The organism is uncultured Arthrobacter sp., from assembly GCF_947493765.1.
Taxonomy (GTDB): domain Bacteria; phylum Actinomycetota; class Actinomycetes; order Actinomycetales; family Micrococcaceae; genus Arthrobacter_D.
Window position 1 is genome coordinate 1 of record NZ_CANLSZ010000003.1, and the last position, 57671, is coordinate 57671.

General features: G+C 70.5%; 49 protein-coding genes (1 of these 49 running past the window's edge). 35 read left to right on the forward strand and 14 right to left on the reverse strand.

The annotated features are described in order from the left end of the window. Positions 1–223 precede the first annotated feature (223 nt). Positions 224–985, reverse strand: coding sequence for a hypothetical protein (locus tag Q0747_RS05195; protein ID WP_298252305.1), 762 nt, complete (start codon positions 983–985; stop codon positions 224–226). A 10-nt stretch (positions 986–995) separates the two neighbouring features. Beyond that, a complete protein-coding gene (locus tag Q0747_RS05200; protein WP_298252307.1) occupies positions 996–1595 on the reverse strand; it encodes a hypothetical protein in 600 nt (199 codons plus the stop codon). A gap of 283 nt (positions 1596–1878) precedes the next feature. Between Q0747_RS05200 and pyrR the strand changes: the two genes are divergently transcribed. The 13 genes from pyrR to Q0747_RS05265 all read left to right on the forward strand — a co-directional run bounded on the left by pyrR (position 1879) and on the right by Q0747_RS05265 (position 16973). Next, the gene (gene pyrR / locus Q0747_RS05205) at positions 1879–2460 is read left to right on the forward strand and encodes a bifunctional pyr operon transcriptional regulator/uracil phosphoribosyltransferase PyrR (RefSeq protein ID WP_298253031.1); all 582 of its coding nucleotides are present in this window, start codon (positions 1879–1881) and stop codon (positions 2458–2460) included. Beyond that, complete coding sequence (locus Q0747_RS05210; RefSeq protein WP_298252309.1) at positions 2457–3497, forward strand: aspartate carbamoyltransferase catalytic subunit; 1041 nt, start codon at positions 2457–2459, stop codon at positions 3495–3497. The genes pyrR and Q0747_RS05210 overlap by 4 nt, the downstream gene beginning before the upstream one ends. Then, a complete protein-coding gene (locus Q0747_RS05215) occupies positions 3494–4873 on the forward strand; it encodes a dihydroorotase (protein ID WP_298252311.1) in 1380 nt (459 codons plus the stop codon). Before Q0747_RS05210 ends, Q0747_RS05215 begins: the two co-directional genes overlap by 4 nt. Continuing rightward, the gene (locus tag Q0747_RS05220; RefSeq protein ID WP_298252313.1) at positions 4861–5403 is read left to right on the forward strand and encodes a hypothetical protein; all 543 of its coding nucleotides are present in this window, start codon (positions 4861–4863) and stop codon (positions 5401–5403) included. Before Q0747_RS05215 ends, Q0747_RS05220 begins: the two co-directional genes overlap by 13 nt. Beyond that, positions 5400–6602, forward strand: coding sequence for a glutamine-hydrolyzing carbamoyl-phosphate synthase small subunit (gene carA, locus Q0747_RS05225; RefSeq protein WP_298252314.1), 1203 nt, complete (start codon positions 5400–5402; stop codon positions 6600–6602). The genes Q0747_RS05220 and carA overlap by 4 nt, the downstream gene beginning before the upstream one ends. Next, on the forward strand, positions 6602–9985 hold the full coding sequence (gene carB, locus Q0747_RS05230) for a carbamoyl-phosphate synthase large subunit (protein ID WP_298252316.1): 3384 nt from the start codon (positions 6602–6604) through the stop codon (positions 9983–9985). The genes carA and carB overlap by 1 nt, the downstream gene beginning before the upstream one ends. Continuing rightward, entirely contained in the window at positions 9975–10823 is an 849-nt protein-coding gene (gene pyrF, locus Q0747_RS05235) for an orotidine-5'-phosphate decarboxylase (protein ID WP_298252318.1), read from the forward strand. The genes carB and pyrF overlap by 11 nt, the downstream gene beginning before the upstream one ends. Before the next feature lie 168 nt (positions 10824–10991). After that, a complete protein-coding gene (gene mihF / locus Q0747_RS05240; RefSeq protein ID WP_298252320.1) occupies positions 10992–11330 on the forward strand; it encodes an integration host factor, actinobacterial type in 339 nt (112 codons plus the stop codon). Then, a complete protein-coding gene (gmk, locus tag Q0747_RS05245; RefSeq protein WP_298252322.1) occupies positions 11308–11910 on the forward strand; it encodes a guanylate kinase in 603 nt (200 codons plus the stop codon). The genes mihF and gmk overlap by 23 nt, the downstream gene beginning before the upstream one ends. A gap of 42 nt (positions 11911–11952) precedes the next feature. Continuing rightward, positions 11953–12213, forward strand: a complete 261-nt coding sequence (rpoZ, locus tag Q0747_RS05250) for a DNA-directed RNA polymerase subunit omega (RefSeq protein WP_298252324.1) — start codon at positions 11953–11955, stop codon at positions 12211–12213. Positions 12214–12241: 28 nt separating this feature from the next. Further along, a complete protein-coding gene (gene coaBC / locus Q0747_RS05255) occupies positions 12242–13453 on the forward strand; it encodes a bifunctional phosphopantothenoylcysteine decarboxylase/phosphopantothenate--cysteine ligase CoaBC (protein WP_298252326.1) in 1212 nt (403 codons plus the stop codon). A 114-nt stretch (positions 13454–13567) separates the two neighbouring features. Then, positions 13568–14779, forward strand: a complete 1212-nt coding sequence (gene metK, locus Q0747_RS05260; RefSeq protein WP_298252328.1) for a methionine adenosyltransferase — start codon at positions 13568–13570, stop codon at positions 14777–14779. A 55-nt stretch (positions 14780–14834) separates the two neighbouring features. Then, positions 14835–16973, forward strand: coding sequence for a primosomal protein N' (locus Q0747_RS05265; protein WP_298252330.1), 2139 nt, complete (start codon positions 14835–14837; stop codon positions 16971–16973). A gap of 97 nt (positions 16974–17070) precedes the next feature. Here the strand turns inward: Q0747_RS05265 and Q0747_RS05270 are convergent, their stop codons facing one another. From Q0747_RS05270 to Q0747_RS05290, 5 genes are read right to left on the reverse strand one after another with little or no spacing between them, the layout of a single operon-like run. Beyond that, positions 17071–17355 carry a hypothetical protein gene (locus Q0747_RS05270; protein WP_298252331.1) on the reverse strand — a complete coding sequence of 95 codons (285 nt, stop codon included), beginning with the start codon at positions 17353–17355 and terminating at the stop codon, positions 17071–17073. Then, a complete protein-coding gene (locus Q0747_RS05275; RefSeq protein ID WP_298252333.1) occupies positions 17348–18466 on the reverse strand; it encodes a glycosyltransferase in 1119 nt (372 codons plus the stop codon). The genes Q0747_RS05270 and Q0747_RS05275 overlap by 8 nt, the downstream gene beginning before the upstream one ends. Beyond that, positions 18463–19329: an alpha/beta fold hydrolase gene (locus Q0747_RS05280; protein ID WP_298252335.1), complete on the reverse strand. Its 867-nt coding sequence runs from the start codon at positions 19327–19329 to the stop codon at positions 18463–18465. Before Q0747_RS05280 ends, Q0747_RS05275 begins: the two co-directional genes overlap by 4 nt. Continuing rightward, positions 19329–20156, reverse strand: a complete 828-nt coding sequence (locus Q0747_RS05285) for an aldo/keto reductase (RefSeq protein WP_298252337.1) — start codon at positions 20154–20156, stop codon at positions 19329–19331. Before Q0747_RS05285 ends, Q0747_RS05280 begins: the two co-directional genes overlap by 1 nt. Before the next feature lie 42 nt (positions 20157–20198). Further along, positions 20199–21107: a sugar-binding transcriptional regulator gene (locus tag Q0747_RS05290; RefSeq protein WP_298253033.1), complete on the reverse strand. Its 909-nt coding sequence runs from the start codon at positions 21105–21107 to the stop codon at positions 20199–20201. A gap of 256 nt (positions 21108–21363) precedes the next feature. Between Q0747_RS05290 and Q0747_RS05295 the strand changes: the two genes are divergently transcribed. From Q0747_RS05295 to holA, 8 genes are all read left to right on the forward strand, one after another. Beyond that, on the forward strand, positions 21364–23055 hold the full coding sequence (locus Q0747_RS05295; RefSeq protein ID WP_298253035.1) for a glycerol-3-phosphate dehydrogenase/oxidase: 1692 nt from the start codon (positions 21364–21366) through the stop codon (positions 23053–23055). Positions 23056–23193: 138 nt separating this feature from the next. Further along, on the forward strand, positions 23194–23937 hold the full coding sequence (locus Q0747_RS05300) for an MIP/aquaporin family protein (RefSeq protein ID WP_298252339.1): 744 nt from the start codon (positions 23194–23196) through the stop codon (positions 23935–23937). Between the two features lie 63 nt (positions 23938–24000). After that, positions 24001–25518, forward strand: coding sequence for a glycerol kinase GlpK (glpK, locus tag Q0747_RS05305; RefSeq protein ID WP_298252341.1), 1518 nt, complete (start codon positions 24001–24003; stop codon positions 25516–25518). Between the two features lie 266 nt (positions 25519–25784). After that, positions 25785–28283, forward strand: coding sequence for a leucine--tRNA ligase (gene leuS / locus Q0747_RS05310; protein ID WP_298252343.1), 2499 nt, complete (start codon positions 25785–25787; stop codon positions 28281–28283). Then, positions 28283–29191 (forward strand): DegV family protein, encoded by a 909-nt coding sequence (locus tag Q0747_RS05315; protein ID WP_298252345.1) that lies wholly within the window; start codon positions 28283–28285, stop codon positions 29189–29191. Before leuS ends, Q0747_RS05315 begins: the two co-directional genes overlap by 1 nt. A 440-nt stretch (positions 29192–29631) precedes the next feature. Beyond that, positions 29632–30483, forward strand: coding sequence for a ComEA family DNA-binding protein (locus Q0747_RS05320; protein ID WP_298252347.1), 852 nt, complete (start codon positions 29632–29634; stop codon positions 30481–30483). A 62-nt stretch (positions 30484–30545) separates the two neighbouring features. Next, the gene (locus tag Q0747_RS05325; RefSeq protein ID WP_298252349.1) at positions 30546–33227 is read left to right on the forward strand and encodes a ComEC/Rec2 family competence protein; all 2682 of its coding nucleotides are present in this window, start codon (positions 30546–30548) and stop codon (positions 33225–33227) included. Positions 33228–33282: 55 nt separating this feature from the next. Next, entirely contained in the window at positions 33283–34299 is a 1017-nt protein-coding gene (gene holA, locus Q0747_RS05330; RefSeq protein ID WP_298252351.1) for a DNA polymerase III subunit delta, read from the forward strand. Between the two features lie 151 nt (positions 34300–34450). On the opposite strand, the gene rpsT is transcribed toward holA, so the two are convergent. Together rpsT and Q0747_RS05340 are read right to left on the reverse strand one after the other, a co-directional pair. After that, positions 34451–34711 (reverse strand): 30S ribosomal protein S20, encoded by a 261-nt coding sequence (gene rpsT, locus Q0747_RS05335; protein WP_298252354.1) that lies wholly within the window; start codon positions 34709–34711, stop codon positions 34451–34453. 212 nt (positions 34712–34923) lie between these two features. Then, positions 34924–35490 (reverse strand): type II toxin-antitoxin system PemK/MazF family toxin, encoded by a 567-nt coding sequence (locus Q0747_RS05340; protein ID WP_298252356.1) that lies wholly within the window; start codon positions 35488–35490, stop codon positions 34924–34926. Between the two features lie 194 nt (positions 35491–35684). On the opposite strand from Q0747_RS05340, the gene lepA reads away from it, so the two are divergent. Together lepA and hemW are read left to right on the forward strand one after the other, a co-directional pair. Beyond that, positions 35685–37538 carry a translation elongation factor 4 gene (gene lepA / locus Q0747_RS05345; RefSeq protein ID WP_298252358.1) on the forward strand — a complete coding sequence of 618 codons (1854 nt, stop codon included), beginning with the start codon at positions 35685–35687 and terminating at the stop codon, positions 37536–37538. 30 nt (positions 37539–37568) lie between these two features. Continuing rightward, the gene (gene hemW / locus Q0747_RS05350) at positions 37569–38798 is read left to right on the forward strand and encodes a radical SAM family heme chaperone HemW (protein WP_298252360.1); all 1230 of its coding nucleotides are present in this window, start codon (positions 37569–37571) and stop codon (positions 38796–38798) included. A gap of 60 nt (positions 38799–38858) precedes the next feature. Here hemW and Q0747_RS05355 read toward each other — a convergent pair whose 3' ends face one another. Next, positions 38859–39275, reverse strand: coding sequence for a DUF4870 domain-containing protein (locus tag Q0747_RS05355; protein ID WP_298252362.1), 417 nt, complete (start codon positions 39273–39275; stop codon positions 38859–38861). A 78-nt stretch (positions 39276–39353) separates the two neighbouring features. Next, a complete protein-coding gene (locus Q0747_RS05360; RefSeq protein WP_298253037.1) occupies positions 39354–40205 on the reverse strand; it encodes a DUF3097 family protein in 852 nt (283 codons plus the stop codon). A gap of 172 nt (positions 40206–40377) precedes the next feature. Here Q0747_RS05360 and hrcA point away from each other — a divergent pair, with 172 nt between their 5' ends. The 3 genes from hrcA (at position 40378) to Q0747_RS05375 (ending at position 43374) form a co-directional block, all read left to right on the forward strand. Continuing rightward, on the forward strand, positions 40378–41391 hold the full coding sequence (hrcA, locus tag Q0747_RS05365; protein WP_298252364.1) for a heat-inducible transcriptional repressor HrcA: 1014 nt from the start codon (positions 40378–40380) through the stop codon (positions 41389–41391). Positions 41392–41470: 79 nt separating this feature from the next. Then, entirely contained in the window at positions 41471–42604 is a 1134-nt protein-coding gene (gene dnaJ / locus Q0747_RS05370) for a molecular chaperone DnaJ (protein WP_298252366.1), read from the forward strand. Between the two features lie 2 nt (positions 42605–42606). Beyond that, positions 42607–43374 (forward strand): 16S rRNA (uracil(1498)-N(3))-methyltransferase, encoded by a 768-nt coding sequence (locus Q0747_RS05375; protein WP_298252368.1) that lies wholly within the window; start codon positions 42607–42609, stop codon positions 43372–43374. Between the two features lie 72 nt (positions 43375–43446). Here Q0747_RS05375 and Q0747_RS05380 read toward each other — a convergent pair whose 3' ends face one another. Continuing rightward, positions 43447–44433, reverse strand: coding sequence for a GerMN domain-containing protein (locus Q0747_RS05380; protein ID WP_298252370.1), 987 nt, complete (start codon positions 44431–44433; stop codon positions 43447–43449). Between the two features lie 460 nt (positions 44434–44893). On the opposite strand from Q0747_RS05380, the gene Q0747_RS05385 reads away from it, so the two are divergent. From Q0747_RS05385 to Q0747_RS05405, 5 genes are all read left to right on the forward strand, one after another. Beyond that, complete coding sequence (locus Q0747_RS05385; protein WP_298252372.1) at positions 44894–45928, forward strand: PhoH family protein; 1035 nt, start codon at positions 44894–44896, stop codon at positions 45926–45928. Beyond that, complete coding sequence (ybeY, locus tag Q0747_RS05390; protein ID WP_298252374.1) at positions 45925–46398, forward strand: rRNA maturation RNase YbeY; 474 nt, start codon at positions 45925–45927, stop codon at positions 46396–46398. The genes Q0747_RS05385 and ybeY overlap by 4 nt, the downstream gene beginning before the upstream one ends. Further along, the gene (locus Q0747_RS05395) at positions 46395–47705 is read left to right on the forward strand and encodes a hemolysin family protein (RefSeq protein ID WP_298252376.1); all 1311 of its coding nucleotides are present in this window, start codon (positions 46395–46397) and stop codon (positions 47703–47705) included. The genes ybeY and Q0747_RS05395 overlap by 4 nt, the downstream gene beginning before the upstream one ends. Next, positions 47692–48621 (forward strand): GTPase Era, encoded by a 930-nt coding sequence (gene era / locus Q0747_RS05400; protein ID WP_298252378.1) that lies wholly within the window; start codon positions 47692–47694, stop codon positions 48619–48621. The genes Q0747_RS05395 and era overlap by 14 nt, the downstream gene beginning before the upstream one ends. 123 nt (positions 48622–48744) lie before the next feature. Then, a complete protein-coding gene (locus tag Q0747_RS05405; protein ID WP_298252380.1) occupies positions 48745–50310 on the forward strand; it encodes an LCP family protein in 1566 nt (521 codons plus the stop codon). Between the two features lie 99 nt (positions 50311–50409). Here Q0747_RS05405 and Q0747_RS05410 read toward each other — a convergent pair whose 3' ends face one another. Continuing rightward, positions 50410–52377 carry a M13 family metallopeptidase gene (locus Q0747_RS05410; RefSeq protein ID WP_298252382.1) on the reverse strand — a complete coding sequence of 656 codons (1968 nt, stop codon included), beginning with the start codon at positions 52375–52377 and terminating at the stop codon, positions 50410–50412. A 221-nt stretch (positions 52378–52598) separates the two neighbouring features. On the opposite strand from Q0747_RS05410, the gene leuA reads away from it, so the two are divergent. From leuA to Q0747_RS05425, 3 genes are all read left to right on the forward strand, one after another. Next, positions 52599–54341 carry a 2-isopropylmalate synthase gene (gene leuA, locus Q0747_RS05415; protein ID WP_298252384.1) on the forward strand — a complete coding sequence of 581 codons (1743 nt, stop codon included), beginning with the start codon at positions 52599–52601 and terminating at the stop codon, positions 54339–54341. Between the two features lie 63 nt (positions 54342–54404). Beyond that, positions 54405–55151: a DNA repair protein RecO gene (recO, locus tag Q0747_RS05420; protein WP_298252386.1), complete on the forward strand. Its 747-nt coding sequence runs from the start codon at positions 54405–54407 to the stop codon at positions 55149–55151. Beyond that, positions 55148–55957, forward strand: a complete 810-nt coding sequence (locus Q0747_RS05425) for an isoprenyl transferase (RefSeq protein ID WP_298252388.1) — start codon at positions 55148–55150, stop codon at positions 55955–55957. The genes recO and Q0747_RS05425 overlap by 4 nt, the downstream gene beginning before the upstream one ends. A gap of 12 nt (positions 55958–55969) precedes the next feature. On the opposite strand, the gene Q0747_RS05430 is transcribed toward Q0747_RS05425, so the two are convergent. Then, positions 55970–56968 carry an alpha/beta hydrolase gene (locus tag Q0747_RS05430; protein WP_298252390.1) on the reverse strand — a complete coding sequence of 333 codons (999 nt, stop codon included), beginning with the start codon at positions 56966–56968 and terminating at the stop codon, positions 55970–55972. A 68-nt stretch (positions 56969–57036) separates the two neighbouring features. On the opposite strand from Q0747_RS05430, the gene Q0747_RS05435 reads away from it, so the two are divergent. Then, positions 57037–57671 carry the 5' portion of a quinone-dependent dihydroorotate dehydrogenase gene (locus Q0747_RS05435; protein ID WP_298252392.1) on the forward strand. It continues 445 nt past the right edge of the window, so 635 of the gene's 1080 nt are visible here — the first part of the coding sequence; its start codon is at positions 57037–57039; its stop codon lies off the right edge, out of view.

The window sequence follows — 57671 nt, forward strand, 5'->3', positions numbered from 1 at the left end:
ACCATTCTCGGAAGACCTCGGCGCCTACCTCAAGACCAACGCGCCACCGCGGCTACACCCTGGAATCGGATGAGCCCCTATAGCGCCTAGGGGCTATTCATCCCAGGTGGCCGGGAGGCAGAGTCGGACCGCTTTTGCCCAAAACCTCCCACTATGGGTTTCGGTGACAAACCTATGTGGTGCAGCGCTGGGGTATACCCAGTAACACATCGGTGAAGAGTGCTCAGTCGACCTGGAAAAGGGTGGGAGGAAAACCCGGAGTGGGTACGATCCCAGAGGCCCAGTTGAGCACCTTCCAGTCGTCTCCTGAAAGCTTCATGACCATCGGGTACACCGCTCGGCTTTCTCCCTGCTCCCAGAGCCCTCCGTTCGGGCTGTCAGGATGCACGTACAGCAGTTCCGTGTCGAGGTCGATCATCCTCACCATCGAACCGATAGCCGCTGTACTGGGGTCCAGAGGAAACCCCTTGCGGAAGTCGCGAAGGACAACTCGGCTGAGGTCCTCCCACAGATCGTGTTCTCCCCGGATAGTAGACGCCAGTTCCTGCGCAGCCACGTCTAGGTCGTAGCCACCGCTGATTAGTGGCGTCTGGTTAGCCTCCACCCACCATTGAGCTAGGCAAAGCCTGTAGGTTGGATGCATCACCCCCCAAGCCGCGATCAAATCGCCGCCATAGAACTTGTATAGGAAGCTCCACGCTTCTTCAGTAACGGGTATTTGAGCGGCCATTTCTTGCTGGGCGTCTTCGGGCAAATCGCGTGGGTTGAAAGCCATGTCGTCCTTCGCGTAGTTCGTCGTGACGGGCTCGTCTGAACCATCTACTTCAACCTTGACTTTGTATCGCCCGGTCACAGTCTTGTCCACGATGACTCCAGTTGTCTCGTGGCGACCGAAGGTGACTTCGACTTGCGTGCCCGTCTTCATCTGGCCGGGTGATGGCCGCACGAAGCGACCCGGTATTACTCGACGATTCTTTGCCATCATCCCTCCCTTGTCACCACGGCCAGACACCGGTAGTTGTACCTAAGTATGCGCCTGTAATTTTGTCCATTCCATCCGCAAACTTGCCAAACCGCCCGCGCATCACGCGGAACGTATGCAAGGTGAGTGGGTGCTTAGAGTGTGCGGAAGCGATCTTCGTTACGTCGTTGTGTGCAATTCCGTTACGGGCTTCGTTTAGCCAGTCCAGCCGATCGCTCCAGTCAGCCCCACCCTTCGCCTGGGCGGGGTATATGGCTCTGAGATCAGTCCAGAGCGACATGCCGAGCTTTGCCCAGTCATTACCGATGTTGCCGGCGTTAGCGTTGCCAAAGTCAAGCTTCCTGCCGGTCAGGAGGGCTGCACGAAACGTATCGCGAAGATCTTGGAGGGGGACCTGCGCCGGGGTGCACAGAGCTTCGACGGATTCGTCATGTAAGTCCCTGCAGAAGCCCTGCACTTCGCCAGCGAGGCGCAGGAACAACGCGTGGTTGAGCTCGGTCACGTCACGCGGACGACCTCGAAGTCCACCTGTGACAGCCGCATGTACTTTTTCCATTCTTTCCAGAGCCTCTGCTCTGTCAGTTCCCCATTTTTGGAGCGCTTTTGAGGCCATGATGAGTAATGTAGCTCGATCTGCGCAGTAGCGTTGGGGTACACCCCAGCGTCACAGCTGCGGACCTCTTCATATTGTGTTGCTTCAGGGTCGTTCTCTGGTTTCACCCGTGGATCTGGAGGCAGGTTTGCGCTCCGTGCAAAATGCCCCAGCTGCTCGGCCCGCCGTCGTCACACCCGGCCGGCAACCCCAGGACGCAACCGTCCCTGTGCTAGCTTTGATCCCGCAACCAGCCTTTAAGTTCCGTCCTGTGAGGCGGGGAAGGAGGAAGCGTGTCATGACCATGCCTGCCCCCGAATCCGGCATCACCAAGCGCGTTGTTCTCGCAGCAGCAGATATGGACCGCGCCCTCACGCGCATCGCCCACGAGATCCTCGAGGCGAACAAGGGCAGCGCCGATCTGATCCTCCTCGGCATCCCCCGCAGGGGCTTCCCGCTGGCCCAGCGCCTCGCCCGGAAGATCGCCGCCGTCGACGACGCCGTCGATCCTGACCTGATCACCGGCCAGCTCGACGTCACGATGTACCGGGACGATCTCCGCCGCAACCCCACCCGCTCACCGCAGGCCACCCAACTGCCGCCGTCGGGCATCGACGACAGGGTCGTGGTGCTGGTGGACGACGTCCTCTACTCCGGCCGCACTATCCGCGCCGCCCTCGACGCCCTCGCCGATCTCGGCAGGCCCCGCATCGTGCGCCTGGCCGTCCTCGTGGACCGCGGCCATCGCGAGCTGCCCATCCGCGCCGATCACGTGGGCAAGAACCTCCCCACCTCCTCACGCGAACGCGTCCGCGTGCACCTGGGCGAGATCGACGGGCTCGACGGCGTCGCAGCCGACGAGGTCGTCATCGAGGACCGCGCATGAAGCACCTGCTGAGCACGCGCGATCTTTCCGCAACGAGCGCCCTGCGCCTGCTGGACGTGGCCGAGGAGATGTCGGCCGTGGGGGAGCGCGAGATCAAGAAGCTTCCGGCCCTGCGCGGACGCACCGTGGTCAATCTGTTCTTCGAGGACTCCACCCGCACCCGGATCTCCTTCGAGGCGGCGGCGAAACGGCTCTCCGCCGACGTCATCAACTTCGCCGTCAAGGGATCCTCGGTGTCCAAGGGCGAGTCGCTGAAGGACACGGCACAGACCCTGGAGGCCATGAGCGCCGACGCCGTGGTGATCCGCCACCCGGCCTCGGGCGCCCCCGCACGGCTCGCGGCCTCCGACTGGATCGACGCGGCGGTGATCAACGCCGGCGACGGCACGCACGAGCACCCCACCCAGGCGCTGCTCGACGCGTTCACGCTGCGCCGGCACTGGGCGCGCATCGGCGGCACCCCGTCCGCGGGGACCACGCTCGCCGGGATGAAGGTCCTGATCGTCGGGGACGTGCTCCACTCCCGCGTGGCGCGCTCCAACGTGTGGCTCCTGACCACGCTCGGCGCCGAGGTACTGCTCGCGGGCCCGCCCACGCTGCTGCCCGTGGGCATCGCCTCCTGGCCCTGCACGGTGTTCTACGATCTCGACGAAGCCATAGCCCAGCGGCCCGACGCCGTCATGATGCTGCGCCTCCAGGCCGAACGCATGAACGCCGCGTTCTTCCCCTCCACCCGGGAATACTCACGGCGCTGGGGGTTCGACGACGGCCGGCTCGCCCTCCTGGACATCATGGGCCTCGACGACACCGTGATCATGCACCCCGGCCCCATGAACCGCGGACTCGAGATCTCCGCCGCCGCCGCGGACTCGCCCCGCTCCACCATCCTCGCCCAGGTCCGCAACGGCGTCTCGGTGCGCATGGCGGCCCTCTACCTGCTGCTGTCCGGCGACCAGCACGACGACGAGCCGCGCGACGACGGGACCCGCGCGCTGCCCCATGACCTGCCCATCCCGGAAGGCCGCACCACGCGATGACCGACACGAAGCACGCCACCAGCCCGGACACCAGCACCGAATACCTCATCCGGAACGCCTCGATCCTGGGGAGGACCACCGCGGACCTCCTGCTCCGGGACGGCCGCATCGCCGCCGTCGGCGACACCGCCGCGGCCCAGGCCTCGCCGTCGGCCGTGACCATCGACGCCACCGGGCTCGTGGCGCTCCCCGGCATGGTGGATCTGCACACGCATCTGCGCGAACCGGGCCGGGAGGACGCCGAGACGGTGGAGACCGGATCGCGCGCGGCGGCGCTCGGCGGGTTCACCGCGATCCACGCGATGGCGAACAGCTCTCCCGTGGCGGACACGGCCGGCGTGGTGGAGCAGGTCCACAGCCTCGGCCTGGCCTCCGGCTGGGTGGACGTACGGCCCGTGGGCGCCGTGACCGTGGGGCTCGGGGGGGAGCGCCTCGCCGAGCTCGGAGCCATGGCCGAATCGCGGGCGACTGTCCGCGTCTTCTCCGACGACGGCGTCTGCGTCCACGACCCGGTGCTCATGCGCCGCGCCCTGGAGTACGTCAAGGCGTTCGACGGCGTCATCGCCCAGCACGCGCAGGAACCCCGCCTGACCGAGGGCGCCCAGATGAACGAGGGCGACGTCTCCGCCGTCCTCGGTCTCACCGGCTGGCCCGCCGTCGCCGAGGAGAGCATCATCGCCCGCGATGTGCTGCTGGCCCAGCACGTGGGCTCCCGCCTGCACGTCTGCCACGTGTCCACGGCCGGCTCGGTGGAGATCATCCGCTGGGCCAAGGCGCGCGGGGTGGACGTCACGGCCGAGGTGACCCCCCACCACCTGCTCCTGACCGACGAACTCGTCCGCAGCTACGACCCCGTGTACAAGGTGAATCCGCCCCTGCGCACCGCGGGCGACGTGCAGGCGCTGCGCGAGGCCCTCGCCGACGGCACCATCGACGTGGTCGGCACCGACCACGCCCCGCACCCGTCCGAGCACAAGGACTGCGAGTGGGCGCAGGCCGCCATGGGCATGACGGGCCTGGAGACCGCCCTGTCCGTGGTGCAGCACACCATGGTGGAGACGGGCCTGCTGGACTGGGAGGGCTTCGCCCGCGTCACCTCCGTGACCCCGGCGCGCATCGGCCGGCTCCGCGACCAGGGCCGGGAGCTCGCCGTCGGGGAACCCGCGAACGTGATCCTCGTCGATCCCGCCGTGCGCTGGACGGTGGACCCGGCCGCGATGGCCACGAAGGGCCGCAACAGCCCGTTCCGCGGTCTCGAACTGCCCGGCAGCGTGCGGGCCACGTTCTACGCCGGGCACGCCACGGTCCTCGACGGCGCGCTCGCGACGCCGCGGCAGGTCGCCCCGGCACGGGAGGCCGCAGCATGGACCAGGTAGGGTGGGCCCTCCTGCCGCTGGGCATCATCCTGGTGGTCGTCGCGCTCATGGCGCTCGGCTGGCGCAATCGCCTCCGTCGCCAGTCCGACGTCCCCGCGCCACCCGAGGTACCCGCCGAGCCGGGCCGGGTCCTCTACGAGGCGGACGGCCAGTACGTCTCCACGACGACGGCGGGGGACTGGCTGGACCGCATCGCCGTCCACGGGCTGGGGCTCCGCGGCAACGCCGTGGCCTCCGTGCACCCGGACGGCGTCCTGATCGCCCGGACCGGCGCCCCGTCCGTCTTCGTACCGCGCCAGGACCTGGTCTCCGTGCAGCTGGCGAGCGGCATGACGGGCAAGTTCGTCGAGAAGGAGGGCCTCGTCGTCATGACCTGGCGCCTCGGACAGCCCGGCACGGACCGCGAGTACCGCGTGGACACCGGCTTCCGCACCCGCCACGCCGCCCACAAGTCCCAGCTCGTCGCGGCCATCGCCGCGCTCCTCCCCACAGACGCACCACCCACTCCCGACGACAGGAAGCACCCGTGAGCACAGTTCCACCGAAAGTACCCGCGGTGCTCGTCCTCGAGGACGGGCGGATCTTCCGCGGCAGCTCCTACGGCGCCGAGGGCACCGCGCTCGGCGAGGCCGTCTTCGCGACCGGCATGACCGGCTACCAGGAGACCATCACCGACCCCTCCTACGCGCGCCAGCTCGTCGTGCAGACCGCACCCCACATCGGCAACACCGGCGTGAACGCCGCCGACGCCGAGTCGCGGCGCATCTGGGTGGCCGGGTACATCGTCCGCGACGCCGCCCGCCGCCCGTCGAACTGGCGCTCCGAGAAGAGCCTTGACGAGGAACTGCGCACCCAGGGCGTCGTGGGGATCGAGGGCGTGGACACGCGCGCCATCACCCGGCACCTGCGCGAGCGCGGGGCGATGCGCGCCGGGATCTTCTCCGGCGCCGATGTGCTGACCGACGACGCCCGGCTCGTCGAGCAGGTCCTGGCCCAGCCGTCCATGGCCGGCTCACGCCTGGCCGAGGAGGTCAGCATCGACGCGGCGTATGCCGTCGAGCCCGCCGACCACGGCTGGACCGGGGAGCCGGTGGCCACCGTCGCGGCCCTGGATCTGGGCATCAAGGCCATGACGCCCACGCACTTCGCGCAGCGCGGTGTGCGCTGCGTGGTCCTGCCCGCCACGGCCACGTTCGACGACGTCGTCGCGACCGGCGCCGACGGAGTCTTCATGTCGAACGGACCCGGTGACCCGGCCACCGCGGAACCCCAGGTGGAGCTGCTGCGCCGCGTCCTCGACGAGCGGATCCCGTTCTTCGGCATCTGCTTCGGCAACCAGATCCTCGGGCGGGCCCTGGGCTTCGGCACCTACAAGCTCCCCTACGGCCACCGCGGCATCAACCAGCCGGTGCTCGACCGCCGCACCGGCAAGGTGGAGATCACCTCGCAGAACCACGGCTTCGCCGTCGACGCCCCGCTCGACGGGCCCGTGCAGGCGCCCGCCGGATCCTACGGGCGGGTGGAGGTCAGCCACGTGAGCCTGAACGACGACGTCGTGGAGGGCCTGGCCTGCCTGGACCTGCCGGCCTTCTCCGTGCAGTACCACCCGGAGGCAGCGGCCGGTCCGCACGACTCCGCCTATCTCTTCGACCGCTTCATCGAGCTCATGCTGACCGAGAAGCAGACCGGGACCACCACCCCCGGCTCCCCAGCGCAGGAAGTGAACTGATGCCCCGCAGAACCGATCTCACGAGTGTCATGGTCATCGGCTCCGGCCCGATCGTCATCGGGCAGGCCGCCGAGTTCGACTACTCCGGCACCCAGGCGCTGCGCGTGCTGCGTGAGGAGGGCCTGCGGGTCATCCTCGTGAACTCGAATCCGGCCACCATCATGACCGACCCCGAGTTCGCCGACGCCACGTACGTGGAGCCGATCACCCCCGAGGTCGTGGCGAAGATCATCGAGAAGGAGCGCCCTGACGCGCTCCTGCCGACCCTCGGCGGCCAGACCGCGCTCAACACGGCGATCGCCCTCGACAAGAACGGCGTGCTGGAGAAGTACGGCGTCGAACTGATCGGCGCGAACATCGCCGCGATCGAGCTCGGGGAGGACCGCGAGAAGTTCAAGGGCGTGGTGGCCCGCTGCGGCGCCGAATCCGCGCGCTCGTCCATCATCCACACCCTCGACGAGGCCCTCGCCGCGGCGGACGATCTCGGCTACCCCATGGTGGTCCGCCCCTCCTTCACCATGGGCGGCCTGGGCTCCGGCCTCGCCTACACCGAGCAGGACCTGCGCCGTATCGTGGGCCAGGGCCTGCAGTACAGCCCCACGAGCGAGGTGCTGCTCGAGGAGAGCATCCTCGGGTGGAAGGAGTACGAGCTCGAGATGATGCGGGACAAGAACGACAACGTGGTGGTGGTCTGCTCCATCGAGAACGTGGACCCCGTGGGCGTCCACACCGGCGACTCCATCACCGTGGCCCCCGCCCTGACCCTCACCGACCGCGAGTACCAGCGCCTGCGCGACATCTCGATCGCCGTCATCCGCGAGGTCGGCGTGGACACCGGCGGCTGCAACATCCAGTTCGCCATCGAGCCCGACACCGGCCGCGTGGTCGTCATCGAGATGAATCCGCGCGTCTCGCGGTCCTCGGCGCTCGCGTCGAAGGCCACGGGCTTCGCGATAGCCAAGATCGCCACGAAACTCTCGCTCGGCTACACGCTCGACGAGATCCCCAACGACATCACGCTGAAGACCCCGGCCTCCTTCGAACCCACCCTCGACTACGTGGTGGTCAAGGTGCCGCGCTTCGCGTTCGAGAAGTTCCCGGCTGCCGATCCCACCCTCACCACCACCATGAAGTCCGTGGGCGAGGCCATGGCGATGGGCCGGAACTTCACCGAGGCGCTCCAGAAGGCGCTCCGCTCGCTGGAGCAGCGCGGCTCCCAGCTGTCCTTCGCTCCCGTGGCCCCGGACGAGGTGGACGCCCTCGTGGAGGCCGCGAGGCGCCCCACGACCGAGCGCCTCTCGCAGGTGCAGCGCGCCCTGCTCGGCGGGGCGGGTCTGGAGCGCCTGTACGAGGCCACGGGGATCGACCCGTGGTTCCTCGACCAGCTCCAGCTGCTCAACGAGATCGCCGGTCAGGTGGGTTCGGCCACCGATCTCACCGAGGACGTCCTGTGCCTGGCCAAGCGCCACGGCTTCTCCGACGAGCAGATCGGTGCGCTCACCTCCATGCCCGACGCCGTGGTCCGGGGCGTGCGGCACGCCCTCGGGATCCGCCCGGTGTTCAAGACCGTGGACACGTGCGCCGCCGAGTTCGCGGCCTATACGCCGTACCACTACTCGTCCTACGACGAGGAGGACGAGGTGGCCCGCCACGAGAAGCCCTCGATCATCATCCTCGGCTCCGGGCCCAACCGGATCGGGCAGGGCATCGAGTTCGACTACTCGTGCGTCCACGCCACCATGGCGCTGCGCGAGGCCGGGCACGAGACCGTGATGATCAACTGCAACCCCGAGACCGTGTCCACGGACTACGACATCTCCACGCGCCTCTACTTCGAGCCGCTGACCCTCGAGGACGTCCTGGAGGTCATCGCCGCGGAGCAGCGCACCGGCGGCGTGCTCGGGGTCTTCGTGCAGCTCGGCGGGCAGACACCGCTCAAGCTCGCCCAGGAACTGGCCGACGCCGGGATCCCCGTCCTCGGCACCTCGCCCGAGGCCATCGATCTCGCCGAGCACCGTGGCGCGTTCAGCCGCGTGCTCGACGCCGGCGGTCTCATCGCCCCGAAGAACGGCACCGCCGTGTCCTTCGAGGACGCCCGGAGGATCGCCGACGACATCGGCTACCCGGTCCTGGTGCGCCCCTCCTACGTGCTGGGCGGCCGCGGTATGGAGATCGTCTACGACGAGCCGAACCTGGCCCGCTACATCGCCAACGCCACCGAGATCACCGAGGCCCACCCGGTCCTGATCGACCGGTTCCTCGAGGACGCCATCGAGATCGACGTCGACGCCCTCTACGACGGCACGGACCTCTACCTCGGGGCCATCATGGAGCACATCGAGGAGGCCGGCATCCACTCCGGCGACTCCGCCTGCGTGCTGCCGCCCATCTCGCTCGGCGCCGACATCCAGCAGCGGGTCCGCGTGGCCACCCTCGCGATCGCCGAGGGCGTCGGGGTGCGCGGACTGGTCAACATCCAGTTCGCGCTCGCCTCCGACGTGCTCTACGTCCTCGAGGCGAACCCGCGGGCGTCCCGCACGGTCCCGTTCGTCTCGAAGGCCACCGGCGTCCAGCTCGCCAAGGGCGCGGCGCTCATCGGCACCGGCGTGAGCATCGCGGAGCTCCGCGAGCGGGGTCTGCTGCCGGCGACGGGCGACGGCGGCACCCTCCCGCTGGACGCCCCGGTCTCGGTCAAGGAAGCCGTCCTGCCGTTCAACCGCTTCCGTACGCCGGAGGGGAGGGTGGTCGATTCGCTCCTCGGGCCCGAGATGCGCTCCACGGGCGAGGTGATGGGCATCGACAAGTACTTCGACACGGCCTTCGCCAAGAGCCAGGCCGCGGCCAACGCGGCGCTGCCGGTGCAGGGCACGGTGTTCGTGTCGGTGGCGAACCGGGACAAGCGCGCCAGCATCATGCCCGTCAAGCGGCTCGTGGATCTGGGCTTCGAGATCGTCTCCACGGGCGGCACCGCCGACGTGCTGCGGCGCAACGGCATCCCCGCGACCACCGTCCGCAAGGTCGCCGAGGGCGTCGGTCCCGACGGCGAGGGAACCATCGTGGACCGGATCACCGAGGGCGGGATCGACATGATCATCAACACGCCCTCCGGCGGCCAGGCACGCGGTGACGGCTACGAGATCCGCGCGGCCGCGACCTCCTACGGGCTGCCGGTCATCACCACCATCCCGGAGGTGGGTGCCGCGGTCCAGGCGATCGAGGCCATGCGCTCCTACGAGTGGTCGGTCACGAGCCTGCAGGAGCACGCGGCCAATCTGCAGGCGTCGACCCAGCAGGCGTCGACCCGGCAGGCCTCGACCCAGCAGGGCTCGACCCAGCAGGGCTCGACCCTGCACGCGGCGAGCGGGGTCACCGGTGGGTCCTGACGCCCCGACGGTGCCCCGGGCGCCCTTCGGGGAGCGGCTCGCGGACGCCCGCCGCGCCCGGGGCAGCCTGTGCGTGGGCATCGATCCGCACCCCGCGCTGCTGGCCGCCTGGGGGCTCGAGGACACGCCGGCCGGGCTGGAGCGCTTCGCGCTCGCGGTGCTCGACGCCGTAGGACCCGTGGCCGCCGCACTGAAACCGCAGGTGGCCCTCTTCGAGCGGCACGGGGCGCGCGGCCTGGCCGTCCTGGAACTGCTGCTCGCCCGCGCCGCCGATGCCGGCGTCCTCACCATCGCGGACGCCAAGCGCGGCGACATCGGCTCCACCATGCAGGCCTACGCCGAGGCCTGGCTGGGGGAGGGCCGGCCGCTCGCCGCCGACGCCGTCACCCTCAACCCCTATCTGGGCTTCGAGTCCCTGCGCCCGGCCCTGGAGCTCGCCGCGGCCACGGGCCGCGGGGTGTTCGTGCTGGCACTGACCTCCAACCCGGAAGGGAGATCGGTGCAGCACGCCGGCGGCTCCGAGTCGGTCGCCCGCTCGATCGCCGCCGCGGCGGCGATGGAGAACAGCGGACCGGCACCGGGACACGTGGGCCTGGTGGTCGGTGCGACCATCGGGGACGCCGCCCGGCGGCTCGGACTGGACCTGCCGGCGCTGAACGGGCCCGTCCTCGCCCCCGGCATCGGAGCCCAGGGAGCGGGCCGGGAGGCACTGGCCGCCGCGTTCGGCGACGCCCTGCCGCTCGTGCTGCCGACGGCGAGCCGCTCCGTCCTCGCCGCCGGGCCCGACGCCGGCCGCCTGCGCGCGGCCGCCGAGCGGACCCGGGACGACCTCGCGTGAGCCGCCCGGTGCGCCCGCGTCGTGCATTGATTTCCCCCTCGCGACCCCGGTAGGTTCGACAGCACAGCGACGCCCGTCGTCGACGACCCCGCCCCCGAACCGTGCAGACCCGATCCATCCAGACAACGAGCGGACGCCCTCCGGTGCGGTCCGGCCCAGGGAGGGCCCGTGAACCTGAAGCCTTTGACGGAGGCCGAACGGGCCGCCGCCCGTGAGAAGGCCGGAGCGGCGCGGATGGTCCGGGCGGACATCAAGTCCCGTCTGAAGGCGGGTAGTCTTTCGGTGGCGGAGGTGATCGAGAATCCCGACGGCGACGACGCCGTGGGGCGCCTGAAGGTCCTGGATCTGCTGAAGGCGCTGCCCCGCGTGGGCGACGTCCGCGCCGCAACCATCATGGCCGAGGTGGGGATCGCCGCCACACGCCGTGTGCGCGGCCTCGGCATCCATCAGCGCAAAGCCCTGGTCGAGTACCTCGACCAGCAGAATGCCGGCCCCGCCGGTAAGTGAGGAAGCATTCGTGTCACTATCCCGGCTGACAGTCCTGGCAGGCCCGACGGCGGTGGGCAAGGGGACCGTGTCGACCTACATCCGTGACAACTACCCGGACGTCTGGCTCTCCGTCTCGGCCACCACCCGCCCGCCGCGGCCCGGCGAGGAGGACGGCGTGCACTACTTCTTCGTCTCTCCCGAGGAGTTCGACCGACTGACCGCGGAGGGCGAACTCCTCGAGTGGGCCGTGGTCCACGGCAGGAACCGGTACGGCACCCTGCGGCGCACCGTGCAGGAGGCCATCGACCAGGGGCGCCGGGTGCTGCTGGAGATCGATCTGCAGGGAGCGCGCAAGGTCAGGGAGACCATGCCGGAGGCCAATTTCGTGTTCCTGGCCCCGCCCAGTTGGGACGAGATGGTGCGCCGGCTCGTGGGCCGGGGCACCGAAACAGCCCAGGAGCAGCAGCAGCGGCTGGAAACGGCTAAACTGGAGCTTGCCGCCGAGCCGGAATTCAACCACACCGTCATCAACGACTCCGTGGAGCACGCGGCGGACGAGCTCGTTTCACTGATGGGACTGCACCCGCTGCAGCGCTGAGAAGGCCTGCGCGCGCCGTTCCGACCACCCCTTGGAGATTTTGTGTCAACTCAGCCCGAAGGCATCATCAACCCGTCCATCGACTCCCTGCTGGAGACCTCGGACTCGAAGTACGCCCTGGTGATCTTCGGCGCCAAGCGCGCCCGCCAGATCAATGCGTACTACTCGCAGCTGCACGAGGGCCTCTTCGAGTACGTCGGCCCGCTGGTCGACACGAAGCTCAACGAGAAGCCCCTCTCCATCGCGCTGCGCGAGATCGACGAGGGCATGCTCGTCTCCTCGCCCATGGACTCGTCCGAGTAATCGGGCCCGCCGAGAGGGCAGCAGACCGGTGCGCATAGTACTTGGTGTCGGAGGAGGGATTGCAGCCTACAAGGCAGCATCCCTCCTCCGTCTTTTCACGGAGGGAGGGCACGAGGTCACGGTGATTCCCACCGAGGCCGCCACCCGCTTCGTCGGCACCGCCACGTGGGAGGCCCTCTCCGGCAATCCCGTGACCAACAGCGTCTGGGACGCCGTCGACAGGGTCAACCACGTGCGGCTCGGCCACGAGGCGGATCTCATCGTGGTGGCCCCCGCCACCGCCGACGTCCTGGCCCGTGCCGCCGCAGGTCTCGCCGACGACCTCCTGACCGGCACGCTGCTCATGGCCCGCGGGCCGGTGGTCATGGCCCCCGCCATGCACACCGAGATGTGGCAGCACGCCGCCACGCGGGCCAATGTGGAGACCCTCCGGGACCGCGGCATCACCGTGGTCGAGCCTGCCTCCGGGCGTCTGACCGGAGCCGATTCCGGGCCGGGCCGGCTGCCGGAGCCGGCGGACATCTTCGCCGCGGCCATGCGTGCCGTGGGACGCAGCGACGGAAGCGGCTCGCTCCAGGGCCGGCGTGTCACCATCTCGGTCGGGGGCACACGCGAGGCGCTCGATCCGGTCCGGTTCCTCGGCAACCGGTCCTCCGGCAAGCAGGGCATGGCCCTGGCCGAGGCAGCCCTCGCGCAGGGGGCCCACGTCACGCTCGTCCTCGCGCACGCGGAGGTGTCGCCGCCCGCGGGCTGCGACGTCGTCCGGGTCGAGTCGGCCCTGGACCTCCGGGAGGCCGTGCTCGCGGAGCTGCCCACCACCGATGTGCTCGTGATGGCCGCCGCCGTCGCGGACTACCGCCCGGCCGAGGTCATGGACGCGAAGATCAAGAAGGGCGACGGCGCCGATCCCGTGATCACGCTGGTGCGCAATCCCGACGTGCTGCGCGATGCCGTCCTGGCGCGCGCCGGACGGGCCGAGCCGCTGGTGATCGCCGGCTTCGCGGCGGAGACCGGCGACGCCACCGCTGATCCGCTCTCGCACGCACGGGCCAAGCTCGCCCGTAAGGGCTGCGACTTCCTGGTCCTCAACGTGGTCGGCTCCCACCTCGTCTTCGGGCAGGACACGAACGAGATCACCATCCTCGACGCGCGGGGCACCGAGTCCGCCGCGATCCGGGGGAGCAAGCGCACCATCGCCGACGCCGTGATCGCCCACGCGGCCGGGCTGCTCGAGGACTGACCCGCCCGCCGAGGTGCGTGCCGGGTCTTCCGCCGGCACGGTGACCGATCGCGCACCGGGGGAGCACCCGGGCCCCGGGCCGGAGCGTGCCGGCGAAGCCAGTAGAGTGGGCAGGTGAATTCACCCAGTACTGCTCCTGCGCTGCGCCTGTTCACCTCGGAATCGGTGACGGAGGGCCATCCGGACAAGATCTGCGACCAGATCAGCGACGCCATCCTCGACGGTCTGCTCGAACAGGACGCCGAGTCCCGGGTGGCCGTGGAGACGCTCGTGACCACCGGCCTGGTGCACGTGGCCGGCGAGGTCACCACCGAGGCCTACGTGGAGATCCCCGACATCGTCCGCAAGACCATCCTGGGGATCGGCTACGACTCCTCGGCCAACGGCTTCGACGGCGCCCGCTGCGGCGTCTCGGTCTCCATCGGGCAGCAGAGTCCCGAGATCGCCTCCGGGGTGTTCACCTCCCTGGAGACCCGCGAGGGTACCGGGCTGGACCCCTACGACGCGCAGGGCGCCGGCGACCAGGGCATCATGTTCGGCTACGCGAGCGACGAGACCGCGGTGCTCATGCCCACCCCGGTCTGGCTGGCCCACCGACTCTCCGAACGGCTCACCACCGTCCGCAAGGACGGCACCCTGCCCTATCTGCGGCCCGACGGCAAGACCCAGGTGACCATCGGGTACGACGGCGACCGGCCGGTCTCCATCGACTCCGTGGTGATCTCCTCGCAGCATGCCGCCGAGGTCTCCCTCGACGAGCTCCGCGGTGCCCTGGTGGAGCACGTCATCACGCCCGTGCTGAGCGAGTCCGAGCTCGACACCTCCGCCGTGCGCCACATCCTCAACCCGGGGGGAGCGTTCGTGATCGGCGGCCCCGTGGGCGATGCCGGGCTGACCGGACGCAAGATCATCGTGGACACGTACGGCGGCATGGCCCGGCACGGCGGCGGGGCCTTCAGCGGCAAGGATCCCTCGAAGGTGGACCGCTCGGCCGCCTACGCCATGCGGTGGGTGGCCAAGAACGTGGTGGCCGCCGGCCTGGCGCGCCGGGCGGAGATCCAGATCGCCTACGCGATCGGCATGGCGCAGCCCGTGGGTGTCTACGTGGAGACCTTCGGGACGGAGACCGTGGACCCGCGGGCCATCGGTGACGCCATCCGGGAGATCTTCGACCTGCGGCCGCTCGGCATCATCAACGCGCTCGACCTGAAGCGTCCCGTCTACCAGCGCACGGCGGCCCATGGCCACTTCGGCCGCGAGGAGGACGGCTTCACCTGGGAGCGGACCGACAGGGTCGACAAGCTGCGCGACTACTTCAACGCCTGATCGGGGGGGAGGGAGCGACCGGCATCCCGCAGACCGGCTGCCGGAGACCAGCATCATGACGGACCGCACAGACCATGGCGGGGACGACGGGCAGCTCACCCTCCTGCACGGCTTCGGTCCCGCCAGGCTCCCCTCGGCGGATCCGGCCCGCGCCGCGTCGCTGCCCATCGCACGCGTGCTGCTCGACGGCCAGCTGCCGCACCTCGACCGCTTCTTCGACTACAGCGTGCCCGCGGACCTCGACGCCGACGCGCAGCCCGGTGTGCGCGTGAAGGTCCGCTTCGCCGGGCGGGAGCACACCGGGTTCCTCGCGGAACGGGTCGCCGAGGCCAGCACGACGGCGACCCTGCTGCCCCTGGCGAAGATCGTCTCCCCGCTGCAGGTCCTCACGCCGCAGATCCTCGAGCTCGCGACCAGCGTGGCGGAGCGCACCGCGGGCATGGTGGGCGACGTGCTCCGCTCGGCCGTGCCTCCCCGGATGGCGCGCGTCGAGCCGGAGTTCCTGGAGCGGCGGCCCGACGCCGCGGACAGTGCCGCTCCGGAGGACCCGGGCCCCTCGGGGGGCTTCCGGCGCTACCCCACGGGACCGGCCTACCTGCAGCATCTCGCGGCGGGGGAGTCGCCCCGCGCCGTCCTGACGAGCCTCGGCGGGTACGGTACCGCCGCCTGGCCCGCCGAGCTCGCCGACGCCGTCGCCGCGGCCGCGGCATCGGGTCGCGGGGCCGTCGTCGTCGTGCCTGATCAGCGCGACCTCGCCCGCGTCGAGGCAGCCCTCGTGGCCCGCCTCGGCGCGCCCGCGGTGGCCCGCCTCACCGCGGAGGACGGCGCCACGCCCCGCTACCGGAACTTCCTGCGCCTCCTCACGGGGACCGCGACCGTGGCCGTCGGGACGCGCTCGGCCGCCTACGCCCCGGTGCGGCAGCTCGGTCTCGTCTGTCTCTGGGACGACGGCGACGATCAGCACGTGGAGCAGCGTGCCCCCTATCAGCACGTGCGCGACGTGCTGCTGCTCCGCGCCGAGCAGGAGGGAGCGGCCATGCTGCTGGCCTCCTTCGCGCGGTCCACCCAGGCCCAGCGGCTCGTGGACACCGGGTGGGCGAGAGCCATCGAGGCGGACCGCCCCGAGGTGCGCCGGTCCACGCCGCGCGTGGTGCACGCGACCGACGCCTATCAGCTCGAACGCGATCCCCTGGCGGCTCAGGCGCGCATCCCGCACGTGGCGTGGTCCGCGGCGCAGGCGGGACTGCGTCACGGACCGGTCCTGCTGCAGGTGGCACGCACGGGCTTCTCCCCGGCCCTGGCGTGCGAGCGGTGCCGCCACCCGGCGCGCTGCCGTGCCTGCGCCGGGCCCCTGGCGCAGACCGGGCGGAACGCGCTCCCAGCGTGCCGCTGGTGCGGGCGGCCCGAGACCCACTGGTCCTGCTCCGAGTGCGGCGGCACCCGGCTCCGGGCCACCGTCTCGGGGTCCACGCGGACCGCCGAGGAACTCGGCAGGGCCTTCCCGGGCATCCCGGTCGTCTCCTCCGCGGGCGAGCACATCGTGGACCACGTCGGGGAGGCACCCGCCGTCGTCGTCGCGACCCCCGGCGCCGAGCCGATCGCCGCCACCGGCTACGCGGCCGTGATCCTGCTCGACGGCAACGCCCTCCTGGGCCGGGAATCTCTGCGTGCGGGGGAGGACGCGCGGCGGCGCTGGTTCTCCGCCGCCGTCCTCGCCCGCCCCGCCGCGCTCGGCGGCACGGTGGTGATCACGGGCGACGACGACGTCGCCGTCGGGCACCTGGTGCGCTGGGATCCTGCCGGCGCCGCGACGCGCGAGCTCGCCAAACGCCAGGAACTCGGACTGCCGCCGGCCGTCCGCTTCGCGGTGCTGACCGGGTCGCGGGAGGCCGTGCTGCACTTCCTCGAGGGCGTGGAGCTCGAGGGTGTGGCGAGGGTGGTCGGTCCCTCACCCGTTCCCCCGGACGTGCGCCGGGACGCCCAGGCCGCGGCCCGTGCCGCGGCCGGCACCCCGGTCCGGGGCGGCGCGCCCACCGAGGCACTGACCGGCCAGGGCAGTCACCGCGCCCTCGTGTTCTTCCCGTACCGTGCGGCCGCCGGTGTCACGCGGCAGTTGCGTTCGCGGCGTGCGGCGCTGTCCGCGCGGCGGGCGGAGCCGGTGCACCTGCGCCTCGACGCGCTGGACGTGCTGTAGCGTCCGTGGTCGTCGACGCCGCGTGCCCGGACCGCGGCCTGCCGTCCGGTCAGGATCAGGGTCAGGGCGAGTGTCAGGATCAGGGCGAGTGTCCGGGTCAGGGCGCCGCGATGCGCCAGCCGTCCGCGTCGACGTCGATCGCCACCGGCGGGTCGTCCCGGATCCGGTGCAGTCGCAGCGCGCGGACCAGGGACGGGGCCGGCGCGGCCACCACGAATGCCTCCCCGCGGAACTCGTCGGCCGTCGTCCCGACGAACGCGGCGACGTCCTCATCTGCTCGCAGCTCGAAGCGGGCCGCGATCCGCCGCCGGTCCGTCGCTGCGTCGTTGGCCGCACCGGTCTCCACGAGAACGGCCGTGGCGGGGCACTGCAGATCACTCATGGGAGGGCCCCTGCGCCCGTGCCCACTGGCCGGCTCGCCGTCGGCCGAACTCCGAGACGGCCCGGGAGCACGCCTGCCTCAGTTGGTGGGCCGATGTCGCCCACGAGTACGCGGCGGCACGCTCCACCCCGGCGCGGGAGGCGGCGGCCCAGGTCCCGGCGTCGTCCAGTGACCGGACGGCGGCCGCGACGGCCGCCGGGTCGTCCGGATCCACGTAGGCGGCGGCACGGCCGCCCACCTCGCGGAAGATGGGGATGTCGCTCGCGATCACGGGTGTCCCGGTGGCCATCGCCTCGATGACGGGCAGCCCGTACCCCTCCGCCCGGGAGAGCGTCACGAGGGCCGTGGAGTCGTGGAGCAGCTCCTGGTACACGGCGTCGGTGACACCGTCGTGGAACACCACCCGGTCCGCCGGCGCCAGGACCGAGAGTTCCGCGCGGCGCGCGGGCGTGACGCGGCTCAGCAGGTGCAGCGTGTGCCCGGGGAGCAGGCGCATGGTCCGGACGAGCGTCTCCACGTTCTTGTACGGCATGAAGGAGCCCATGTAGAGCAGCGAGGACGAGCGCGGGGTGGCGGGGTCCCGGCGGCGTTGCGCCGGCTGGGGCGCGTTCCCCACGAGCAGTACCGGCCGGCGGGTGAGCCGGTGCTCCCGGATCAGCGCGGCCGTGGTCCCGGAGATCGTGGCGACGACGTCGGCACGGTCCAGCAGCAGGCGCTGCGGCCAGTACGCCAGGTGGTACAGCCGCCAGAGGAGGCGCACGGGCAGGGGCAGGAAGCCCGGCGGTGCGGGGTTCTGGTAGTAGATGAGGTCGTGCAGGGTGAGCACCAGGGGGTAGCGGCGGCCCCAGGAACCCATGGTCTGCAGGGGGCAGACGACGACGTCGGGCCGGAGCCGGTTGATGCGCAGGGCGATGAACAGCTCGGCGGGGGAGAGCGGGCTGCTGACGCGCACGTGGGGCACGTCCGGGAGCAGGGCCAGCTGGCGCGGATCGCTGATGAGCATCACGACGTCGTCCGTCGCGGCGAGCGCGGCGATGAGTCCCGCCCCGTAGCGGCTGATGCCGTCGTGGTGGTCGGTGCGGGTGAAGCGCGCGTCGACGAGGATCCTCATCCGGGCAGGGCCTCCAAGTACTCCTCGATGAGCCGCGCGGCCTCCCGCGGCTTCTCGTAGTGGACCAGGTGCCCCACTCCGGGGATCATCCGGAGCGTGGCGTCCGGCACGAGCGCCGCGAGCTCGCGCTGGCTCTCCGGGGAGCCGAGGGGATCCTGCTCGGCGACGACGAGCAGGACGGGCGGCACGAGCTCCGCGGCCCGCTCCCGCACGGTGCCGGAGATGGAGGCGCGGAAGGCCTCGAGCACCACGCGGCGGCTGGTGAAGGAGCTGAAGTACGCCCGGTGCTGGCCGTGGATCCAGCGGCGCAGCGACCGGTCCCTCGTCGTCGCCATGAACTCGCTCATGAGCCGGACGATCAGGCGGTTCGCCAGCAGGGCCCGGCCCAGCCGCTCCGGCAGGCGGTCCGCCGCCACGTAGTAGGCCTCGGCCGCCCGGGACGCGAGACGACTGGGTCCCTCGAGGGCCGGCGAGCTGATCGGGTTGATGAGCACCAGCGCCGCCACGGCCTCCGGCCGGACCGCCACCGCCTCGGCGGCGACGATGGAGCCGAAGGAGTGTCCCAGCAGCACGGGTCTGTCGCCCGCGAGGTCGAGGACGCACGCACCGACGAAGCGGGCGTAGGCGGCGACGTCGTGGGTCCCGGGCAGTTCCTGGCCCTGTCCGAAGCCGGGCAGGTCCGGCAGGAGGACGCGATGCGCCGGGAGCTCCTCGGCGAGGCGCCGCAGCCCGTGGTGGTCGCCGCGGAAGCCGTGCACCATCACGATCGTCGTGGCACCTGCGGCGGGATCTGTCGCGGCGACGTCCCACACCCGCTGCGTCGTACCCTCCCACTGGACGGTGTGGGCGACCGTTCGGCGCATCACCCCACCCGGTCGGGGTGCGAGCCGGAGCGCTGGTCCCGGTCCAGGCCGTCCAGGGCCGCCAGCTGCCGGTCGTCGAGCGCGAAGCCGAAGATGTCCAGGTTCGAGCTGATGCGCTCGGGGGTGCTGGACTTCGGGATGGTCAGGATCCCGTGCTGCAGGTGCCAGCGGAGCACCACCTGGGCGGGCGTGCGTCCGAGCTGCTCCGCGAGCTCGCCGACGACCGGATCGCCGAGCACACTGCCGCGCCCGAGTGGGCTCCAGGCCTGGGTCAGGATCCCGTGCTGCTCGTGGAACGCGCGCAGCTCGCGCTGCTGGAGATAGGGGTGCAGCTCCACCTGGTTCAGGACCGGGAGGACGCCCGTCTCGTCGAGCAGCCGCTGCAGGTGGTCCTGCTGGAAGTTCGAGACGCCCACGGAGCGCACGCGGCCCTCCGCACGGAGCTGGGTCAGGGCACGCCACGACTCGACGTACAGGTCCTGCGCCGGGCACGGCCAGTGGATCAGGTACAGGTCCAGCCGGTCGAGTCCGAGCAGGTCCATGGTGGTGTCGAAGGCGCGCAGCGTGGCGTCGTAGCCGTGCGCGTCGTTCCACACCTTCGAGGTGACGAACAGGTCGTCGCGATCGCCGCTCCAGGCCCGCACGGCGGCGCCGACGCCGGCCTCGTTCCCGTACAGCGCGGCCGTGTCGATGAGCCGGTACCCGCTCCCGAGCGCCGTCGCACACAGCCGCTCGGTGTCCTCGGGCGGTACCTTGTAGACGCCGTAGCCGATCACGTCCAGGGAGTGACCGTCGGCGAGCTGGGCGTGGGGCACGGAGAGCGTCATGAGGGCACTCTACCGAGGCCCGCGCCGGGTGGCGTGATCGCGTCAGACCCCGATCAGTCGCCGCGCGGAGCCCTCGTCGAGGATGAGGTCCGTGGCCAGGCCCGCGGCGAGCGCCCCACGCAGGCCGTGGATCTTCGACTCGCCGGACACGACGCAGATGCGCCGGCCGACCCGCCGGAGATCATCCAGGTCGGGGCCGGTGCTGCGCTCGTTCAGCAGGATGTTCCGGTGGCTGCCGTCGGCCCGGAAGAACATCGTGGCCACGTCGCCCACCACGCCGTCGGCCTCCAGGGTCTCCAGGTCCTCCGGGTCGAGGTACCCGCCGCTGTAGACGTGGCTGGGAATCCCCGCCCCGATGGAGCCGACGCCGAAGATGGCCATGGTCATGCGCTCCTGCAGATCCAGGATCCGCCGCACGCTGCGTTCGTTCCACATGGCCTGCTTCGTCCCGGCGTGGTCGAAGAACGCCGGGACGGGGAACTGCTCCACGCGCGCGCCGTAGGCCTGCCCGAAGCGGCGCAGGATCTCGCTGGCGTAGGAGATCCCCGTGGTCTCGGTGTTGCCCGCACCGTTCAGCTGCACGATCGTGCTGTCGTGCGTCTGCTTGCGCGTGAGGCAGTGGCTCACCGCGCTGAGGGTGGAGCCCCACGCCACGCCGATGATCGCGTTGGAGTCCACGAGCGGACCGATGGTGCGCGCTGCCTGCAGCGCCACGCGGTTGAGCACCTCCGACTCGTTGACGGTATCGGCGATCGGCACCACGTGCGCCTCGATGTCGAACCGGCGACTTATCTGCTGCTCCAGCGCGGGCGTGCGTTCCGTCGGGTTGTTCACCTGGATCTGCACGAGGCCCGTGCCGCGCGCCATGGCCAGCAGTCGCGACACCGTGGAGCGCGAGGTCCGCAGTTCGCGCGCGATGGCGTCCATGGTCAGATCCTGCAGGTAGTACATCTGCGCGGCGCGCAGGGCGTCGCGTGACCGGGTACCGGAGGCGTGCCCGGGGAGCGGAGGCTCGGCCTCGTTGGTCGCCGTCATGACACCAGTGTCGACCCCCGTGCACGTTCGTGCAAGGCGGTTGACTGTTATTTGCAGTGCTCGGACACTTGAGGGGCAGCACCCATTCCAGACATTGACGTTACGGAGTAGTACCTTGAGCATCCCAGCCGGCCGGACCAGTCATGAAGGCGCAGCAGAATCGACCCGCACGGTGGTGCAGGAGCTCAGGGACAACCCCAGAGCCTCCGTGCTCATCATCGGCGGCGGGATCAATGGTGTGGGCACGTTCCGCGATCTGGCGCTGCAGGGGGTGGACGTGGCCCTCGTGGAGCGCGGCGACTACTGCCAGGGTGCCTCCGGTGCGTCCTCGCACATGATCCACGGCGGTATCCGCTATCTCGAGAACGGCGAGTTCCGCCTCGTGCGCGAATCGGTGATCGAGCGCAACGCGCTCATGAAGATCGCCCCCCACTACGTCAAGCCCCTGCAGACCACGATCCCCATCTACTCCACCTTCTCGGGCATCCTCTCCGCACCGCTGCGCTTCCTGACGCACAAGCAGGGCAAGCAGGTGGAGCGCGGTGCCGTGCTCATCAAGGCCGGCCTGACCATGTACGACTTCTTCTCCCGCGACGGCGGCAATGTGCCCCGGCACTCCTTCGTGGGCCGCAAGAAGGCCCTCGCCTCCATGCCGGACCTGCGCAAGGACGTCAAGTACGCCGCCACCTACTTCGATGCCTCGGTCCACAACCCCGAGCGGCTCACGCTCGACGTGCTGCGCGACGGCCAGACGGCCAACCCGGCGGCCCGGGCGGCCAACTACGTCAGCGCGGTCAGCGCGGGCGAGGACGGCGTGGAACTGCGCGACGAGCTCACGGGCGAGACCTTCACCTTCCAGGCCGACGTCGTCGTCAACGCCTCGGGTGCCTGGACGGACGAGACCAATGCCGCACTGGGAACCAGGACCCGGTTCATGGGCGGGACCAAGGGCTCGCACATCGTGCTCGACCACCCGGAGCTGCTGAAGGCCTGCAACGGTACCGAGATCTTCTTCGAGCACGTCGACGGCCGGATCGTCCTCATCTACCCCATGGGCGACCGGGTGCTCGTGGGCACCACCGACATCGACGTCGACGTCACCGAGCAGGCGGTGTGCACCGACGAGGAGATCGACTACTTCTTCGAGCTCATCGGCCACGTCTTCCCGGACATCACGGTTGCCGCGAAGGACATCGTGTACTCCTTCTCCGGCGTCCGTCCACTGCCCCGGCACGACGAGACCCAGCCCGGCTTCGTGTCCCGCGACTACCGGATCGAGAAGCGCGAGGAGAAGGCCGACGGCCGCGCCGTGACCACGCTGAGCCTCGTGGGCGGCAAGTGGACCACGTTCCGTGCGCTGTCCGAGCATCTCGCCGACGACACGCTCGCCGCACTGGGCACCCCGCGCCGCACCTCCACCGCCGGCCTGGCCATCGGCGGCGGGAAGGACTTCCCCACGGACGAGGCCGCGGAACGCGCCTGGGTCAGGGGCATGGTGCGCCCCGGCTTCGACGAGGCGCGCGTGCGGGTGCTGCTGACCCGGTACGGGACCCGTGCGAGCGATGTCATCGACTACCTCACCGAAGGACCCGACCGCGTGTTCACCTCGACCGCCGAGCTGAGCACCCGGGAACTGGCCTACATGGTGGAGCACGAGCAGATCGGCCACCTGATCGACGTGCTGATCCGCCGTACGTCGCTGGCCTTCCGCGGCCTCGTCACCGAGGAGCTGCTCGCCGAGCTGTCCGAGACCCTGGCGCCACTGCTGGGCTGGGACGAGGCACAGGCAGCGGCCGAGATCGGGCTGGCCGGCACGGTCCTCGCCGAGGCCCACAGGGTGCACGTCAAAAGCCTGACCTCGTAGCGGCTCCCGCCGCGACGACGTCGAACCGCTGTCACTCGCAGCGGTGCAATGCCAACGGCAGCGGTTGCCGGGGGGAACCAACGGGTGCCGTCGAGGCGGCGGCACCCGACGACAAGTGAATAGACAAAGGAGTCAAGGATGTCTCTGGAAGTGTTCGTCGCCGAAACCTTCGGCACAATGCTGCTACTGCTGCTCGGTACGGGTGTGGTCGCGAACGTCGCGCTCGCCAAGACCAAGGGCAACAACGGCGGCTTTCTCATGGTCAACTTCGGGTGGGGGCTCGCGGTCTTCGCGGGTGTCTACGTGGCCGCCCTCTCGGGAGCCCACCTGAACTTCGCCGTCACCATCGGACTGCTCTTCAGCGACTCCGCTGAATACGCACCGGGTGTCGACAAGACCTTCGTCACCACACTCGCGTACTTCGCGGCCCAGATGCTCGGCTCGATCATCGGCGCCGTCCTGTGCTGGCTGTCCTACAAGCACCACTTCGACGAGGAGCCCGATCCCGCCAACAAGCTCGGTGTCTTCGCGACCGGCCCGGCGATCCGCTCCTACGGCTGGAACATGGTCACCGAGATCATCGCGACCTTCGTCCTCGTGCTCGTCATCCTCTCGTTCGCAGGGACCCCGTCCGGACTCGGCCCCCTGGCCGTCGCACTCCTCGTGGTCGGCATCGGCGCCTCGCTCGGCGGGCCCACCGGATACGCCATCAACCCGAACCGTGACCTCGGCCCGCGCATCGCGCACGCCTTCCTGCCCATCAAGGGCAAGGGCTCCAGCGACTGGGCCTACGCCTGGGTCCCGGTCTTCGGACCGGTCATCGGCGGTGCGCTCGCCGGCATCGTGGTGCAGTTCATCTCGTTCCCCGTCGTCGCCGCCTGAGAGCAGGCTCCCGCGGCTCCCAGCAGCCGCTGATCACCCCCTCATGAACTGAAGGAGTACGACATGTCACAGCAGTACGTCATCGCCATCGACCAGGGCACCACCTCCAGTCGGGCCATCGTGTTCGACCACAAGGGCGAGATCGTCTCGTCCGGTCAGAAGGAACACGAGCAGATCTTCCCGAAGGCCGGCTGGGTGGAGCACGACCCGGCCGAGATCTGGAACAACACGCGCGAGGTCATCGGCTCGGCCCTGTCCAAGGCCAATCTCACGCGGCACGACATCGCCGCCGTCGGGATCACCAACCAGCGCGAGACCGCCGTCGTGTGGGACAGGACCACCGGCCAGGCCGTCTACAACGCCATCGTCTGGCAGGACACCCGGACGCAGTCCATCGTCGACGAACTCGCGCAGGACGGCGGGGTGGAGCGCTACAAGGCCACGGTCGGTCTGCCGCTGGCCACCTACTTCTCCGGCACCAAGATCAAGTGGATCCTCGACAACGTCGAGGGTGCGCGTGAGAAGGCGGAGGCCGGCGACCTCATCTTCGGCAACACCGACTCCTGGGTGACCTGGAATCTCACCGGCGGCACCGACGGAGGCGTGCACATCACCGACGTGACCAACGCGTCCCGCACGCTGTTCATGGATCTGGAGACCCTCAGCTGGGACGAGTCGATCCTGGCCGACTTCGGTGTGCCCGTGTCGATGATGCCCGAGATCAAGTCCTCGTCCGAGGTCTACGGCACGGTGCACACCTCGCAGCTGCTGCGGGAGACCCCGGTGGCCGGCATCCTCGGCGACCAGCAGGCGGCGACCTTCGGGCAGGCGGCCTTCGACAAGGGCGGCGCGAAGAACACCTACGGCACGGGCAACTTCATGATCGTCAACACCGGCGAGGAGATCGTCCACTCCAAGAACGGCCTGCTCACCACCGTCTGCTACAAGCTCGGCGACGCCAAGCCGGTGTACGCGCTCGAGGGATCCATCGCCGTCACGGGCTCGCTCATCCAGTGGCTCCGGGACAACCTGGGCATGATCAGGAGCGCGCCCGAGGTGGAGCAGCTCGCCACGACCGTGGAGGACAACGGCGGCGTCTACATCGTGCCCGCGTTCTCCGGCCTCTTCGCACCGTACTGGCGCTCGGACGCCCGCGGCGCGATCGTGGGACTCACCCGGTTCGTGAACAAGGGCCACATCGCCCGTGCCGCGCTGGAGGCCACCGCCTTCCAGACCCGGGAGGTGCTCGATGCCGCCAACGCCGACTCCGGCGTCGACATGGAGGACCTGAGGGTCGACGGCGGCATGGTCGCCAACGATGCCCTCATGCAGTTCCAGGCGGACATCCTCGGGATCCCGGTCATCCGCCCGAAGGTGACGGAGACCACCGCGCTCGGCGCCGCCTACGCCGCGGGACTCGCCGTCGACTTCTGGAAGGACACCGACGAGCTCGCGGCCAACTGGTCGGAGGACAAGCGCTGGAACCCCACCATGGACGCCGCCGCGCGCGACCGCCAGCTGCGCCTGTGGAAGAAGGCCGTCACGAAGACCTTCGACTGGGTCGACGAGGACGTCGAGTAGCACAGCAGTCACCGTACGCCCGGTCCGTCCGACGGACCGGGCGCACGGTGCCCGCCGCGAGGGTCGCGGGAGCACACTGCTAAAGTGAGGGCATGCCGCGGATCCTCCTCCTTCCCTAGCCGCACGGTCACGACCCTGCGGCGGCCCCTCCTGCGTGAGGGGCTTTTGTGTGTTCGGCGCCGACCGGCCACATCGCGCAGCGCATCACCCGCCGGCCGGGAGGGCACGCCCGGCACCACGTTCCACCGACAAGGACAGGCCATACAGTGAGCACCAACCCAGGGGACGTCCAGCCGGACGAGAACACCTACGACGTCGCGGCGATCGAGGCCAGGTGGCCCGCCGTGTGGGACAGGCTCCAGCCCTTCGCCCCGTCCGACGACGGCGAGCGCGAGCGCCGCTACGTGCTCGACATGTTCCCCTACCCCTCGGGCGATCTGCACATGGGTCACGCCGAGGCCTTCGCCATGGGCGACGTGGTGGCGCGCTACTACCGGCAGCAGGGCTTCGACGTGCTCCACCCCATCGGCTGGGACTCCTTCGGCCTGCCCGCCGAAAACGCGGCGATCAAGCGCAACGCCCACCCGGCCGAGTGGACCTACGCCAACATCGAGACCCAGGCCACGTCCTTCAAGCGCTACGCGATCAGCGCCGACTGGAGCAGGCGGGTCCACACCTCCGATCCCGGGTACTACCGCTGGACCCAGTGGCTGTTCGTCCGGTTCTTCCAGCGGGGCCTGGCCTACCGCAGGAACTCGCCGGTCAACTGGTGCCCGAAGGACCAGACGGTGCTCGCCAACGAGCAGGTGGTCAACGGGGCGTGCGAACGCTGCGGCACCCCGGTGACCAAGAAGAACCTGAACCAGTGGTACTTCAGGATCACCGACTACGCCGACCGGTTGCTGGACGACATGGAGCAGCTCAAGGGCCACTGGCCCGAGCGCGTCCTGGCCATGCAGCGCAACTGGATCGGCCGCTCCGAGGGGGCGCACGTGCGCTTCTCCATCGAGGCCGACGGCGGGAAGCCGGCCGTGGACGTGCCGGTCTTCACCACGCGCCCCGACACCCTGTACGGGGCCACCTTCTTCGTCGTCGCCGCGGACGCCCCGCTGGCGCTGGACCTCGTCACCGCGGACCGCCGGGCGGAGCTGGAGGCCTACCGGGAGCAGGTCAAGGGCCTGTCCGAGATCGAACGGCAGGCCACGGAGCGGGAGAAGACCGGCGTCTTCACCGGCCGCCACGCGATCAATCCGCTCACGGGGGAGAAGCTGCCGGTCTGGGCCGCCGACTACGTGCTGGCCGACTACGGCACGGGTGCAATCATGGCGGTCCCGGCCCACGACCAGCGGGACCTCGACTTCGCCCGGACCTTCGACCTGCCCGTGCGCACCGTCGTGGACACCGGAGCCGAGGATGCCGCGGTGACCGGCATCGCCACGATCGGCGAGGGCACCCTCGTCAACTCGGGGGAGCTGAGCGGACTCGACCGGGACGCCGCCATCCGTCGTGCCGTCGAGCTCATCGAGGGGCAGGGGACCGGCGAGCACACCGTCAACTACCGCCTGCGTGACTGGCTGCTGTCGCGACAGCGCTTCTGGGGCACTCCCATCCCGATCATCCACTGCCCGTCCTGCGGTGAGGTCCCGGTACCGGACGACCAGCTCCCGGTGACCCTGCCGGAGGGTCTGCGCGGCGAGGCACTGGCACCGAAGGGGACCTCACCGCTGGCCGCGGTCGAGGAGTGGGTCAACGTCCCGTGCCCGGCGTGCGGCGGCGCTGCCGAGCGCGACACCGACACCATGGACACGTTCGTCGACTCGTCCTGGTACTACCTGCGCTTCGTGAACCCGCAGCTCGAGACCGCCCCCTTCGAGACCGAGGCGGTGAACCGGTGGTTGCCCGTGGGGCAGTACGTGGGCGGTGTGGAGCACGCCATCCTGCACCTGCTCTACAGCCGGTTCTTCACCAAGGTCCTGTTCGATCTCGGCATGGTGGACTTCACCGAGCCGTTCGGTGCGCTGCTGAACCAGGGCCAGGTGCTCAACGGTGGCAGGGCCATGAGCAAGTCCCTCGGCAACGGGGTCGATCTCGGCGAGCAGCTGGACCGCTACGGGGTGGACGCCGTCCGCCTCACCATGGTGTTCGCCTCGCCGCCGGAGGACGACGTCGACTGGGCCGATGTCTCGCCGTCGGGCTCCGCGAAGTTCCTCGCCCGAGCCTGGCGGCTGGGGACGGACGTGACGAGCACTGTGGGGACCGACCCCTCGACGGGGGATCGGGCCCTGCGCTCGATGACGCACCGTACCGTCGCCGAGGCGGCCGCCCTGATGGAGGGCAACAAGTTCAACGTGGCGATCGCGAAGCTCATGGAGCTGGTCAATGCCACGCGGAAGGCGGTCGACTCCGGGGTGGGCGGCGCGGACCCCGCGGTGCGCGAGGCCACCGAGGCCGTGGCGATCCTCCTGAGCCTGTTCGCCCCCTACACGGCGGAGGACCTCTGGAACCGCCTGGGTCACGAGGCGACCGTCGCGACCGCCGGCTGGCCCGCCGTCGACCCGGAGCTGGTGCGGCAGGAGAGCGTGGTCGCGGTGGTCCAGGTCCAGGGCAAGGTGCGGGAGCGCCTGACGGTCTCGCCCGACATCGGCGAGGACGAGCTGCGCGAGCTCGCGCTGGCCAGCGACCAGGTGCAGCGCGTGCTGGACGGGCGCGGTATCCGGACGGTCATCGTGCGGGCCCCCAAGCTGGTCAACATCGTCCCGGCCTGATGGACGCCGACGCCGCTCCCGACGATGCGGAGGTACCGGCGCGCATCGCCGTCGTCACCGATTCGGCAGCCGGTCTCCCGCCCGCGTGGCTGGAGCCCGGCGGTGCGGCGCACGGGATCCGCACCGTCGCGCTGCCGGTGCTCGTGGGGCACGACATCCTCACCGGGGAGCACGACGACGTCACCGCACCCCTGATGCTGGCCCTGGCCGCAGGGGCGGACGTGCGCACCTCCCGGCCGTCGCCGGGCCAGTTCGACCGCGCCTACGGGCAGCTCGCCGACGAGGGGTTCGACGGCGTCGTCTCCGTCCATCTCTCGGGCCTGCTCTCCGGCACGGTGGATGCGGCACGCATGGCCGCCGCCCGCGCGTCGTTGCCCGTGGAGGTCATCGACACGCGCACCGCGGGGATGGCGCAGGGCCGCGCGGCGCTCGCGGCCCTGGACGCGGTCCGGACGGGGGCGGAGCTGCACGCGGCGGCGGCGACCGCGGCGATGGTCGCGCGGGCGTCCTCCCTCTACTTCTACGTCCCGAGCGTCGAGCAGCTGCGGCGCGGCGGGCGCATCACGGCGGCCGCCGGATGGCTGGGCACCCTCCTGTCGGTCCGGGTCATCCTGCATGTCCGCGGTGGCGCCCTGGTGCCCCTGGAGCGCATGCGCTCGGCGGCACGCGGACTGCAGCGGCTCGAGGAGCTCACCGCCACCGACGTCGCCGCGCGGAGCGGCAGCGTGCACCTGACCGTGCACCATTTCGGCAACGAGGAGGACGCCCTCGCCCTCGCGGAGCGCCTCGGGACCGTCGCCCGCGCCGCGTCCGTCTCGACGGCACCCTGCCCGGCCGTCCTCGCCGCGCACGCAGGGCTGGGCGTGCTGGCGGTGACGGTCAGCTCCGCAGCAGCCGGGGAACGGTGAGCCCGGGCCTCGGCCGCTCGGAGGATGTCCACATAGGAGCGACCCGACCCGGTGGTGCCGACCCGGCCTCCTAGCGTGGGGCCATGGGAACGCATCGATGGCCAACCACCGGGGACCCCCGCCGACCGGACGCCCGCCGACCGGACCCCGCGCCGGAGACGGCTGCGCCGGCGTCACTGCAGCACGCCCGGTCCCCCGCCGCTCCGGCGGCGGGAGAAGACCGCGAGGGGCGGCGAACCCCGTCCGGTACCGGCCCCGCCGGCAGCAGTGCTCCGCCGGACCGGGTGCGGCTGCCCCGACCGTCCGGCCGGGCGCCGGGCCCCGTCCGGGACCCTGCTGACTGGGACCCGCCGGACCACGCCGCTGGTGATCCGGACCCCGTTGATCTGGACCCCGTTCATCCGGACCCTGGTGATCCGGATCTCGCCGAGGACGCCCCTGTGGACACCAGGACTGCCGGCGGTATCACCGGAGCGAGGAGCGTCCACAGCGCCGGCCTCCGGTGGCGCGTCGGCCGGTCGGCCGCCCTCGTCTTCCTCGGCGTGGCCCTGGCCGTGGGAGCCGCACTGTTCCTCGTCCGCAGCTCCGAGCCGTCCGCCGCTGCCCTATCCGTGGAACTCGACGCCACCCGTCCCACGGTGTCGGGTCCCACTGTGTCCGGTTCCTCCGCGGCGTCAGCACCGCCGGGCACACCCGTCGGGACCCCGCCCGCGGTGGACGGTCCCGTCGGTCCGGATACGGGTGGAGGACCGGGGAGCGGCACGGCTGGTGGACCACCGGGACAGGACGGCGCCGGCACGATCGTCGTCTACGTCACCGGGGCGGTCGCCGCTCCCGGCGTCGTGACCGTGCGGAACGGGACACGGCTGGGGGAGATCCTCGAGGAGGTGGGGGGAGCACTCCCGGACGCCGACCTGGAGATCGTCAATCTCGCGGCGCCGCCCGTCGACGGCCAGCACATCCACGTCCTCGCCGTCGGGGAGGAACCGAGGATCGTTCCGGGGGAGCAGCCGGCGGTTCTCGCTCCGGCCTCCGGCCCGGGCCCGACGACGGGCGGTCCTATCGGCTCCGGTGACGGTCAGGAAGGGGGCCCCGGCCAAGTGATCGACCTCAACACGGCCACGCTCGCGCAGCTCGAGACACTGCCCCGCGTGGGCCCGGTGCTCGGCCAGCGCATCATCGACTGGCGCGAGGACAACGGGCCCTTCCTGCAGGCGGAGGACATCGACGCCGTTCCGGGTATCGGCCCGGCGATGCTCGAGGGCATCCTGCCGCTCGTCTCCGTGCGGTGAGGGCCCACCCGCCGCGTCCCCGTCCCGCGCCACCCCCGGGAGGGCCACCGGAGGAGGGTGCGGTGGCAGCGGGCGGGCGTCCTTCGCCGTGGCGGTGGGCCGGAGACGTCCGTCTCGTCCCGGCCGTCGCCGCGGCCTGGCTCGGCGCCGTCCTGGCCCTGCGCGGGGAGGCGACCCACGCGACGGCTGCCGGGCTGATCGCCGCGGGAGCCGCGGCGGTGCTCGTGCTCCTGGCTCTGCTGTCCCCGGGGGAGGATCGCCGCCCCTGGGCCGTCCTGCCGGTGCAGGGCATCGTCCCCCTGGCAGCCCTGGCGCTGGTCCTGCTCTCCACCGGCGGCAGTCTCGCCCGGGCGGAGTACGGGCCGGTGGCCGACGCCGCCGAGGGGAAGATCCCGCTCGTGGCCCTGCTCCGGGTCTCCGGAGAGCCCGTGGCCGTGGGACCGGGTTCGTTCGGCGGCGGTGACCGCTTCATGGTCGAGGCGGTGGTGACCGGGGGGATGCTGCGTGGCAGGACCTTCGCCGCCCGGACCCCGGTCGTGGTCTTCGGCCCGGAGCTGTGGGGCACCCTGGGGACGGGGGACACGGTCCGCGCCTCCGGGACAGTGGCTCCGCCGGACCGGATCGGCCGAGCGGTGGCGGTCTTCGTCCCCGCGGGCGCGCCGGTGATCGGGAAGGCCGGCGGCTGGCTCGCCCACACCGCGGACCTCAGGCGCGATGTCCGTAACCTCTCGCTGCGCGACGACCGGGACGGGGGCCTGCTGCCGGGGATGACTCTGGGTGATCGCACGGGCATGGACCCGGCACTCGCCGACGCGATGAGGACGACAGGTCTGACGCATCTCACCGCCGTGAGCGGGGCGAACTGCTCCTACGTGGTCGGATTCGCCTACCTGGGCCTGCGGGGGCTCCGTCTGTCCCGATTCCCTGCGGCGGCGGGTGCCGTGGTCGCCCTCCTCGGCTTCGTCCTGCTGGTCCGGCCCGAACCGAGTGTGCTCCGGGCCGCGCTCATGGGCACCATCGGCATCGTCGCCGTGCTGTCGGGTCGGGGCAGGGTGTCCCTGACCCTCCTGCTGGTCTCGATCATCGTGCTCCTGGCGGCCGATCCGTGGCTCTGCGTGTCCTTCGCCTTCATCCTGTCCGTCCTGGCGACCTTCGGCCTCATCACGGCCGGGCCGACGGTCGTCGCGGTCCTCACACCGATCATGCCCCGGCTGATGGCGCAGGTACTCGCCATACCGCTGACCGCCCAGCTGTTCTGCCTGCCCGTCCTCGTCCTGCTCCAGCCCGCCCTGCCGCTGTACTCGCTCCCGGCGAACGTCCTGGCCTCACCCGCCGTGCCGGGCATCACCCTCCTCGGCATGCTCGCGGTCCTGGCGCTCGTCGCCGCCCCCGCGCTCGCCCACCCGCTGATCCTCGCGGCGCAGTGGGGCACGCGGTGGGTGGCAGGCGTCGCCGAGACGTTCGCCGCGGCACCGGTGGCGTCACTGCCCTGGGTGCCCGGCATCGGGGGCACCGCACTCGCGGCCGTCGGCTCAGCCCTCGTGCTGCTCGTCATCATGCGCGGGACACACTCCCGAGGACACCGCCGCAGGGCGCGGGACGGGCCGGCCGGCCGGAGCCGGAACGCGCACCAGAGCCCGGACGCGGACAGGTCCCGGGGGCGGACACCCCCTGCAGGGACACCCCCTGCACGGACACCCCCTGCACGGAAACCCATCACACCGGGGCCACACCCCCCGGACGGGCGATGGCCGCGGCGGCACGGAGGACCACCATCGCGCGCCGTCGTCGTGACGATCCTGGTCCTGGTGCTCGCCGTCGGAGCAGTGCTCGTCGTACGGACCCCGGCGCCCGTGGAGGAGCGGTGGGTCATGGCCCTGTGCGACGTCGGGCAGGGCGACGGGATCGTCGTCAGGACCACGGCCAGCCATGCCCTGGTGGTCGACGTCGGACCCGACCCCGACGCCATGGACCGCTGCCTGGACCGCCTGGGCATCGGGGTGATCGACGCGCTGGTGATCTCGCATCTGCACGAGGACCACTACGGGGGCATCGCCGGTGCTGTCCGGGGACGCACCGTGGACGCGCTGTACTACTCCACGGGGGAGGACGGCCTGCCCCGGGCGGTGACCGAGGCCGCGCTCGACGCGGGGGTGGACGCCACGAGACTGACGGAGGCCTCGGATCTCGATCTGCCGCCACTGGACGTCGAGGTCCTCCACGCCGGCGGACACGACGCGGGAGCGGAGGAGAACGATTCGAGTGCGGTGCTCCGGGTGCTCGTCCCCGCGCCGGGGCGATCCCTCGGTGTACTGCTGATGGGCGACCTCGAGGAACGGGCCACCGACGTCCTGCTGCGGGAGCACCCCGCGCTGACCGAGGGCTCCGTGGACGTGCTGAAGATCGCCCACCACGGCGCGCGGAACGGGGGAACGGCGATCATCGACGCCGTCAGGCCGCATCTGGCCCTCATCTCCGCGGGACGCGACAACGACTACGGTCACCCGCACCCGGAGACCCTGGAGGCGCTGGCCGCCGACGGCATCGCCGTCGCCCGGACGGACGACCTCGGCTCCTTCAGAGTCGACGTCGTGGGTACGAGACTCGAGGTGCGCGCCGCGGGACGAGTCTCCGGCCGCCGCCCGGCACGCGGGGGACGAGGAGCCGCCCGGCACGCGGGGGACGAGGAGCCGCAGGGTCCGGCCTCGACAGCCCGACCCGACGGCTCCGGGGCGCGGCTTTGAGGCGCGGTGGTGCCGTGCGACAGTAGGTGTTGATCCAACAGAAGGGAGCCGCCTCGTGGCCACACCGCCGAAGGGTGCGCGCAGCAGCGGCGGCAGCCGGCAGCCCACCTCCTGGCGAGAGGCGAAGCCGTCCGCCGTCGTCCTCCTGACCGGTCCCGAGGAGTACCTGGCCTCCAGGGCCGCCGAGTCCATCCGTCACCAGGTCCGGGCGGTGCAGCCCGACGCCGAGCTCGTCCGCTTCGACGCCGGAGCCTACGAGACCGGTGCCCTCGCCCTCCAGACCAGCCCGTCGCTGTTCGGCGACTGGAAGATCATCGAGGCTTCGGGCCTGGCCCAGATGAGCGACGACTTCCTCGTGGATGCGCTCGCCTACCTCACCGATCCGGCGCCCGACGTCGTACTCGTACTGAGCCACGCGGGCGGCAACCGCGGCAAGAAGCTGCTCGACGCGGTGAAGGCCATGGGGAGCGCCACGATCGTCGAGTGCCAGCCCCTGAAGAAGGACGCCGAGAGGGCGGACTTCGTCACCACGGAGTTCCGTCTCGCACGGCGCCGCATCGAACCGGACGCCGTCCGGGCCCTCGTCGCCTCCGTCGGCTCCCGGCTGGCCGAGCTCGCCGCGGCCTGCCAGCAGCTGATCGCCGACACCTCCGACGAGGTGACCGTGGAGCTGATCGAGAAGTACTACGGCGGCCGGATCGAGGCCACCGGCTTCAAGGTGGCCGACGCCGCGCTGGCCGGGCGTACCGCCCAGGCGCTGTCGATGCTCCGCCATGCGCTCGCGACAGGCGCCGACCCCGTGCCGATCGTGGCCGCGCTCGCCATGAAGGTGCGTGCGGTGGCGAAGGTCCACGGGGCCAGGGGTTCCTCGGGCCAGCTGGCCGGGGAACTGGGCATGGCGCCGTGGCAGGTGGACCAGGCGCGCAGGGAGGCCCGGCGCTTCAGCTCGGCAGCCCTCGCACGCAGCGTCCGCGCCCTCGCAGACGCGGACGCCCAGGTCAAGGGCGAGGCGCGTGATCCGGTGTACGCGGTGGAGCGGGCGGTCACCGTCATAGCACTCGGCGACGACTGACCGGAGCGGGTGCCGGGCTGCCGGAACGACGGAGGACACGATCCCCGGGGAACGACGGAGGGCCCCACTCCCGAGGGAGTGGGGCCCTCCGCGAGAGGGTCCTCAGCTCGGCTCCCGAGGGAGTGGGGCCCTCCGTGCAAGGGTCAGCAGCTCAGAGCGCGTTGACCTTCTTGGAGATCGCGGACTTGCGGTTCGCCGCATTGTTGCGGTGCAGCACACCCTTGCTGACAGCCTTGTCCAGCTTGCGGCTGGCGGTCTGCAGAGCCGTCGTGGCGCCGTCCTTGTCCGAGCCGGCGATCGCCGTGTGCACGGCGCGGATGGCCGTCTTCAACTCGGAGTTGATGGAGCTGTTGCGCTGCCTCGCCTTCTCGTTGGTGAGGATGCGCTTCTTCTGGGACTTGATATTTGCCACGTATGAGAACTTTCTTTGTATTGCGGACTGGTCGTGAGGGTAGTTCGGCCGACCGACGACTGAGCGGCGTGGGGATACCGTGTGGAGATCGGCTGAAGTGCCCGGAGACCTGCGCGGACACACAGCTGTAAAGACTAGCAGAAACGGGCATCGGACAGGGCTGGGTGCCGGCGCCGTCCGCCGGGACGCCCCGGTCCACGGCCCGTCGCGGGTCAGTCGAGCAGGTGCTCGGGCACGGATGCGATGACCCGGCGGAAGCGGTCGACGTCGAGCACGGCTCCCTCGCGCCGGATGTCCCCGGAGCCGATGCGCAGCAGCCGGTCCACCTTCACCTCGCTGGGCCGCCCCTGCCGGTCCCAGGCACCCGTGCCGATGTCGACATAGCGGTCGTCATGCTCCAGGGCGTTGTTGCGGTCCCGGCTCGTGAGCATCAGACCGAGCAGTGTCCCGCCGTCGCGCCCCACGAGCAGCACCGGTCGATCCTTGCCCCGGCTCGGATCGTCCTCGTACGCCACCCAGGTCCAGACGATCTCGCCGGGATCCGGCTCCCCGTCGTGGGAGGGGGAGTAGGACAGCAGTGCCCGCTCCCGAGGAGTGTCCTGGGTCCCGCGTGCCCGCCGTGGGCCCGGTCGGGGCGCGGGGGCGCTCTGCCCGCGGCCTCCGGTGGAGCGTGTCCGTCGACCGCTGCGGCGGCCGACGGCACCCGTGGTGTCCGAGGCGCTGTCGACCACGCGGATGATGCGGCGTGCCAGGGACAGGAGGGATCCGACACTTACCATGCCACGGATCGTACCGACCGGCGTGGGCCCGACGCCAGCCCCCGACCGCGCTGTGCGGCGCCTGCGGTACCGGGGCGTTTGCCGCCGCGTGGGACACTGAGGGGAGAGAACTGGTGCGAACCGGCGTCGGCTGCCCGAGAGACAGCGCCGGCGCCGCGTCCGCCCTCCCTGTCCCGCGAACGTGAGGAACCCACGTGTCACCCATGGCCCGCACCGCCCCGGTGCCCGCCGCCACCGACCCGGCGATCATCAGGAACTTCTGCATCATCGCCCACATCGATCACGGCAAGTCCACGCTGGCGGACCGCATGCTGCAGCTCACGGGCGCCGTCGAGCAGCGCGACATGAAGGCGCAGTACCTGGACCGCATGGACATCGAGCGGGAACGGGGCATCACCATCAAGTCGCAGGCCGTACGGCTGCCGTGGGAGGTCGACGGCACCTCCTACGCCCTCAACATGATCGACACACCGGGCCACGTGGACTTCACCTACGAGGTCTCCCGCTCCCTGGCGGCGTGTGAGGGTGCCCTCCTGCTCGTCGACGCGGCGCAGGGCATCGAGGCGCAGACACTGGCGAACCTGTACCTGGCGATGGAGAACAACCTCACCATCATCCCGGTGCTGAACAAGATCGATCTGCCCGCCGCTCAGCCCGAGAAGTACGCCGCGGAACTCGCGGGCCTCATCGGCGGGGACCCCGAGGACGTCCTGCAGGTCTCCGGCAAGACCGGCGTGGGCGTCGAGGCCCTGCTGGACAAGATCGTGCAGGAACTACCCGCCCCCACGGGCGATCCCGACGCACCGGCACGCGCCATGATCTTCGACTCCGTCTACGACACCTACCGCGGCGTGGTCACCTACGTCCGCGTCGTCGACGGGAACCTCCGGCCGCGCGAGCGCATCCAGATGATGTCCACCCGCGCGAGCCACGAGCTGCTCGAGATCGGGGTCAGCTCACCCGAGCCCAAGCCCTCCAAGGGCCTCGGCGTCGGGGAGGTCGGGTACCTGATCACCGGCGTCAAGGACGTCCGCCAGTCGAAGGTCGGTGACACCGTCACCACGCTGGTGAAGCCGGCCGCGGAATCGCTGGGCGGCTACGAGGACCCCAAGCCCATGGTCTTCTCGGGCCTCTACCCGCTCGACGGCACGGACTATCCCGTCCTGCGCGACGCGCTCGCCAAGTTCACCCTCAACGATGCCGCCCTGGTCTACGAACCGGAGACCAGCGCCGCACTGGGCTTCGGCTTCCGCGTGGGCTTCCTGGGTCTGCTGCACCTGGAGATCACCCGTGAGCGGCTCGAGCGTGAGTACAACCTCGACCTGATCTCGACCGCTCCGAATGTCGAGTACCAGGTGACCCTCGAGGACAGGACCGTGCTGCTGGTCACCAACCCCAGCGAATACCCGGGGGGCAAGATCGCCGAGGTCCGCGAACCCATGGTGTCCGCGACCATCCTCGCCCCGTCCGAGTTCGTGGGTGCCATCATGGAGCTCTGCCAGCAGCGCCGCGGCGTGCTCGGCGGCATGGACTACCTGTCCGAGGACAGGGTGGAGATCCGGTACCGGCTGCCGCTGGCGGAGATCGTCTTCGACTTCTTCGACCTCCTGAAGTCCAAGACGCGCGGCTACGGCTCCCTGGACTGGAAGGCCGACGGCGACCAGGTCTCCGACCTCGTCAAGGTGGACATCCTCCTGCAGGGCGACCAGGTCGACGCCTTCAGCGCCATCACCCACCGCGACAAGGCCTACGCCTACGGCGTCATGATGACCGGCAAGCTGCGCGAACTCATTCCCCGGCAGCAGTTCGAGGTGCCCATCCAGGCCGCGATCGGCGCCCGCATCATCGCCCGCGAGAGCATCAGGGCCATCCGGAAGGACGTGCTCGCCAAGTGCTACGGCGGCGACATCACACGCAAGCGCAAACTGCTCGAGAAGCAGAAGGAGGGCAAGAAGCGCATGAAGATGGTCGGGCGCGTGGAAGTGCCCCAGGAAGCCTTCATCGCCGCCCTGTCCTCCGACGAGTCGAAGGACAAAGCCAGGAAGTGAGAACACGCTCCGGACCACCGGGAGGTCCCGTTGCCTAGCGCGCTGCCCCTCGGTCTCCCGGCGCCCGAGGACGGCACCCTTCCGCCGGCCGCCGTCGACGGGGCGGCCGCGAGGGACTTCGGCCTCTACGTACACATACCGTTCTGTGCCGTCCGCTGCGGCTACTGCGATTTCAACACCTACACGGCCACCGAGCTGGGGGGAGGGGCCTCGCAGGACGCCTACGCCGACTCCGTGCTCGGCGAACTCGCCCTCGGCGCACGGGTGCTGACCTCCTCCGGGCTACCGGAGAGGGCCCTGTCCACCGTGTTCTTCGGCGGGGGCACGCCCACGCTGCTCCCGGCGTCGGACCTCGGGACCATCCTGCGCACCGCCACGTCGCTGTGGGGGCTGGCTCCCGGCGCCGAGGTGACCACGGAGGCGAACCCGGACTCGGTCACGCCGGAGTCCCTGCGGACGCTGCGGGAGGCCGGCTTCACCCGTGTCTCCTTCGGGATGCAGTCGGCGGTGCCCCACGTGCTCGCGGTCCTGGACCGCACCCACGCACCCTCCCGCGTACCGCAGGCGGTGGCATGGGCGAGGGAAGCGGGACTGGCCGTGAGCCTCGATCTCATCTACGGCACGCCCGGCGAATCCCTCGAGGACTGGCGGACCACCCTGACCACCGCCCTGTCCTACGGACCGGACCACATCTCCGCCTATGCCCTGATCATCGAGGAAGGCACTCGCCTGGCCGCACGCATCCGCCGGGGTCAGGTGGCGCCCATCGACGACGACGACCACGCCGACAAGTACGCGCTCGCCGAACAGCTGCTCACCGCGGGTGGCTTCACCTGGTACGAGGTCAGCAACTGGGCACGGACACCCGAGGACCGGTGCAGGCACAATCTCGCGTACTGGCGTGGTGACGACTGGTGGGGCGCCGGACCCGGCGCGCACTCCCATGTCGGTGGTACCCGCTGGTGGAACGTCAAGCACCCCCGGGCATACGCGCAGGCCCTGGAGGCGGGCCGCTCGCCGGCCGCCGGTCGCGAGGTCCTCTCGGACACCGATCGGTCCGTCGAGGACGTCATGCTGCGCGCCCGGCTCCGCGACGGCCTGGGCACCGACCGGCTCACCCCCGCAGGACGGACGGCCGTGGCCGGGCTCATCGCCGACGGACTGATCGAGCCTGCCGCGGCCTTCGCCGGTTCCGTGGTGCTGACGTTCCGTGGGCGCCTGCTGGCCGACGCCGTGGTACGACGGCTCCTTCCCGACTGAGGCGCGGGGTGTGCCTCCCGGACGGGGCCGCGCGGCCGGCTGTCGGGGGAGGCCCGGGCGTCAGGGGATGAGGCGCAGGTTCAGGGCGTAGCGGTAGGGCTTGCCGCGGTTGACCTGGATGCCGGCGTGGACGGAGAGGAGGGTGACGGTGAGCCAGATCAGCGCATTGAGGACAGCGAACACCGCGCCGATCACGGGGATGAGCGAGAGCAGCCAGGCCAGAAGTGCGAGGACGGTCGGGGGCAGCGTGAAGTTCAGCGCCTCCTTCGACTCCTGCGCGGTGAAGGGGCCCCGGTTCCTGAAGATCAGGTAGATCAGCAGGGAGGGGATGAAGCCGAGGATCCCGCCGAAGTGGGCCAGGGTGGCGAACTGCCGGTCCTCCGACGCCGTCAGGGGTGGGGCCTGGGCCGGCGTCCCCTCGAACGCGGACTCCGAGGTGCGCTGCCCGCGCTGCGGGTTCTCGGCTCTGTTGGACAACGGGCTTCCTTTGCTGGCGGGCGGATCCTGGACTCCGCCGTCTGGGTCAAGGATACGTGCTGGTCGGTCCAGGGCGACTCAGGCCCGGCCCGGGGCGGCCGTGAGGAAGTCGATGACCTCCTCGATGCGACCGAGCAGCGAGGGTTCCAGATCCGCGTAGCTGGAGACCGAGCCGAGGATGCGCTTCCACCCGTGCGCCACGTCTGCCTGGTCGTGGTGCGCCCAGCCGAGACCCGCGAGGATACCGGTCTTCCAGTCCTGCCCGCGCGGCACCACGGGCCAGGCGGTGAGGCCAAGCACGCCCGGTCTCACCGCCTGCCAGACGTCCACGTAGGGATGCCCCACGATCAGGACGTGCTCCTGGGCCCCGGGAACGGTCATGGCCTGCCGGGCGATCCGCGACTCCTTGGTGCCCGGGAGCAGGTGGTCGACGACGATGCCGAGTCGGCGCCCCAGCCCGGGAGCGAAGGAGCGGATGGCACCCTCGAGGTCGTCCACGCCGTGCAGCGGCTCGACCACGATTCCCTCCAGCCGCAGGTCGTCCCCCCAGACCTTCTCGACGAGTTCGGCGTCGTGTTGGCCCTCCACCCAGATCCTGCTGGCCAGGGCGGTGCGCGCCCTCGGGTTCTCCACCCGCACCGAGCCGGAGGCCGTCCTGGTGGACGCGGGCACCTTCGCGGCGGCCGGCGCGACGACGTGCACCGGAACGCCCTCGAGCAAGAACCCGTGGCCCAGGCGGAAGGTCCGCTGCTTGCCGCGCCGGTCCTCGAGGACCATGACGTGGAGTCCGCCCGACTTCTCCACCCGCAGCACGGCCCCGACGAAGCCGCTCTGGACGTCCTCGAGGACCATCTGTCGCTCCACGGGCACGTCGCGGAGCTGCACGCGCGCCGGTGCGGAGAGATCCTGTGCGCCCCAGCCGTAGTCCATCCCTGACCTGTCCTCCAGACGACGGTCCGGGCGGATGCCGGCACCGGTGTCCAATGCTAACAATCGGCCGGATCGTATTAGACTTGGCACTTGGGCGTGTCGAGTGCTAACCGCTCGGGCCGCCCGCGTCGCGAGCCCACGACAGAGGAACAGACCCGGAGGTGACCAGACGATGAGTGAACCACGCCGCCTGGAGGTACTCCGGGCGATCGTCGAGGACTACGTCCATTCGCGCGAGCCCGTCGGCTCGAAGGCACTCGTGGACCGGCACCGGCTCGGGGTCTCCTCGGCCACGATCCGCAACGACATGGCGGTCCTGGAGGAGGAGGGGCTCATCGCGGCCCCGCACACCAGCTCGGGCCGCATCCCCACCGACAAGGGGTACCGGCTCTTCGTCGACCGGATCTCCGAGGTGAAGCCGCTCTCGGCGGCGGAGAAAAAGGCCATCCAGTCGCTCCTCGACGGAGCGGAGGACCTCGACGACGTCATGGCCAGGACGGTCCGGCTGCTCGCGCAGCTGACCAACCAGGTGGCCGTCGTCCAGTTCCCCCGTGCCCAGGGGGCGTCCGTCCGGCACGTCGAGTGCGTGCTGGTCGCTCCGCAGCAGGTCCTCGTGGTCCTGATCGCCACCAACGGCAGCGTGCAGCAGCGCGTGGTCTGGATGCCGCTGGAGATCCGCGAGGCGGAGCTCACCGAGCTCAAGCAACGCCTGCAGTCCGCGGTGTCCGGCCTGAGACTCTCCGCCCTGCCCGCGGCGCTCGATGCCGTCCTCCTGCAGCTCCCTCCGACGCTGAGGGCCCACGGGGGTACCATTGCCGGAGCGCTGGGGCAGCTCGCCGATCTCGGGCGGGACGATCGGATCGTGCTCGCCGGCACCGCCAACCTGGCCCGCTTCACGGGTGATTTCCCGCTGAGTATCGGTCCGGTCCTGGAAGCACTCGAGGAGCAGGTGGTGATGCTGCGGCTCCTGTCCGAGATGGAGTTCGACGCGCGCGGCATCTCCGTACGGATCGGCAGCGAGAATCCCTACGGCGGGCTTTCGGAGGCCTCGGTGGTGGCCACGGGATACGGCCCCGACGCCGGCGCACGGCTCGGGGTGCTCGGGCCCACCCGGATGGACTACCCCACGACCATGGCGGCGGTGCGCGCCGTCGCCCGCTACGTCTCGCGGGTACTCGAGGAGTAGGCCGCACCAGGCGGTGCTCCGGATCACGGACGACCGCATTCAGCTGACAACAGTTCTCAACAGGAAGTGATGTGCACGAGTGAGTAATCACTATGAGGTCCTCGGTGTGGCGCAGGGTGCGACCGGGGAAGAGATCAAGAAGGCGTACCGCAAGCTGGCAAGGAAGCTCCACCCGGATGTGAACACCGGGGACGACGCCGCCGAGGAGTTCAAGCTCGTGACCCGTGCCTACGAGGTCCTGTCGGACCCGCAGAAGCGGCGCGTGTACGACACGACGGGCAACGAGAACGGCACGGACACCGGGTATGGTGCAGGCTACTCCGGCTCCGGCTTCGCCTTCCAGGACATCTTCGAGACGTTCTTCGGGGGTAGTGGTGGCCAGCAGGCCGGCACTCCGTCCCGGACCCGGCGCGGCCAGGACGCACTGATCAACGTACGGATCGACCTGAAGGACGCCGTCTTCGGCTCGAACAAAAAGATCGAGGTGGACACGGCGGAGGTGTGTCCCACCTGTGACGGCACGTGCTGCCAGCCGGGGACCAGCGTGCGCACCTGCGACATCTGCGGCGGCTCGGGCCAGGTCCAGCGCGCCGTGCGTTCCATCCTCGGCCAGGTCATGACGAGCGCACCCTGCGGCACCTGCCAGGGATACGGCACCGTCATCCCCCACCCGTGCCACGAGTGCAGCGGCGAGGGCCGCGTCCGTGCCCGCCGGACCCTGACCATCAAGGTCCCCGCCGGCGTCGGCACGGGCACGCGCATCCAGCTCGCCGGCCAGGGCGAGGCCGGAGTCGCCGGAGGACCGCAAGGCGACCTGTACGTGGAGATCCGTGTCAACACGGACTCCACCTACCTGCGCGACGGTGACGACCTGCACGTCACCCTGAGTGTCCCCATGACGGCCGCCGCCCTCGGCACCACCGTCCGCCTGGACACCTTCGACGGCGATCAGGAGCTGTCGATCAAGCCGGGCACGCAGTCCGGGGAGATCCTGACCCTCCGGAATCTCGGCGTCACGCACCTGAGGAACCAGGGCAGGGGGGACCTTCGGGTCCACCTGAACGTGGAGACACCCCGCAACGTCGATCCGCAGCAGGAGGAGCTCCTGCGCCAGCTCGCCGAACTGCGCAGCGAGGAGTACACCGACGGGCAGCTGGCCAGCAACGGTTCGGGTGTCTTCGCCCGCCTGCGGGAGCGACTCGGGAACCGCTGATCGTGACGCAGCCCCTCTTCTTCGCCCCGCGGGAGGCCGTCCGGGCCGCCGTGCCCGGCGAGCTCTTCGTGCTCGACGGTGAGGAGGGCCGCCACGCGGCCACGGTGCGCCGACTCGGACCGGGGGAGCGGGTCGACGTCTCCGACGGTGCCGGCTACCGCATCAGCGGCAGTGTCACCGGCGTCGGAGCAGGCACGCTCGAGATCGGGATCGACTCCGCCGGGCAGGATCCGGAGCCCGCGCAGCGTCTCGTCCTGGTCCAGGCCCTCGCCAAGGGCGGGCGCGACGAGCAGGCGGTCGAGGCGGCGACCGAGCTCGGCGTGGACGCCGTGGTCCCGTGGCACGCCGAGCGCAGCATCGTCCGCTGGCGGGGCGAGAAGACGGAGAAGGGGCGCCTGAAGTGGCAGTCGCTCGTCGCGGCGGCGGCCAAGCAGTCCCGCCGGTCCTTCGTGCCGGAGGTCCAGGCACTCGTCGACACCGCGGGGCTCGTACGCTGGGCCTCCGGGCTCGACCACGTGATCGTCCTCCACGAGGACGCCGCCTCCTCGCTCGAGCGGGGCATCTCCGTGCTACGGGAGACCGGCAGGACCGGGAACGTGGCCACCACCGCCGTGGTGGTGGGGCCCGAGGGCGGGATCAGCACGGCGGAGCTGCGATCCCTGCAGGCGGCGGGGGCCACGGCGGCCCGACTCGGTCCCCATGTGCTGCGGTCCTCCACGGCCGGCCCCGCGGCCCTCGTCCTCCTGAACCACCTGCTCGGGCGCTGGTAGGCCGGGCCGGGGCCGCCGCATCACGGCGGCGCGGCGCTATCGGCGGTCATACCCGTGCGGCGCTACCGTCGGTCATCCGACGACGACGGTGGACGAATCCGCCGCCACCCTGCCCTCGAAGGGGACGGAGACGGTGATCTCGTAGCGGCCGGGGGGAAGATCGACGGAGAAGGAATAGGTCCCCGCGGCGTCGTCCCCGCCGATGCCCACGACTCCCTCGCTGACGGGGCGGCCCGGGTCCGGGCGGCCCCGCTGCAGGGGGAGGATGCTCCAGGTCGCCGAGCTCCGTGGCGCCCAGACCACCCCGTGGACCGTCAGGGTACCGGCGTCGAGCCCCACGCCCTCCTGCGGGTCGATGATCCACACCGGCGCGAGGACGGAGGCGTCGCGTGACCACTCGCCGCCGAGATCGACGGAGCCGAAGGCCCGGTAACCGGCGGTGGCGTCCACGAGGACGATCACCGAGCTCGCCTCGCCTCCCCGGATCAGACCGGCGTCCGAGGCCGCCGCCGTGGCGGTGTAGATCAGCTGCTGCACGGCGAGGAGTGCCTCGTCCTCGCCGAGCTGCCCGTCGAAGGCGTCCGCGGAGATGTCGAGCGTGATGACGTTGTCCGTGGAGATCGAGGAGCTCACCTCGGAGGCAGGACTCCACGGCGAGCGGTAGTCCGGGTCGAGGGGATCCTCCGAGGTCATGAGGTGCACGGCGTCCGAGATGGCGTCGCCGGAGGCACCGGCGGGTGATCTGCGGAACTCCCGGAACAGGCGTTCGACGCCACCGCTCTCACCCACCCAGTAGACGGGGACGAGCGGACCCGTCTCCCCGGCCGGGGAGGAAGCCGTGTCCGCGGTCCGGGTCGCGCCTGCGGACGACGTCGTCCCGGATCCGATCGTCGGTTCCGGTGTGGGCGCCGCGGTCAGATCCGTGGTCACTGCTGTGCCGTCGAGCGGGCCCACCGCCGGAGCCACGAAGACCGCTCCGGCCACGAGCACCGCGCCCGTGACGAGCAGGATGCCCCCGAGGCCGAGTCTCTTCGTCCGGAGGGGATCGGGCTCGCTCATACCGGCCCCTTTCCTTCGGGCGCAACGCGGTTCGGTCGACGGGACACGGCAGGTGCCGGTGTCCCTGAGGAGGACAGGGTGATCCGGGGAGTCGAGCGGCTTTTCGCGGCGCGTCGGTCAGGGCGGCCTCGGCCGCTCCCCGGATCCGTCCCAGCTTGGCACAGGCCGGATGCTGTCAGGACGCCGATCGCCGGGATGTGGACGATGTGCAACCCGATCGATATGCATTCGTCACCGCTTCGCGATCCGCACGGTCCGTCGGGGCCTGCCGTCCGGAGCGCGGACCGGTTCCGCTCCTCCGGAACCCTCCTGCCGCGGCGGGCCCATGCCGTAACATTGTGCTGTGCGCGGTGTACGACTGCCCCGGTGGATCCGGGCCCGTCGGTGCGGCGCGGCCGCAGCACCATCCATCAGCGCAACTACTCGTACGAGGGGCGATCAGAGGCCGCACGGCCGAACTATGAGCGAATCTTCATCAGGCATCAACACGGCAGGGCTGGACAGCAGGACGTTCGTCTTCGACTCCACGGAGCAGATGGTACAGGCGCTCGGATCCAACGACGAGGCCCTCCGCCTGATCGAGGACTCGTTCCCCGGCGTCGGACTGCAGGCCCGCGGCAACGAGCTGACCATCACCGGGCCGTCCGCGGACGTGCTGCGGACGGAGCGCCTGATCGGGGAGATCCGCACCATGGCCAGCAACAATGCCACGGTGACACCCCAGGTCCTCGGGCAGCTCGTCACCATGCTCAAGACCCAGAGCGCCGTCCGGCCCGCGGACGTCCTGTCGGTCAACATCCTGTCCTCGCGGGGGCGGACCATCCGCCCGAAGACGCAGAACCAGGGCTCCTACGTCGATGCGATCGACGACAACACCATCGTCTTCGGGATCGGCCCTGCCGGCACCGGCAAGACCTACCTCGCAATGGCCAAGGCCGTCCAGGCCCTGCAGCACAAGGAGGTCAACCGGATCATCCTCACGCGCCCGGCGGTCGAGGCGGGGGAGCGGCTCGGCTTCCTCCCGGGAACGCTGAACGACAAGATCGACCCGTATCTCCGCCCGCTCTACGATGCGCTCCACGACATGATGGATCCCGACAGCATCCCCCGCCTCATGGCGGCAGGGACCATCGAGGTGGCTCCGCTGGCCTACATGCGCGGCAGGACCCTCAACGATGCGTTCATCATCCTCGACGAGGCGCAGAACACCACGCCGGAGCAGATGAAGATGTTCCTGACGCGCCTCGGCTTCGGGTCGAAGATGGTCGTCACCGGCGACGTCACCCAGGTGGACCTGCCCAGCGGGACGAGCTCGGGCCTGCGGATCGTGCGCGACATCCTCCACGACGTCGACGACGTCCACTTCAGCGAGCTCGACGCCTCCGACGTGGTGCGCCACCGGCTGGTCGGCGACATCGTCGCGGCCTACGGGGTGTGGGACGAGGAGCAGCGCGCCGGGCAGCACCGGATCATGCGGACGGCGGCCGGGCGATGAGCGTCGAGGTCAACAACGAGACGGACCACGACGTCGACGCCGAGTCCCTCGTCAGCCTCGCCAGCTTCCTGTTCGAGTCCCTCTTCCTCCACCCCGAGGCCGAGCTGTCGATCATCCTGGTGGACACCGCCGCCATGGAGAAACTGCACGTGGAGTGGATGGACGAGCCGGGTCCCACCGATGTCCTCTCCTTCCCGATGGACGAGCTGCGCCCGGGCGCGCCCGGTCAGGTGACCCCTGCCGGACTGCTGGGCGACATCGTCCTGTGCCCCGAGGTCGCCGCCGCCCAGGGCGCTGCTGCCGGCCACGGGACCGACGACGAGCTGCTCCTGCTCACCACCCACGGTGTCCTCCACCTGCTGGGCTACGATCACGCCGAGCCCGCGGAGGAGAAGGAGATGTTCGATCTCCAGCGTCAGCTCCTGTCCGAGTTCCTCGGTGGCCGGGCGCCGAAGGAGACCCGCGCTTGACCATCTGGCTCCTCGCACTCCTGGGCCTGCTCTTCACCCTGACGGCTGCTCTCGTCACGGCTGCCGAGGCAGCCTTCGTCTATCTCCCCCGACAGGAAGGTGTTGCCCTCGTCCAGGACTCGGGCAGGTCCTCCCTGCGTCGGATCCTCGACGCCCCGGTCGCCCACATGCACGCGCTGCGGTTCTGGCGCGTGTGGTTCGAGATGGCCGGCGCCGTCGCCGTCGCGATCCTGTTCCACGACCTGCTGGACAGCATCTGGCTCGCGGGGCTCCTGGCCACCGCGGTGATGGCGCTGGTCGGCTTCGCGATCGTCGGCATCTCACCCCGCCAGCTCGGCCGGGTGCACGCGGCCACCGTGGTCCGGCTGACCGGAGGTCCGGTCGCCGTGCTCGCCGCCGTCCTCGGCCCCATCCCGCGCTGGCTGGTGCGCGTCGGTAGCTCCGTCACCCCCGGTGCGGCCCGTGACGAGGCGGCCTTCTTCACGCAGGAGGAGTTCCGTGAGCTGCTCTCGCGGGCCTCGGACGCGGAGATGATCGAGGACAACGAGGCAGAGCTGATCCACTCCGTGTTCGAACTCGGCGACACGAAGGTCCGCTCCGTCATGGTCCCGCGCACCGACATGCTGACCATCGACTCCGGATCCACGCTCAGCGAGGCCATGCCCCTGTTCCTCCACTCCGGCTATTCCCGGATCCCCGTGATCGGGGAGAGCTCCGACGACATCAAGGGCCTGCTGTACCTCAAGGACGTCGTCGCGGATCTCCACGGGCGCCCGGCGTCGAACCTCTCCCGCTCGGTCGACGTCGTGGCGCGGCCGGCGCGGTTCGTGCCGGAGTCCAAGGCCGTCGGCGACCTCCTGCGGGAACTGCAGCGCGAGTCCACGCACGTCGCGATCGTCATCGACGAGTACGGCGGCACCGCCGGACTCGTGACACTCGAGGACCTCATCGAGGAGATCGTGGGGGAGATCGTCGACGAGTACGATTCCGAGGTCCCCGAGCAGGAGCAGCTCGACGACGCCGGGTACCGCGTCAGCGCCCGCATGGGGATCGACGACCTCGGGGAACTGTTCGGCCTCGATCTCGACGACGAGGAGGTGGACACGGTGGGCGGACTGCTCGCCAAGACCCTCGGCAGGGTGCCGATCGTGGGATCAGAGGTCACAATTGACGGTATCGGGCTGCGGGCGGAGCGCGTGGAGGGCCGACGGAACCGGGTCTCCCACGTGGTCGCCTACCGCCTCCCTCCGGAAGAATCCGAGCACGCCGAGCGAGAAGAAGCAGAGGCAGACCATGAGCGACGCTGAGTACCGGGCCGGATTCGTCTCGCTCGTCGGACGGCCCAACGCGGGCAAGTCCACCCTGACCAACGCACTGGTGGGGCAGAAGGTCGCTATCACGTCGGCGAAGCCCCAGACCACGCGCCACACCATCCGCGGCATCGTCAATCGTGACGACTGCCAGCTGATCCTCGTCGACACCCCGGGCCTGCACCGCCCGCGCACCCTGCTGGGGCAGCGGCTCAACGATCTGGTCGCGGACACCCTCGCCGAGGTCGACGCCGTGGGGTTCTGCCTGCCGGCCAACGAGAAGATCGGGCCGGGTGACCGCTTCATCGCGGAGCAGCTCGCCCGGCTCCGGCGGAAGCCGGTGATCGCCGTGGTGACGAAGACCGATCTCGTGGACCGCCAGGCGCTGACCGAGCAGCTCCTCGCCGTCGCGAAGCTCGGGACGGATGTGGCGGGCGCTGACGGCTGGGCCGACATCGTGCCGGTCTCCGCGTCGGGCGGGGTCCAGGTGGACACCGTGGCAGAGGTGTTCAGCACGTTCATGCCGGTCTCGCCCATGCTCTATCCGGACGGCGAGCTGACCGACGAGCCCGAGGCAGTCATGGTGGCCGAACTCGTCCGCGAGGCGGCCCTCGAGGGCGTGCGCGACGAGCTGCCCCACTCGCTCGCCGTGGTCGTCGAGGAGATGATCCCGCGGGAGGGGCGCAGCGAGGACAACCCGATGCTCGACGTCCACGTCAATCTCTACGTGGAGCGGCCGTCGCAGAAGGCGATCATCATCGGCAAGGGCGGAGCACGGCTCCGTGACGTGGGGATCGTCGCGCGCCGCGGGATCGAGGCCCTGCTCGGAACCAGGATCTACCTCGATCTGCACGTGAAGGTCGCGAAGGACTGGCAGCGGGATCCCAAGCAGCTCGTGAAGCTCGGATTCTGACGCCCTGTCAGGCACGCCCCGCGCGGCAACGGAACGGGAACGCACCCGTGTCCTTGCACCCGACCGGCCGTGTCGGCGGTAACGTTCACACGATCCACGACCATCCAGTGAAGGAGCACGGGCATGACCGGCCAAGCGCCCCCCGACGGCACGGACGCCGCCGGTGACCCCGCAGGTGGAGCAGGGGCAGCGGGGGCGTCGACGGTAGGGCGGCACCTGCGGCACGAGCGGACCCACGGCGGTCTGCGCCTGACCGCGATCCTGCTGGCCGCCGTGCTGCTCGCAGCCATGGCCTTCGTCGCCGTCCAGGTCATCCGGCTGCAGTCGAACGTCCTGACCTCGCCCCTGAATCTCGGCGAGGGGCAGGAGACGGCCCTCCCCGTCGATTCCAGTACCGATCCGCTCCAGATCCTCGTCCTCGGCACCGATACCCGCACGGGTAACGACGGCGAGTTCGTCGGCGGCGAGGACCTCTCCTCGGGCGAGGGCAACTCCGACGTCATGATGCTGGTGGCGCTCTCGGCTGATCGCGAGGACGTCACGGTGGTGTCCTTCCCCCGCGACCTGCTCGTGCCTCTGCCCCGGTGCATCAGCCCGGACACGGACGAGGTGTCGCAGGCCGTGGAGCTGGGACAACTCAACGGGGCGCTCAACGAGGGTGGACCGGGGTGCACCGTCGCGGCCATCAACGACCTCACGGGCCTGTCGATCGACCACTTCATGATGGCCGACTTCAATGCGGTGAAGGAACTCTCCTCGACGCTCGGCGGCGTGGAGGTCTGCGTGGAGGAGCCGGTGGACGACGAGTACTCCGGGCTGACGCTGCCCGCGGGGACCAGCGAGGTGGAGGGCGACCAGGCCCTGGCCTTCCTGCGGACCAGGCACAGCTTCGGCGACGGGGGAGATGCCGGTCGGATCGCGGCCCAGCAGTCGTTCCTGGCGTCGATGGCCCGCAAGGTGCAGGACGAGGGGACCCTGACGAACCTGCCGAAGCTCTACTCCATCGCCGAGGTCGTCACGCGGCACCTGACCGTCAACGAGGAACTCTCCCGGCCGGCCGAGCTGCTGAAGATCGCCGACCGCCTGAAGGACGTGGATCTGGGGAAGATCGCGTTCGTGACGGTACCCACCCGGCCCTGGGTCGAGGATCCGAACCGGTTGGTCCTCGACGACGAGCGGGCGGAGCCGCTCTTCCAGGCACTCCGCCAGGACCGGGGGCTGTCCGAGAAGACGCCCGTCGCCGAGCCGACGGACACCGCCCCCACCGGGGGAACTCCGGCACCGTCCGGGCCGGCACCGACCACCGAGGCGGCGGAGGTCCCCGCGATCGATCCCGCGAGCATCCCCGTGCTCGTCCTCAACGCCACGAACGATCCCGATCGCGGGGGCGAGATCCAGGAGCTCCTCCTCGACGCCGGCTACACCCAGGCGGTCCCGCTGGAGGCCGAGCAGGCGGAGGAGACCCAGATCCTCTTCGGCACCGGGTACGAGACCGCCGCAGGCGATCTCGCCGAGCGCTTCGGGGTCCCGGCCTCCCAGGTCCTGCTCAGCGGGACCGCCTCCGGAGTGCAGCTGGTCGTCGGCGTCGATCTCGCCACGGGCACGACGGTGGTCCGGCCGCCGCTCTCCAGCGAACTCGACGGCCAGACGGCCGAGCAGAGGACCTGCCAGGCGTCGTCCGGCCTGTAGGACCTGTGGGACCTGTAGAACTTATAGGACCGGCAGAACTGCACCCGAGCTCCCGAGCGACCCCCCGGGGCCGCACGGGAGCAGCAGGAGCGCGGGGCGTCACCAGATGCGGACGCGGTCCCCGGGGTCGAGCCACAGCTCGTCGCCGGCCGCGACGTCGAAGGCCTCGTGGTACTCGTCGAGGTTCCGTACCACCTGGTTGCAACGGAACTCGTTCGGGGAGTGGGGATCGACGGTGAGGCGCCGTGCGGCCTCCTCGGGCCGGATCTTCTGCTGCCAGCACGTGGCCCAGGACAGGAAGAACCGCTGGGTGCCCGTCAGGCCGTCGACGACCGGTGGCTCCTCGCCCCCGAGGCTGAGCAGGTACGCCCGGTAGCTGATGCCCAGCCCGCCGAGATCGCCGATGTTCTCCCCGAGGGTCAGCTCACCGTTCACCGTCCGGTCCGGCACCTCGGCCGGGGCCAGCATGGCGTACTGGTCCACGAGCCGGCCGGTCAGGGCGTCGAAGGCCTCCCGGTCGGCCTCGCTCCACCAGTTCAGCAGCCGTCCGGTCCCGTCGAACTGAGAGCCCTTGTCATCGAAACCATGACCGATCTCATGGCCGATGACCGCTCCGATGGCGCCGTAGTTCACGGCGGCGTCGGCCGCGATGTCGAAGAAGGGGGGCTGGAGGATGGCTGCCGGGAAGACGATCTCGTTCATCGTGGGCATGTAGTAGGCGTTGACGGTCTGGGGTGTCATGAGCCATGCGCCGCGATCGATGGGCCCACCCAGCTTGTCCAGTTGCCTGCGGTGCTCGAACTCGGCCGCCCGCAGGACATTGCCGTACAGGTCGGACGGTCTCACCTCGAGGGGCGTGTAGTCGATCCACTCGTCCGGGTAGCCGATCTTGGTGCTGAACAGGGAGAGTTTCGCCAGCGCACGCTCGCGCGTCGTGTCGGTCATCCAGGTCAGCGCCGCGATGGACGACTCGTAGGCCCCGATCAGATTGCCCACGAGGTCGAGCATCGCCGCCTTGTGGGTCGCGGGGAAGTGCCGCTGGACGTAACGCCGGCCGATCTCCTCACCCATGGCTCCCTCGACGAGGGCGACGCCGCGCTTCCAGCGTTCCCGCAGGCGCGGCGTGCCGGCCAGGTGGGTGCCGTAGAAGGCGAAGGCCGCCTCCACGAACCGTTCGTCGAGGTAGTCGCTGGCATGCAGGAGGACGCGGCTGGCCAGCCACTGCTTCCAGTCCGAGAGACTCTCCTCGGCCAGGGCCGTGTCGAGGCCCCGGACGAAGTCGGGCTGGTTCAGCACCACCTCGGCGGTCTGTCCGGGCACGTCGGTGACGATCCGCAGCCAGGGCCCGAGCACTGCCGACATGCCGGTCAGCTCGTCGTGCTGCAGGAGGTTGTACGTCTTCTGCGGGTCCCGGCGCTCCACGCTCCCCATGGACGAGGCGGCGAGGCGGGTCTCGAGCGCCAGGACACGATCCGCGGCGGACCCGGCCTCGTGCGTGCCGACGAGCCCGAACAGCGTCGCGAGCAGCTCCCTGTACTCGGCGCGTGTCCCGGCGAAACCCTCCTCGCGGTAGTACGACTCGTCCGGCAGTCCCAGGCCCGACTGGTGCAGGTGGAGCAGATAGCGCTCCGGGTCGCCGGCGTCGTTGCTGACGTATGGGGCGAGCACGCCCTGGACACCCGAGCGGGTGAGGCCCGCGCTCAGGGACACCAGCTCCGCGATCGACGTCGTCGCCTCGATCCGCTCGAGCAGGGGTGCGACCGGTGCCGAGCGCTCCGCCTCGATGCGCCCGGTGTCCATGAACCCGGCGTACAGCAGGCCGAGCTTCGCCCCGGCATCGCCGGCCGCCGGCGCCGCTTTGTCCCGGGTGGTCGCCGCAGCCTCCTCGATGATGGTGCGGACGGCGAGCTCGGAGGCGTCGCGCAGCGCCGTGAACGAGCCGGTCAGCGGCCGGTCGTCGGGGATCACCGCGTCACGCAGCCACACCCCGTTGGCGTGCCTGAACAGGTCGTCCTGCGGGCGGACGTCCGTGTCGAGCTGGTTCGGGTCGAGTGTGCTGATCGTCATGGGCGCTTCCCGTTTCCTCGATGGCACCGGCATGTGTGGGCCGGCGCTCCTGAGAAGCCATCCTATGGCCCGTGCTAGGGTGACGGCATGCGTGCACGGCTGACTCTTCTTCGGTGCCGCGGCGAGGCCAGCTAGACGTTCGAGCTACCGGCCGACCCTCGCCGCGGTGTCTGACATGCCCGGCCACCGGCACCCCAGCTCCGCGAGAAGAGAAGGCCCCCATGCTCAAGGCACAGCAGTCATCCGGAATGCCGTTCGGCAAGTACCGCCCGTTCCAGGACCTGATCACGGTGGATCTGCCGGACCGGACCTGGCCCGATCGCGTCATCACCAAGGCTCCGCGCTGGTGCGCCGTCGATCTCCGGGACGGCAACCAGGCCCTGATCGACCCGATGGATCCCCAGCGCAAGCACAAGATGTTCGACCTCCTGGTGGGGATGGGCTACAAGGAGATCGAGGTCGGCTTCCCGTCGGCGTCGCAGCCGGACTTCGACTTCGTCCGCCAGCTCGTCGAGGGCGACCGCATCCCCGACGACGTCACCATCCAGGTCCTCACGCAGTCCCGCGAGCACCTGATCGAACGGACCTACGCCTCCCTCGAGGGGGCGGACCGGGCGATCGTCCACCTCTACAACTCCACGTCGGTCCTGCAGCGGCGAGTCGTATTCAACCAGGACCAGGACGGAATCATCGACATCGCGCTCCAGGGCGCCCGGCTGTGCCGCAAGTTCGAGGAGAACATGGGCAACACCGAGATCACCTACGAGTACTCGCCGGAGTCCTTCACGGGGACGGAACTGGAGTTCGCCGCCCGCATCAGCAACGAGGTCTCGGCGGTCTTCGAGGCCTCGTCCGACCGCCAGATGATCCTCAACCTGCCGGCCACCGTCGAGATGGCCACCCCGAACGTCTACGCCGACTCGATCGAGTGGATGAGCCGTAACCTCGCCGATCGCGACAGCATCATCCTCTCGCTGCATCCGCACAACGACCGCGGGACCGGAGTCGCAGCGGCGGAACTGGGCTACCTCGCCGGCGCGGACCGGATCGAGGGCTGCCTGTTCGGCAACGGCGAGCGGACGGGCAACGTGGACCTCGTGACCCTCGGCATGAATCTCTTCAGCCAGGGCATCGACCCGGAGATCGACTTCTCGGACATGGACGCGATCCGCCGGACCGCCGAGTACTGCAACCAGCTCACCGTGCCGGAGCGTTCACCCTACGGTGGCGACCTGGTCTTCACCGCGTTCTCCGGGTCCCACCAGGACGCGATCAAGAAGGGGTTCGACAGGATGGAACGCGACGCCGCGGAGGCAGGCGTCGGAACCGCGGACCTGCCCTGGGCGGTCCCGTACCTGCCCATCGACCCGCAGGACATCGGGCGCTCCTACGAGGCGGTGATCCGCGTCAATTCGCAGTCCGGCAAGGGCGGTGTGGCCTACCTGCTCAAGAACGAGCACAGCCTGGACCTGCCGCGCCGGGCCCAGATCGAGTTCTCCGGCGTCATCCAGCGCCGCACGGAGTCGCAGGGGGGCGAGGTCAGCGGTGCTCAGCTGTGGTCCGTGTTCCAGGACGAGTACCTGCCGGTCCGCGCCGAGGGCGGAGCCGTCGCCTGGGGCCACTATGCGTTGACGTCGGTGAACACCGACACGGCCGAGGACGGATCCTTCAAGCTCGCCACCACCCTCGTCGTCGACGGCGTGCAGCAGCGCCGCTCGGCGCAGGGCAACGGGCCGATCGACGCGCTGCTGGAGATCCTGCGCCAGGACGGCGTGGACCTGCGGGTCCTCGACTACACCGAACACGCCCTGTCCTCCGGCGGGAATGCCCGTGCCGCGGCCTACGTGGAGTGCGCGATCGGCGACCGCGTGCTGTGGGGCGCGGGGATCGACGCGAACACCACGATGGCCGCGCTCAAGGCCGTGGTCTCGGCGGCGAACCGGGCCGTCCGCGACGCCTCCTGATCCTCGGACGCCGTCCGCGCGGCGGGCGGCGTCCGTGGGGGCGCCAGGTGGGACAATGGAGCGGTGCCCTCGTCCTCCGCGTCACGTACCTACCGCACCCACGGTGTCGTCCTGCGCACCTACAAGCTCGGCGAAGCCGACCGCATCATCGTGCTCCTGACCCGGGACCACGGTCAGGTACGCGCCGTCGCCAAGGGCGTGCGGAGGACGAGCAGCAGATTCGGCTCGCGCCTGGAACCGTTCATGGCCGTCGACCTGCTCCTGGCACACGGCCGGAACCTGGACATCGTCACCCAGGCCGAGACCAGGGGGTCCCACGGCTACGGCATCGCCTCGGACTACGCGCGCTACACCGCAGCGACGGCCATCGCCGAGACCGCCGAGCGGCTCACCGACCTGTCGGAGGCGGGCAGCGCCCAGTACGCCCTCGTCGCCGGGGCCTTCTCCGCCCTGAGCCGCGATCTGCACCCGGCGGAGCTCATCCTCGACTCGTACCTGCTCCGGGCCCTGGCCACGGCGGGATGGGCCCCGAGCTTCACGGATTGCGCGCGCTGCGGTGCACCCGGACCCCACAGCGCCTTCTCGGCGCCCCTCGGCGGTGCCGTCTGTCCCGTGTGCAGACCGCCCGGGGCGGCCTCACCCTCCGCCGCCGCGATGGAGCTGCTCGGGGCGCTCCTCACGGGGGACTGGGCCATCGCCGACTCGTCCGGGATCGGTGCGCGCCGGGAGAGCGCGGGCCTGGTCGCGGCCTATCTGCAGTGGCACCTGGAGCGTTCCGTGCCGTCCCTGAAGCACGTGGAGCGGGTATGAGGAAGTCCGATCACCGTCCCGATCACCGTCCCGACGCGCCGTGGCCCCACCCGAGCGGCGAGCAGGCGCCCGCCATCCCGCAGGCCTTCGTGCCGGATCATGTCGCGATCATCATGGACGGCAACGGGAGATGGGCGAACGAGCGCGGTCTGCCGCGGACCGAGGGACACCGGGCGGGGGAGGCGGCGCTGCTCGACGTCGTCGCGGGCGCCATCGAGATCGGTGTCAAGCATGTGTCCGTCTACGCCTTCAGCACCGAGAACTGGAAACGGTCCCCCGAGGAGGTGCGCTTCCTCATGGGGTTCAACAAGGAGGTGCTCCGGCGTCAGCGGGACCAGCTCGACGCCTGGGGGGTGCGGATCCGCTGGTCCGGGCGACGCCCCAGGCTGTGGCAGTCCGTCATCCGTGAACTCGAGGACGCCGAGCAGTACACGCGCCACAACAGCACCTGCACCCTGACCATGTGCGTGAACTACGGCGGGAGGGCCGAGATCGCCGATGCGGCGCGGGCCATCGCCGAGGACGTCGCCGCGGGCACCCTCAAGGCGTCGTCCGTGAACGAGCGGACGATCCAGCGCTACCTCGACGAACCGGACCTGCCGGACGTCGATCTGTTCCTCCGCACCTCGGGGGAGCAGCGGCTGTCCAACTTCATGCTGTGGCAGTCCGCCTACGCGGAGATGGTCTTCATGGACACGCTCTGGCCCGACGTGGACCGCCGGACCCTCTGGCGGGCGATCGAGGAGTACGCAGCGCGCGACCGCCGCTACGGGGGAGCCGTGGACCGGGCCGCCTCGGGCACCTGACCTGCCGCAGGGTCACGGGACCCGGTGCTCCAGCCAGCCCAGCACCGCCGCGGTGCCCTCACGCCGCACCGCCGGCTCGGAGAGGAACACGTCGTGGAGGGCTCCCGGCAGGCGCCGGAGCGTGACGTCGTCGCCCAGTTCGGCGGCCCGGTGCACCATCGGGGTGACATCGAGGATGCTGTCGGTGTGGCGCATCGCCTCGCTCCACGTGGCACTGATGGTGGACGCCCGGGAGCAGACCACGAGGATCGGCACCGCGATGGAGACGCCGTCGGCGAGGACGGCGTGCCCTGCGAGGACGGCTCGGAGCCAGCCGACGCGGACCGGGAACCCGGCCTCGGGGCGCCACGCCGGATCGATGGGCCACTCGCCGTCGCGGGAGTCGCTGATGTTCCGGAAGTAGAACCCGAGTTCGGGCAGCGGGATCCGTGCCTTGGGCCGACGGCGGGAGACGGTCCCGAGGATCCCCTGGGCGGCCGCGCGCAGCAGTGCGCTGCCCTGCAGGTCCAGCCAGGGACTGTTCAGGACCAGGGCAGCGAGCCGACCCGGGTTCCGATGGGCCCACAGCGCCGCGATCAACCCGCCCATCGAGTGCGCCATGAGGACGAGGTCGACGGGAACCGGTACCGCTGCGCGCTGGTCCAGCCGGTGCTGGAGCGCACCGAGTGCGGCCTCGAGATCGGCGTCGTAGTCGTCCAGCGACGTGGCGAAGCCCGGGGTCTGGTCCGGGCGCAGGCTGCGTCCGTACTTGTGCAGATCGAGCGCGAAGAAGGCCCAGCCCTGCCCGTGCAGGGCCCGGGCGAGCTCGGCATGCAGGAAGTAGTCGCTGAAGCCGTGCAGGTAGAGCACCGCCCGGACCCGACCGGTGCCCGCGACCGGGGCCGGTACCGGACCGTCGGGTTCGTAGGCGATGAGGGTGGCCTCGCGCGGGCCTTCGTCGTCGGGTTCGAGGGGAAGGGTCTTCGAACGGAACGACGCGCCGAGGACGTCCTCGGACCAGGGCTCTGGCATGCCCCGACCCTACCCCGCCCGTCGGGACGGAACTTGGAGGTGCGCAGCGCGCATGGGATTCTGGAGTCATGCGCATCTACCCGACGTTCTTCCGGATCGCCTTCTCCGGAATGGATGCGGAGAAGGCCCACACGATCGGCTCCACCCTCATCCGGATGGTGGACCGCACACCCGTCGGCTGGGTCCTGCGCCGGCGGTGCGCCCCCGATGCGTCCCTCGCCACCACCGCCTTCGGGCTGGACTTCCCCTCGCCCTTCGGACTCGCCGCCGGTTTCGACAAGGCCGGCACCGGCGTCCTGGCCCTCACCGCGCTCGGCTTCGGCCACGTCGAGATCGGGACGATCACGGGCCGGGCCCAACCCGGCAACCCCAGGCCGCGGCTCTTCCGCCTGGTCGAGGACCGGGCGGTGATCAATCGCATGGGCTTCAACAACGACGGCGCCGCGCAGGTGGCGCCGCGCCTCCTCTCGGCCCGGCGTGCCCTGGAGCGCCGCTACGGCTCGGGCCTGCGTCCGATCGTCGGCGCCAACATCGGCAAGACCAAGGCGGTCGACATCGCGGACGCCGTCGAGGACTACCTCGAGAGCGCGCGCGAACTGGCGCCGGTGGCCGACTACCTCGTGGTCAACGTATCGTCACCGAACACTCCCGGCCTGCGGCTCCTGCAGGGCGTGGAACAGCTGAGGCCCCTGCTGGAGGCGGT

Coding starts and splice junctions, on each gene's coding strand:
- Q0747_RS05200 (WP_298252307.1), bottom strand. CDS start 1,595: ATGGCCTCAAAAGCGCTCCAAAAATGGGGAACTGACAGAGCAGAGGCT.
- Q0747_RS05220 (WP_298252313.1), top strand. CDS start 4,861: ATGGACCAGGTAGGGTGGGCCCTCCTGCCGCTGGGCATCATCCTGGTG.
- Q0747_RS05215 (WP_298252311.1), top strand. CDS start 3,494: ATGACCGACACGAAGCACGCCACCAGCCCGGACACCAGCACCGAATAC.
- Q0747_RS05280 (WP_298252335.1), bottom strand. CDS start 19,329: ATGCGCCGAACGGTCGCCCACACCGTCCAGTGGGAGGGTACGACGCAG.
- hrcA (WP_298252364.1), top strand. CDS start 40,378: ATGAGTGAACCACGCCGCCTGGAGGTACTCCGGGCGATCGTCGAGGAC.
- Q0747_RS05405 (WP_298252380.1), top strand. CDS start 48,745: ATGACCGGCCAAGCGCCCCCCGACGGCACGGACGCCGCCGGTGACCCC.
- Q0747_RS05430 (WP_298252390.1), bottom strand. CDS start 56,968: ATGCCAGAGCCCTGGTCCGAGGACGTCCTCGGCGCGTCGTTCCGTTCG.
- Q0747_RS05425 (WP_298252388.1), top strand. CDS start 55,148: ATGAGGAAGTCCGATCACCGTCCCGATCACCGTCCCGACGCGCCGTGG.
- Q0747_RS05380 (WP_298252370.1), bottom strand. CDS start 44,433: ATGAGCGAGCCCGATCCCCTCCGGACGAAGAGACTCGGCCTCGGGGGC.
- Q0747_RS05410 (WP_298252382.1), bottom strand. CDS start 52,377: ATGACGATCAGCACACTCGACCCGAACCAGCTCGACACGGACGTCCGC.
- leuA (WP_298252384.1), top strand. CDS start 52,599: ATGCTCAAGGCACAGCAGTCATCCGGAATGCCGTTCGGCAAGTACCGC.
- Q0747_RS05300 (WP_298252339.1), top strand. CDS start 23,194: ATGTCTCTGGAAGTGTTCGTCGCCGAAACCTTCGGCACAATGCTGCTA.
- Q0747_RS05315 (WP_298252345.1), top strand. CDS start 28,283: ATGGACGCCGACGCCGCTCCCGACGATGCGGAGGTACCGGCGCGCATC.
- glpK (WP_298252341.1), top strand. CDS start 24,001: ATGTCACAGCAGTACGTCATCGCCATCGACCAGGGCACCACCTCCAGT.
- Q0747_RS05290 (WP_298253033.1), bottom strand. CDS start 21,107: ATGTACTACCTGCAGGATCTGACCATGGACGCCATCGCGCGCGAACTG.
- Q0747_RS05265 (WP_298252330.1), top strand. CDS start 14,835: ATGACGGACCGCACAGACCATGGCGGGGACGACGGGCAGCTCACCCTC.
- Q0747_RS05340 (WP_298252356.1), bottom strand. CDS start 35,490: ATGGTAAGTGTCGGATCCCTCCTGTCCCTGGCACGCCGCATCATCCGC.
- Q0747_RS05275 (WP_298252333.1), bottom strand. CDS start 18,466: ATGAGGATCCTCGTCGACGCGCGCTTCACCCGCACCGACCACCACGAC.
- era (WP_298252378.1), top strand. CDS start 47,692: ATGAGCGACGCTGAGTACCGGGCCGGATTCGTCTCGCTCGTCGGACGG.
- carB (WP_298252316.1), top strand. CDS start 6,602: ATGCCCCGCAGAACCGATCTCACGAGTGTCATGGTCATCGGCTCCGGC.
- Q0747_RS05210 (WP_298252309.1), top strand. CDS start 2,457: ATGAAGCACCTGCTGAGCACGCGCGATCTTTCCGCAACGAGCGCCCTG.
- ybeY (WP_298252374.1), top strand. CDS start 45,925: ATGAGCGTCGAGGTCAACAACGAGACGGACCACGACGTCGACGCCGAG.
- gmk (WP_298252322.1), top strand. CDS start 11,308: ATGCCGGCCCCGCCGGTAAGTGAGGAAGCATTCGTGTCACTATCCCGG.
- Q0747_RS05285 (WP_298252337.1), bottom strand. CDS start 20,156: ATGACGCTCTCCGTGCCCCACGCCCAGCTCGCCGACGGTCACTCCCTG.
- Q0747_RS05385 (WP_298252372.1), top strand. CDS start 44,894: ATGAGCGAATCTTCATCAGGCATCAACACGGCAGGGCTGGACAGCAGG.
- Q0747_RS05360 (WP_298253037.1), bottom strand. CDS start 40,205: ATGGACTACGGCTGGGGCGCACAGGATCTCTCCGCACCGGCGCGCGTG.
- Q0747_RS05195 (WP_298252305.1), bottom strand. CDS start 985: ATGATGGCAAAGAATCGTCGAGTAATACCGGGTCGCTTCGTGCGGCCA.
- Q0747_RS05270 (WP_298252331.1), bottom strand. CDS start 17,355: ATGAGTGATCTGCAGTGCCCCGCCACGGCCGTTCTCGTGGAGACCGGT.
- pyrR (WP_298253031.1), top strand. CDS start 1,879: ATGCCTGCCCCCGAATCCGGCATCACCAAGCGCGTTGTTCTCGCAGCA.